The sequence below is a fragment of the Pseudomonas huaxiensis genome (assembly GCF_003231275.1).
GTDB lineage: Bacteria > Pseudomonadota > Gammaproteobacteria > Pseudomonadales > Pseudomonadaceae > Aquipseudomonas > Aquipseudomonas huaxiensis.
Genome location: NZ_QKVL01000021.1, coordinates 57,672 through 106,865 on the forward strand (window position 1 = coordinate 57,672; position 49,194 = coordinate 106,865).

General features: G+C 62.0%; 47 protein-coding genes and 1 pseudogene (1 of these 48 cut by a window edge). 23 read left to right on the forward strand and 25 right to left on the reverse strand.

Annotated features, from left to right (window positions below; all coding sequences use genetic code 11):
- Positions 1-128: the 5' portion of a DNA primase gene (gene dnaG, locus DM374_RS20420; RefSeq protein ID WP_110971528.1), read on the reverse strand. It extends 1,849 nt beyond the left edge of the window; 128 of the gene's 1,977 nt are visible here — the first part of the coding sequence; it begins with the start codon at positions 126-128; the stop codon falls past the left edge of the window.
- Between the two features lie 324 nt (positions 129-452).
- Positions 453-668, reverse strand: coding sequence for a 30S ribosomal protein S21 (rpsU, locus tag DM374_RS20425; protein WP_002551877.1), 216 nt, complete (start codon positions 666-668; stop codon positions 453-455).
- Positions 669-869: 201 nt separating this feature from the next.
- Between rpsU and tsaD the strand changes: the two genes are divergently transcribed.
- Positions 870-1,895 carry a tRNA (adenosine(37)-N6)-threonylcarbamoyltransferase complex transferase subunit TsaD gene (gene tsaD / locus DM374_RS20430; protein ID WP_095156166.1) on the forward strand — a complete coding sequence of 342 codons (1,026 nt, stop codon included), beginning with the start codon at positions 870-872 and terminating at the stop codon, positions 1,893-1,895.
- 26 nt (positions 1,896-1,921) lie between these two features.
- Here tsaD and plsY read toward each other — a convergent pair whose 3' ends face one another.
- Complete coding sequence (gene plsY, locus DM374_RS20435; RefSeq protein ID WP_110971529.1) at positions 1,922-2,491, reverse strand: glycerol-3-phosphate 1-O-acyltransferase PlsY; 570 nt, start codon at positions 2,489-2,491, stop codon at positions 1,922-1,924.
- A gap of 74 nt (positions 2,492-2,565) precedes the next feature.
- Here plsY and folB point away from each other — a divergent pair, with 74 nt between their 5' ends.
- Both folB and folK read left to right on the forward strand, forming a co-directional pair.
- Positions 2,566-2,919, forward strand: coding sequence for a dihydroneopterin aldolase (folB, locus tag DM374_RS20440; protein WP_095156164.1), 354 nt, complete (start codon positions 2,566-2,568; stop codon positions 2,917-2,919).
- Complete coding sequence (folK, locus tag DM374_RS20445; protein WP_110971530.1) at positions 2,910-3,425, forward strand: 2-amino-4-hydroxy-6-hydroxymethyldihydropteridine diphosphokinase; 516 nt, start codon at positions 2,910-2,912, stop codon at positions 3,423-3,425. Before folB ends, folK begins: the two co-directional genes overlap by 10 nt.
- Before the next feature lie 15 nt (positions 3,426-3,440).
- Here folK and DM374_RS20450 read toward each other — a convergent pair whose 3' ends face one another.
- From DM374_RS20450 to DM374_RS20500, 11 genes are all read right to left on the reverse strand, one after another.
- Positions 3,441-4,670 carry a multifunctional CCA addition/repair protein gene (locus DM374_RS20450; protein ID WP_110971531.1) on the reverse strand — a complete coding sequence of 410 codons (1,230 nt, stop codon included), beginning with the start codon at positions 4,668-4,670 and terminating at the stop codon, positions 3,441-3,443.
- A 60-nt stretch (positions 4,671-4,730) separates the two neighbouring features.
- Entirely contained in the window at positions 4,731-6,293 is a 1,563-nt protein-coding gene (locus DM374_RS20455; protein WP_110971532.1) for a SpoVR family protein, read from the reverse strand.
- Entirely contained in the window at positions 6,290-7,561 is a 1,272-nt protein-coding gene (locus DM374_RS20460; RefSeq protein WP_095156160.1) for a YeaH/YhbH family protein, read from the reverse strand. Before DM374_RS20460 ends, DM374_RS20455 begins: the two co-directional genes overlap by 4 nt.
- 136 nt (positions 7,562-7,697) lie before the next feature.
- Positions 7,698-9,620, reverse strand: coding sequence for a PrkA family serine protein kinase (locus tag DM374_RS20465; protein WP_095156159.1), 1,923 nt, complete (start codon positions 9,618-9,620; stop codon positions 7,698-7,700).
- Between the two features lie 281 nt (positions 9,621-9,901).
- Positions 9,902-10,231 carry a thiosulfate sulfurtransferase GlpE gene (glpE, locus tag DM374_RS20470; RefSeq protein WP_110971533.1) on the reverse strand — a complete coding sequence of 110 codons (330 nt, stop codon included), beginning with the start codon at positions 10,229-10,231 and terminating at the stop codon, positions 9,902-9,904.
- A 32-nt stretch (positions 10,232-10,263) separates the two neighbouring features.
- Positions 10,264-11,121, reverse strand: coding sequence for a symmetrical bis(5'-nucleosyl)-tetraphosphatase (locus DM374_RS20475; protein ID WP_110971534.1), 858 nt, complete (start codon positions 11,119-11,121; stop codon positions 10,264-10,266).
- Complete coding sequence (apaG, locus tag DM374_RS20480) at positions 11,121-11,501, reverse strand: Co2+/Mg2+ efflux protein ApaG (RefSeq protein WP_110971535.1); 381 nt, start codon at positions 11,499-11,501, stop codon at positions 11,121-11,123. Before apaG ends, DM374_RS20475 begins: the two co-directional genes overlap by 1 nt.
- 99 nt (positions 11,502-11,600) lie before the next feature.
- Entirely contained in the window at positions 11,601-12,407 is an 807-nt protein-coding gene (rsmA, locus tag DM374_RS20485) for a 16S rRNA (adenine(1518)-N(6)/adenine(1519)-N(6))-dimethyltransferase RsmA (protein WP_110971536.1), read from the reverse strand.
- On the reverse strand, positions 12,404-13,393 hold the full coding sequence (gene pdxA / locus DM374_RS20490; protein WP_110971537.1) for a 4-hydroxythreonine-4-phosphate dehydrogenase PdxA: 990 nt from the start codon (positions 13,391-13,393) through the stop codon (positions 12,404-12,406). The genes rsmA and pdxA overlap by 4 nt, the downstream gene beginning before the upstream one ends.
- Positions 13,390-14,706 carry a peptidylprolyl isomerase SurA gene (gene surA, locus DM374_RS20495; protein ID WP_110971538.1) on the reverse strand — a complete coding sequence of 439 codons (1,317 nt, stop codon included), beginning with the start codon at positions 14,704-14,706 and terminating at the stop codon, positions 13,390-13,392. The genes pdxA and surA overlap by 4 nt, the downstream gene beginning before the upstream one ends.
- Positions 14,687-17,458, reverse strand: coding sequence for an LPS-assembly protein LptD (locus tag DM374_RS20500; protein ID WP_110971539.1), 2,772 nt, complete (start codon positions 17,456-17,458; stop codon positions 14,687-14,689). Before DM374_RS20500 ends, surA begins: the two co-directional genes overlap by 20 nt.
- Before the next feature lie 285 nt (positions 17,459-17,743).
- On the opposite strand from DM374_RS20500, the gene DM374_RS20505 reads away from it, so the two are divergent.
- The 3 genes from DM374_RS20505 to DM374_RS20515 are packed head-to-tail and all read left to right on the forward strand — an operon-like array spanning position 17,744 to position 20,200.
- The gene (locus DM374_RS20505; protein ID WP_110971540.1) at positions 17,744-18,769 is read left to right on the forward strand and encodes an aminoglycoside phosphotransferase family protein; all 1,026 of its coding nucleotides are present in this window, start codon (positions 17,744-17,746) and stop codon (positions 18,767-18,769) included.
- Positions 18,766-19,437, forward strand: a complete 672-nt coding sequence (gene murU, locus DM374_RS20510) for an N-acetylmuramate alpha-1-phosphate uridylyltransferase MurU (RefSeq protein WP_110971541.1) — start codon at positions 18,766-18,768, stop codon at positions 19,435-19,437. Before DM374_RS20505 ends, murU begins: the two co-directional genes overlap by 4 nt.
- A gap of 1 nt (position 19,438) precedes the next feature.
- Complete coding sequence (locus DM374_RS20515; RefSeq protein WP_110971542.1) at positions 19,439-20,200, forward strand: DnaJ domain-containing protein; 762 nt, start codon at positions 19,439-19,441, stop codon at positions 20,198-20,200.
- On the opposite strand, the gene DM374_RS20520 is transcribed toward DM374_RS20515, so the two are convergent.
- Positions 20,197-21,195: an alpha/beta hydrolase family protein gene (locus DM374_RS20520; RefSeq protein ID WP_110971543.1), complete on the reverse strand. Its 999-nt coding sequence runs from the start codon at positions 21,193-21,195 to the stop codon at positions 20,197-20,199. The genes DM374_RS20515 and DM374_RS20520 overlap by 4 nt on opposite strands.
- Positions 21,196-21,289: 94 nt before the next feature.
- Between DM374_RS20520 and DM374_RS20525 the strand changes: the two genes are divergently transcribed.
- From DM374_RS20525 to trpE, 9 genes and pseudogenes are all read left to right on the forward strand, one after another.
- Positions 21,290-23,674, forward strand: a complete 2,385-nt coding sequence (locus DM374_RS20525) for a PAS domain-containing sensor histidine kinase (RefSeq protein ID WP_110971544.1) — start codon at positions 21,290-21,292, stop codon at positions 23,672-23,674.
- Positions 23,675-23,689: 15 nt separating this feature from the next.
- On the forward strand, positions 23,690-24,319 hold the full coding sequence (locus DM374_RS20530; protein ID WP_110971545.1) for a response regulator: 630 nt from the start codon (positions 23,690-23,692) through the stop codon (positions 24,317-24,319).
- A gap of 267 nt (positions 24,320-24,586) precedes the next feature.
- Positions 24,587-25,711: an ABC transporter ATP-binding protein gene (locus DM374_RS20535; RefSeq protein ID WP_110971546.1), complete on the forward strand. Its 1,125-nt coding sequence runs from the start codon at positions 24,587-24,589 to the stop codon at positions 25,709-25,711.
- Positions 25,712-25,751: 40 nt separating this feature from the next.
- Positions 25,752-26,786, forward strand: a complete 1,035-nt coding sequence (locus tag DM374_RS20540) for an ABC transporter substrate-binding protein (RefSeq protein WP_095156143.1) — start codon at positions 25,752-25,754, stop codon at positions 26,784-26,786.
- 67 nt (positions 26,787-26,853) lie between these two features.
- Positions 26,854-28,101, forward strand: a complete 1,248-nt coding sequence (locus tag DM374_RS20545; RefSeq protein WP_095156142.1) for an ABC transporter permease — start codon at positions 26,854-26,856, stop codon at positions 28,099-28,101.
- A gap of 11 nt (positions 28,102-28,112) precedes the next feature.
- Positions 28,113-28,940, forward strand: coding sequence for an ABC transporter permease (locus DM374_RS20550; protein WP_095156141.1), 828 nt, complete (start codon positions 28,113-28,115; stop codon positions 28,938-28,940).
- Between the two features lie 155 nt (positions 28,941-29,095).
- Complete coding sequence (rpe, locus tag DM374_RS20555) at positions 29,096-29,770, forward strand: ribulose-phosphate 3-epimerase (protein WP_095156140.1); 675 nt, start codon at positions 29,096-29,098, stop codon at positions 29,768-29,770.
- A pseudogene (locus tag DM374_RS20560) lies at positions 29,767-30,584 on the forward strand (phosphoglycolate phosphatase). Before rpe ends, DM374_RS20560 begins: the two are co-directional and overlap by 4 nt.
- A gap of 72 nt (positions 30,585-30,656) precedes the next feature.
- On the forward strand, positions 30,657-32,138 hold the full coding sequence (gene trpE, locus DM374_RS20565; protein ID WP_110971547.1) for an anthranilate synthase component I: 1,482 nt from the start codon (positions 30,657-30,659) through the stop codon (positions 32,136-32,138).
- Positions 32,139-32,219: 81 nt separating this feature from the next.
- Here trpE and estP read toward each other — a convergent pair whose 3' ends face one another.
- Complete coding sequence (gene estP / locus DM374_RS20570; protein WP_110971548.1) at positions 32,220-34,127, reverse strand: esterase EstP; 1,908 nt, start codon at positions 34,125-34,127, stop codon at positions 32,220-32,222.
- Positions 34,128-34,487: 360 nt separating this feature from the next.
- On the opposite strand from estP, the gene DM374_RS20575 reads away from it, so the two are divergent.
- The 4 genes from DM374_RS20575 to DM374_RS20590 are packed head-to-tail and all read left to right on the forward strand — an operon-like array spanning position 34,488 to position 37,728.
- Positions 34,488-35,081, forward strand: a complete 594-nt coding sequence (locus DM374_RS20575; RefSeq protein WP_110971549.1) for an aminodeoxychorismate/anthranilate synthase component II — start codon at positions 34,488-34,490, stop codon at positions 35,079-35,081.
- A gap of 9 nt (positions 35,082-35,090) precedes the next feature.
- Positions 35,091-36,140 carry an anthranilate phosphoribosyltransferase gene (gene trpD / locus DM374_RS20580; protein WP_095156136.1) on the forward strand — a complete coding sequence of 350 codons (1,050 nt, stop codon included), beginning with the start codon at positions 35,091-35,093 and terminating at the stop codon, positions 36,138-36,140.
- Positions 36,137-36,970 carry an indole-3-glycerol phosphate synthase TrpC gene (gene trpC, locus DM374_RS20585; RefSeq protein ID WP_095156135.1) on the forward strand — a complete coding sequence of 278 codons (834 nt, stop codon included), beginning with the start codon at positions 36,137-36,139 and terminating at the stop codon, positions 36,968-36,970. Before trpD ends, trpC begins: the two co-directional genes overlap by 4 nt.
- 53 nt (positions 36,971-37,023) lie before the next feature.
- Positions 37,024-37,728, forward strand: coding sequence for a lipoate--protein ligase family protein (locus tag DM374_RS20590; RefSeq protein ID WP_110971550.1), 705 nt, complete (start codon positions 37,024-37,026; stop codon positions 37,726-37,728).
- An 8-nt stretch (positions 37,729-37,736) separates the two neighbouring features.
- Here DM374_RS20590 and crp read toward each other — a convergent pair whose 3' ends face one another.
- On the reverse strand, positions 37,737-38,381 hold the full coding sequence (gene crp, locus DM374_RS20595) for a cAMP-activated global transcriptional regulator CRP (RefSeq protein ID WP_110971551.1): 645 nt from the start codon (positions 38,379-38,381) through the stop codon (positions 37,737-37,739).
- 192 nt (positions 38,382-38,573) lie between these two features.
- Here crp and DM374_RS20600 point away from each other — a divergent pair, with 192 nt between their 5' ends.
- Positions 38,574-38,996 carry an OsmC family protein gene (locus DM374_RS20600; protein WP_110971552.1) on the forward strand — a complete coding sequence of 141 codons (423 nt, stop codon included), beginning with the start codon at positions 38,574-38,576 and terminating at the stop codon, positions 38,994-38,996.
- A 43-nt stretch (positions 38,997-39,039) separates the two neighbouring features.
- On the opposite strand, the gene DM374_RS20605 is transcribed toward DM374_RS20600, so the two are convergent.
- The 6 genes from DM374_RS20605 to hemJ form a co-directional block, all read right to left on the reverse strand.
- Positions 39,040-40,080: a DUF2157 domain-containing protein gene (locus DM374_RS20605; protein ID WP_110971553.1), complete on the reverse strand. Its 1,041-nt coding sequence runs from the start codon at positions 40,078-40,080 to the stop codon at positions 39,040-39,042.
- 6 nt (positions 40,081-40,086) lie between these two features.
- Positions 40,087-40,734, reverse strand: a complete 648-nt coding sequence (gene coq7 / locus DM374_RS20610) for a 2-polyprenyl-3-methyl-6-methoxy-1,4-benzoquinone monooxygenase (protein WP_110971554.1) — start codon at positions 40,732-40,734, stop codon at positions 40,087-40,089.
- A gap of 65 nt (positions 40,735-40,799) precedes the next feature.
- Positions 40,800-41,138: a histidine triad nucleotide-binding protein gene (locus tag DM374_RS20615; RefSeq protein WP_110971555.1), complete on the reverse strand. Its 339-nt coding sequence runs from the start codon at positions 41,136-41,138 to the stop codon at positions 40,800-40,802.
- Between the two features lie 73 nt (positions 41,139-41,211).
- Positions 41,212-41,985, reverse strand: a complete 774-nt coding sequence (locus DM374_RS20620) for an SDR family NAD(P)-dependent oxidoreductase (protein ID WP_110971556.1) — start codon at positions 41,983-41,985, stop codon at positions 41,212-41,214.
- Between the two features lie 60 nt (positions 41,986-42,045).
- A complete protein-coding gene (locus DM374_RS20625) occupies positions 42,046-43,002 on the reverse strand; it encodes an NAD(P)H-dependent flavin oxidoreductase (protein ID WP_110971557.1) in 957 nt (318 codons plus the stop codon).
- Between the two features lie 30 nt (positions 43,003-43,032).
- The gene (hemJ, locus tag DM374_RS20630; RefSeq protein ID WP_110971558.1) at positions 43,033-43,458 is read right to left on the reverse strand and encodes a protoporphyrinogen oxidase HemJ; all 426 of its coding nucleotides are present in this window, start codon (positions 43,456-43,458) and stop codon (positions 43,033-43,035) included.
- A 140-nt stretch (positions 43,459-43,598) separates the two neighbouring features.
- On the opposite strand from hemJ, the gene argC reads away from it, so the two are divergent.
- Both argC and erpA read left to right on the forward strand, forming a co-directional pair.
- A complete protein-coding gene (gene argC, locus DM374_RS20635; protein WP_110971559.1) occupies positions 43,599-44,633 on the forward strand; it encodes an N-acetyl-gamma-glutamyl-phosphate reductase in 1,035 nt (344 codons plus the stop codon).
- A gap of 144 nt (positions 44,634-44,777) precedes the next feature.
- The gene (erpA, locus tag DM374_RS20640) at positions 44,778-45,128 is read left to right on the forward strand and encodes an iron-sulfur cluster insertion protein ErpA (protein ID WP_110971560.1); all 351 of its coding nucleotides are present in this window, start codon (positions 44,778-44,780) and stop codon (positions 45,126-45,128) included.
- 56 nt (positions 45,129-45,184) lie between these two features.
- Here erpA and DM374_RS20645 read toward each other — a convergent pair whose 3' ends face one another.
- Both DM374_RS20645 and DM374_RS20650 read right to left on the reverse strand, forming a co-directional pair.
- On the reverse strand, positions 45,185-46,276 hold the full coding sequence (locus DM374_RS20645) for an anhydro-N-acetylmuramic acid kinase (RefSeq protein ID WP_110971561.1): 1,092 nt from the start codon (positions 46,274-46,276) through the stop codon (positions 45,185-45,187).
- A 3-nt stretch (positions 46,277-46,279) separates the two neighbouring features.
- A complete protein-coding gene (locus DM374_RS20650) occupies positions 46,280-47,707 on the reverse strand; it encodes a peptidoglycan DD-metalloendopeptidase family protein (RefSeq protein ID WP_110971562.1) in 1,428 nt (475 codons plus the stop codon).
- A 210-nt stretch (positions 47,708-47,917) separates the two neighbouring features.
- On the opposite strand from DM374_RS20650, the gene tyrS reads away from it, so the two are divergent.
- Positions 47,918-49,117, forward strand: a complete 1,200-nt coding sequence (gene tyrS, locus DM374_RS20660) for a tyrosine--tRNA ligase (RefSeq protein WP_095156122.1) — start codon at positions 47,918-47,920, stop codon at positions 49,115-49,117.
- The last annotated feature ends 77 nt before the right edge of the window (positions 49,118-49,194 follow it).

The following is a 49,194-nucleotide window of genomic DNA, read 5'->3' on the forward strand; positions in this document are numbered from 1 at the left end:
TGGAACGGGCAGCAGGCGGTGAGGTTCTTGCCGGCTTTTTTTAGCTGGACGCGAGAACTCACCACATCGACGATGTCGGTGCGGTTCAGAAGGTCGTCAATGAAGCTTTGGGGAATCAACCCGGCCATGGCTCTCTCGTCGTCAGGCGATAACAAAGTCTATCGCTAATGCAGCGGGAACGACGGTGCATTCGAAGCAGGTGTCGAATGGCATGACGCAAAAACGGAAAGAAGGGTGTGCTCGTCTGCAGCCCGTGAGGGCTCGTCAGTGGTGACGTGCACGGCTGGCGTTGAGGCCAGTTCTGACGATTTACGCAGGCTTGCCCGCGCTGGTACACAGCTTGGGCGTCTCTGGCATCACGACCTGAGTCGCTGCCGGAGGAAACAGCAGAACATCTGCCGGCAGCCCGGCTGTAGGCCGGGCAAGGCAGAAGCTTGCGACGAACGTCTGTATTAGTACAGACGAACGGCGCGGCGCTGTTCGCGCTGAACTTTCTTGGCGTGACGCTTAACAGCGGCTGCTGCTTTGCGCTTACGCTCAGAAGTTGGCTTCTCGTAAAATTCGCGGCTACGAACTTCAGCCAGTACACCGGCTTTTTCGCAGGAGCGCTTGAAACGACGCAGAGCTACGTCGAAGGGTTCATTCTCTTTAACTTTGACGGCTGGCATCCAGAGCTACCTTCATTCATTACCGGGGTCAACGAACTCGTGGCAGAAATGTGCACTGGAGTAACGTCGGTTTTAAGGGTTGCGGATGGTAACTCTTAGCTGGGCGGAATGCAAAGCCTCTGATCGAAAACCGCTGGTCGGCACCGGGAGCGGGGACTATCATGCGCGCCTTCGAATTCAGCCTCGACAAGGCAAACACCCATGCTAGTACTGGGATTGGAAACATCCTGCGATGAAACCGGCGTCGCGCTCTACGACAGCGAGCGAGGCCTGCTGGCCGACGCGTTATTCAGCCAGATCGACCTGCACCGCGTCTATGGCGGTGTGGTGCCGGAGCTCGCTTCGCGTGATCACGTCAAGCGCATGCTGCCGCTGATCCGCCAGGTTCTGGCCGAAGCCGATTGCGCGCCTACCGAGATCGATGCGATCGCCTACACAGCCGGCCCTGGCCTGGTTGGTGCGCTGCTGGTGGGCGCATCTTGCGCCCAGGCCCTGGCGTTTGCCTGGGATATCCCGGCGTTGGGCGTCCACCATATGGAAGGCCACCTGCTGGCGCCGATGCTGGAAGAGCACCCTCCGGAATTCCCGTTCGTCGCCTTGCTGGTATCTGGCGGCCATACGCAACTGGTGCGGGTCGACGGCATTGGCCGTTACGAACTGCTCGGCGAGTCGCTGGACGACGCCGCAGGCGAGGCCTTCGACAAGACTGCCAAGCTGATCGGCCTGAATTATCCCGGCGGTCCTGAAATTGCGCGCCTGGCAACCCAGGGCGTGCCCGGCCGCTTCGTATTCCCGCGGCCGATGACCGATCGGCCGGGCCTGGATTTCAGCTTCAGTGGCCTGAAAACCTTCGCCCTCAATACCTGGCAGCAATGCAAGAGCGCTGGGGACGACGGCGAGCAAACCCGTTGCGACATCTCCCTGGCCTTCGAGAAGGCGGTGGTGGAGACTCTGACCATCAAGTGCCGCCGCGCATTGCAACAGACCGGCCTGAAGCGCCTGGTGATCGCTGGCGGTGTAAGCGCCAACAAGGCCTTGCGCGCATCCCTCGAGGATATGACGGCGGGACTCAAGGGCAATGTGTATTACGCCCGGCCGCAGTTCTGCACCGATAACGGCGCGATGATTGCCTATGCGGGATGCCAGCGTCTGGCGGCCGGCCAGAAGGAAAGCCTGGCGATCAGCGTGCAGGCACGCTGGCCGATGGAGCAGTTGCAAGCGATCTGAAGGTGAATCCTGCTCATTCGGCGCGTTCAGAAATGCCGTTCGCGTCCGGCGAACAGGTCGCGTAGATTGCCGCGATGACGCCAGACGATGAGCAAGGTCAACAGGCTCATTGGCAACAACGCTTCAGGTTCGCGCCAGGCCAGCAGTGGCAGGGTCAGAGGCGTTGCGATCAGGGCGGCCAGCGAGCTGGTGCGGGTCAGGTAGAAGGTCAGCAGCCAACTGCTGATGGCCAGCAGGGCGGCCGGCGGGTAGAGGCCGAGCAGCATGCCGGCGGCGGTGGCGACACCCTTGCCGCCGCGGAAACGGAAATACACCGGAAACAGGTGGCCGATGACCGCGCTGACGCCGATCCAGGCCTGTTCTTGTTGGTCCAGGCCAGCCGAATGGGCGAGCAGTACTGGCAGCAACCCCTTGCACAGGTCGCCAAGCAGGGTCAGGATCGCCAGCTTCCGCCCCGCCAGACGCAACATATTGGTGGCGCCGGCATTGCCTGAACCGCTCATGCGCGGGTCCGGGCTGCCGCTCAGGCGGCTGAGGACGATGGCGAAGGACAGAGAGCCGAGCAGGTAGGCGAATAACGCCAGTAACCAAAACATGCTAACTATTCCGGGCGAGGACGCCCTGATTCTAACGGCGCAAGGCGCCCTTGTCGTGCTGTGGAGAGAAGTGCTTGGACAGAGTGTTCATCGAGGGGCTGGAAGTCGACACTGTGATCGGTGCCTACGACTGGGAACGCGGCATTCGCCAGTGCCTGCGGCTGGATCTGCGGTTCGCCTGGGATAATCGCCCGGCGGCCGCGGGAGACGACCTTACCCTCGCCCTGGACTATGCCAGCGTCTCGGCGCGGATCCAGGCATTCGCCGAGCAGACGCAGTTCCAGTTGGTGGAAACCTTCGCCGAGCGTCTGGCCCAGGTGCTGATGGCCGAATTCAATATTCCATGGCTGCACTTGAAGCTGACCAAGCCCGGCGCGGTGCCTGCGGCTTCAGGAGTTGGCGTGGAGATCGAGCGCGGATGCCTCTGATACGGGTCTACCTGGGCCTCGGCAGTAATGTCGAGCGCGAACGGCACCTCACTGCCGGCCTCGACGCACTGGCCGGTTTTCTCCAGCAGATGGAGTGCTCCGCCGTCTTCGAAAGTCAGGCGGTGGGCATCAAGAGCGGGCCGTTTTTCAATCTGGTGGTGACCGGCCTGACCGATCTGCCGCTGATCGAACTGGATCGCCGGCTCAAGTTCATCGAGGCCGACAACGGCCGCTATGCGCCGGAGCGCAAAGGGCTGCCGCTGGACATCGATGTGCTGATGTACGGCGACCTTCACGGCAACTTCGACGGCCTGATCCTGCCCCGTGCCGAAATTCTGAAAAACGCTTTCGTTCTGTGGCCGCTATCGCTGATAGCGCCGACGCTGCTGCATCCGGGCGCCGGCAAGACCATGGCGCAGCTATGGAGCGAGGCGCAGATCGACCAGGTCCTCGCCCCCGTGCCGTTCCTCTGGAGCGAGCGGCAGTTGACCCCGCAAGGGCTCTGATCGAGCGCCGCGAACTCAGTTCGCGGCGTTTTCCTTGTAGGCTTTCAGCGCATTCAGGCGGGCTTTCTTCAGTGCTTCTCCCAGTGCCTGTCCGGTGTAGCCCTGCTGCACCAGCGGCTGCACAGCCACTTCTCTAGCCGCCGCTGCCGCGCCGCGCAGATATTCCGCCTGGGGATAAGCGCGATCCTCCAGCCCCAGCCGACCCCGCGCATCCATTTCGCAAGCGGCAATAAACTCTTCGAACCGCTGTGGGCGCCGATACACGTCGAAACGTTGCAGCAGCTCCAGCAAGGTCGAGGGCTTCAGTTCCAGTGCGCGGTGGCCGTGGGTGTGGAACTCGCCTACCAGCAGCGCCAGTTCCTGGCAGTCACGCGGTGCCTTGAAGCGCTGGTTGACCGCTTCAATCAATTTCAGGCCGCGATGTTCATGGGCGATATGCCGGGGCCATTCGGCTTCCGGTGTGGTGCCCTTGCCCAGGTCATGGAGCAGGCAGGCCCAGCGTACGGTCAGTGGATGCTCATGCCGCGCGGCTTGCTCCAGCACTGCAAGTGTATGGGCTCCGGTATCGATTTCCGGGTGATGGGCGGCGGGCTGGGGCACGCCGAACAGGGCGTCCAACTCGGGTATCAGTTGCTTGAGTGCGCCGCAGTCGCGCAGGACCTGAATGAATACCTGGGGGGCGTCTTCCATCATCGCGCGGGAAATTTCTTTCCAGCTGCGCTCTGCGGTGAGGGCCTGCAATTCACCTGATTCGCTCAACTGGCGCATCAGTTCCAGGGTTTCGGGGGCCACGCTAAAACCGAGTCCGGCGAAGCGCGCAGCGAAGCGGGCAACGCGCAGGACCCGCAGAGGATCTTCGGCGAACGCGGGTGAAACATGACGGAGAATGCGGTCTTCGAGGTCTTTCTTGCCGTTGTAGGGATCGGTCAGATTACCGTCGCCGTCTTCGGCCATGGCGTTGATGGTGAGGTCGCGGCGGATCAGGTCCTGCTCAAGGGTGACCTCCGGGCTGGCATGGAACGTAAAGCCGCCGTAGCCAACGCCACTCTTGCGCTCGGTGCGGGCGAGAGCATATTCCTCGCCGCTCTTGGGGTGTAGGAACACCGGGAAATCACTGCCCACCGGGCGAAAGCCCTGGGCCTGCATCTGTTCGACCGTGGCGCCAACCACGACCCAGTCGTTGTCGGTGACCGGCCTGCCGAGCAGGCGGTCGCGCACGGCGCCGCCGACTTTGTAAATCTGCATGAAAAACCTCCGTAGATGCCCCACAGGATAACCTGTGTGACATCACGGAGGCTGCCTGGGTTACAGGTGGACGACGGCGAGGTCGAGGCGACCGTGGTCACCCTCGGAGTGCTCCCCCCGTGGCGGAACATGATGGGTTTTCATGATCTGCTCGCCCTGCAGGGTTTCGAGGTGAATATCGAAGCCCCAGAGACGGTGCAGGTGCTTGAGGACTTCCTCGGTTGAGTCGCCCAGTGGTTTGCGGTCGTGTTGTTGGTGGCGCAGGGTGAGTGAGCGATCGCCGCGGCGGTCGATGCTCCAGATCTGCACGTTGGGTTCGCGATTGCCGAGGTTGTACTGGGCCGCCAGGGTTTCGCGAATGACGCGGTAACCGCTCTCGTCATGGATTGCCGGGACCAGCAGATCGTCGCGCTGATCGTCATCCATGATGCTGAACAGTTTCAGATCACGAATGACCTTGGGCGAGAGGTACTGCAGGATGAAGCTCTCGTCCTTGAAGCTGCTCATGGCGAACTTGATGGCGGACAGCCAGTCGCTGCCGGCGATGTCGGGGAACCAGTGGCGGTCCTCTTCGGTAGGGTGCTCGCAAATGCGGCGAATGTCGGTGTACATGGCGAACCCCAGCGCATAGGGGTTGATGCCGCTGTAGTAGGGGCTGTCGAAGCCGGGCTGGAACACCACGCTGGTGTGGGACTGGAGGAATTCCATCATGAAGCCGTCAGTGACCAGGCCTTCGTCGTACAGGTCGTTCATCAGCGTGTAGTGCCAGAAGGTTGCCCAGCCTTCGTTCATTACCTGGGTCTGGCGCTGTGGATAGAAATACTGGGCGATCTTGCGCACGATGCGCACGATCTCACGCTGCCAGGGCTCCAGCAGCGGCGCATGTTTCTCGATGAAGTAGAGGATGTTTTCCTGAGGCTCGGCGGGGAAGCGCCCGGCGTCCTTGTCGCTGGACTTGTCGGCCCCTTTCGGAATGGTGCGCCACAGGTCGTTGATCTGCTTCTGCAGGTGCTCTTCGCGGTCTTTCTGTCGACGTCGCTCTTCTTCGGCGGAAATCGGGTAAGGCCGTTTGTAGCGGTCGACGCCGTAGTTCATCAGGGCGTGGCAGGAGTCCAGCAGGTCTTCCACGGCATCGATACCGTGGCGCTCCTCGCACTGGGTGATGTACTGCTTGGCGAACACCAGGTAATCGATGATCGAACTGGCGTCGGTCCAGGTGCGGAACAGGTAGTTGCCCTTGAAGAAACTGTTGTGCCCATAGCAGGCGTGAGCCACCACCAGGGCCTGCATGCAGATGGTGTTTTCCTCCATCAGGTAAGCGATGCAGGGGTCGGAGTTGATCACGATCTCGTAGGCCAGGCCCATCTGACCGCGGCTATAGGATTTTTCCGTGCTCAGGAAGTGCTTGCCGTAGGACCAGTGGTGATAGCCCAGCGGCATGCCCACCGAGGCGTAGGCGTCCATCATCTGCTCGGCGGTGATCACTTCGATCTGGTTGGGGTAAGTGTCCAGGGCGTAACGCTCTGCCAGGCGGCTGATCTCGCGGTCATAAGCCTGGATGAGCTCGAACGTCCACTCGGACCCGGTGGAAATGGGATGGCGTTTCTGCTCTCTGGCGGTCATGTCACTAACCTGCGCTGGAAGAGTTCACGGAAGACCGGATAGATATCGCCGGCCGACACCAACTGTTGCTGGGCGAACGTGTCAGCAAAGGCTTCGCCGATACGTTCGTATTCGTACCAGAGGGCCTGATGTTCGCGGGGCGTGATTTCGACGTAAGTGTAGTACTGCACGAACGGCATGATCTGCTTGCTGAGGATCTCCCGGCAGATGGGCGAATCGTCGTTCCAGTTGTCACCGTCCGAGGCCTGGGCGGCGTAGATGTTCCACTCGCTGGCCGAATAGCGTTCGGCCATGATTTCCTGCATCAATTTCAGCGCGCTGGAGACAATGGTGCCGCCGGTTTCGCGTGAATAGAAAAACTCTTCTTCATCCACTTCGCGGGCGCTGGTGTGATGGCGGATGAACACCACTTCGATGCGGTCGTAATTTCGCTTCAGGAACAGGTACAGCAGGATGAAGAAGCGCTTGGCGATGTCCTTGGTGGCCTGGGTCATGGAGCCGGAAACGTCCATGAGGCAGAACATCACTGCCTTGGAACTCGGGTTCGGGTGTTTGACCAGCAGGTTGTACTTGAGGTCGAACGTGTCGAGGAAGGGGATGCGGTGGATGCGGGCGCTCAGGCGCTCGATTTCCGCTTCGATTTCCTGAATGTCGCCGAAATTGTCGGGTTCCTCGCGTTTCAGCCGCTCCAGTTCTTCCCGTACCTCACGCAGCCGCGCGCGGCTGCTGCCGGACAAGGCGATGCGCCGGGCATGGGCTGAACGCAAGGTGCGGATGATATTGATGCGCGACGGGTTGCCTTCGTTGCTGATCCCGGCACGTACGGTCTTGAAGGTGTCGGTGCCGGTCAGGTGGCGTTTGACCAGATTGGGCAGTTCCAGGTCTTCGAACATGAATTCGAGGAACTCTTCCTGGGTGATCTGGAAGACGAACTCATCCATGCCTTCGCCGGAGTTGCCCGCCTTGCCGCGACCGCCACCCCCGCCGCCGCCTTGTGGGCGCGGAATGTGCTCGCCGGCGGTGAATTCCTTGTTGCCAGGGTGAACCACGGTTTGTTTGCCACCACGTCCGTGGTGAAGAACGGGTTCGTCGATATCGCGTCCGGGAATGCTGATCTGCTCACCGTGCTCCATATCGGTAATGGAGCGGCGGCTTACGGCTTCCTCGACGGCTTTCTTGATGTGGTCACGGTAACGCCGCAGAAAGCGCTGGCGGTTGACCGTGCTCTTGTTCTTGCCGTTCAGGCGTCGGTCGATTACATAGCTCATGGGCCCCTCCGGTAATGCAGCCGCAAGCGTCAAGCTACGCGCTGCAAGTAAAAGCCTTCGCCTCGGCCATGAGCTGTGCGGTGTGCCTGGGCACCCCGCGAACAGCTCGTGGCTTGTGGCTTACAGCTGACAGCTTTTACTGGGATTTTCTGACCCGCAGGTACCATTCCGAGAGCAGGCGAACCTGTTTGTCCGTGTAGCCGCGCTCCACCATCCGCGTAACGAAGTCGTTGTGTTTCTGTTGATCCTCTTTGCTGGCCTTGGCGTTGAAGCTGATGACGGGCAGGAGATCCTCGGTGTTGGAGAACATTTTCTTCTCGATGACCACCCGCAGTTTTTCGTAGCTGAGCCAGGTCGGGTTCTTGCCGTTGTTGTTGGCCCGGGCGCGCAGTACGAAGTTGACGATCTCGTTGCGGAAATCCTTCGGATTGCTGATGCCGGCCGGCTTCTCGATTTTCTCCAGTTCTTCGTTGAGGGCGATGCGGTTGAGGATCTCGCCGGTTTCCGGATCGCGGTATTCCTGATCCTGAATCCAGAAGTCCGCGTACAGCACATAGCGGTCGAAGATGTTCTGGCCGTACTCGCTGTAGGACTCCAGGTAAGCGGTCTGGATTTCCTTGCCGATGAACTCGATGTAGCGCGGCGCCAGGTATTCCTTCAGGAAGCGCAGGTAGCGTTCGCGCACTTCGGCCGGGAATTGCTCCTGCTCGATCTGCTGTTCCAGCACGTACAGCAGGTGAACCGGGTTGGCCGCCACTTCATGAGGGTCGAAGTTGAACACCTTCGACAGGATCTTGAAGGCGAAGCGGGTCGACAGGCCGTTCATGCCTTCGTCTACGCCAGCGCTGTCGCGGTACTCCTGGATCGACTTGGCTTTTGGATCGGTGTCCTTGAGGTTTTCACCGTCATAGACGCGCATTTTCGAGTAGATGTTCGAGTTTTCCGGCTCTTTGAGGCGCGAGAGCACGGTGAACTGAGCGAGCATCTTCAGGGTGTCAGGCGCGCAATGAGCCTTGGCCAGGGAGCTGTTGAACAGGAGCTTGTCGTAGATCTTGATTTCGTCACTGACGCGCAGGCAATACGGCACCTTGACGATGTAGATCCGGTCGATGAACGCCTCGTTGTTCTTGTTGTTGCGGAAGCTGTGCCATTCCGATTCGTTGGAGTGGGCCAGCAGGATCCCGGAGTAAGGGATCGCGCCCAGGCCTTCGGTACTGTTGTAGTTGCCTTCCTGGGTCGCGGTCAGCAGCGGGTGCAGGACCTTGATCGGCGCCTTGAACATCTCGACGAATTCCATCAGGCCCTGGTTGGCCCGGCACAGTGCGCCCGAGTAGCTGTAGGCATCGGCGTCGTTCTGCGGGAATTCCTCGAGCTTGCGAATATCCACCTTGCCCACGAGGGCCGAGATGTCCTGGTTGTTCTCGTCGCCCGGCTCGGTCTTGGCCACGGCGATCTGGTTGAGGATCGAAGGGTAGAGCTTGACCACCTTGAACTGGCTGATGTCGCCGCCGAATTCGGCCAGGCGCTTGGTCGCCCAAGGAGACATGATGGTGCTCAGGTAGCGACGCGGGATGCCGAAATCTTCTTCCAGAATCGCGCCATCCTCGGTGGCATTGAACAGCCCCAGTGGTGACTCGAAAACCGGCGAGCCCTTGATGGCGTAGAAGGGCACCTTCTCGATCAGTTGCTTGAGTTTTTCCGCCAGGGACGATTTACCGCCACCTACCGGGCCGAGCAGATAAAGGATCTGTTTCTTCTCTTCCAGGCCCTGCGCAGCATGGCGGAAGTAGGAAACGATCTGATCGATGCATTCCTCCATGCCATGGAAATCTTCGAAGGCCGGATAACGCCGGATGACCTTGTTGGAGAAAATTCGCGACAACCTGGAGTTGTTCGAGGTGTCGACCAGTTCCGGCTCCCCGATGGCCATGAGCAGACGCTCAGCCGCTGAGGCGTATGCGCTGCGGTCGTTCTTGCAGAGCTCTAGATACTCCTGCAGCGAGAGCTCTTCCTGACGGGTGGACTCGAAGCGTTGTTGGAAGTGGCTAAAAATACTCATGACGTCACCTCGCTCGATACGTGGAGCCGACGCCGGATCAGTCAGCTGATGCTGGCATGCAATCGGGATGGACGATTGCTGTATACCCCCCAGAACACCTTGAAATCGCTACCGATGACCCGCACGCCGGTGTACCGGCTCTCCCCTTTTTGGATGGCCTGGGCTTAAGGATAGTTCGTAATCCGGGAGGTCAAGGACGGAAGGGCGATAAGTTCGCCATGACCGTTCGTCTGGTCAGGCGCGAGCCCGCACGGGACGCGGGCTGCGGGGAATTTAAAAAATTATTCGGGCGTCCCTTGGCTGGTTTCCGCCGGGTAGGTGCCGCGCCACAACTCGAAACCACCGTCGAGGCTGTAGACCTCCGAGAAGCCCTGGCCAGCCAGGTACGCCGCTGCGTTCTGGCTCGAGTTGCCGTGGTAGCAGACCACCACGGTGGGCGCATCCAGGTCGGCGTTGCGGATGAAGTCGGCAACCGAGTGGTTGTCCAGGTGATGGGAGCCTGCGATGTGGCCAGTGGCGTAGCTTTGGGGGTCGCGAATATCGACCACGACCGCACCTTGTTCACGCAGCGCCTGGGCCTGCTCGGGAGGGATGCGTTTGAATTCGCTCATGGGGCGGTTTCCTTCAACAGTGAAGGGCCATTCTAGCCGTTTGTGTGGGGCGTGGCAGGTGGGGTCGGGGTGCCTTTCGGCTTGCAGTCGCAGCGCTGGAATTCGCCACTGTCGACATTCATCAGGGTCATGGCGCCGCCCCACACGCAGCCGGTGTCCAGGGCAAAGACCCCGGGCGCATTGCAGCGGCCTTCGAGGGCCGCCCAGTGGCCGAAGATGATCTTCACGTGCCGCGAGCGGCGGTCCTTGTGGGCGAACCAGGGCTTGTAGCCGGGCAGGGCGGTGTCGGCGCCTTCCTTGCCCTTGAGGTCGAGCTTGCCGTCTGCGGTGCAGAAGCGCATGCGGGTGAAGTAGTTGGTGATGACGCGCAGGCGGCTGACGCCGGTCAGGTCCTTGTTCCACTTGGCGGGCTCGTTACCGTACATACCGTCCAGGTAAGGTTTGAGGCGATTGTCGTCACGCAATACCTCTTCGACCTCGGCGGCCAGGGCCAGAGCCTTGGCCAGGGTCCATTGCGGAGGAATGCCGGCGTGAACCATCACGGTGCCGCGGGCCTCGTCGAAATGCAGCAGCTTCTGCCGGCGAAGCCAGTCCATCAGTTCCGGGGCGTCCGGTGCATCAAGCACTTCGCGCAGGGTATCGCTCTTTTTCAGTCGCTCGATGTTGTGCCAGGCCGCCAGCAGGTGCAGGTCGTGATTACCCAGTACGCAGACCAGCGAGTCGCGCATGCCATAGAGGAAGCGCAAGGTTTCCAGGGACTGCGGGCCACGATTGACCAAATCGCCCACCAGCCACAGACGATCGACGGCGGGGTTGAAGTTGACTCGTTCGAGCAGGCACTTTAGCGGCTCCAGGCAGCCCTGCAGATCGCCGACGGCATACGTCGCCATCAGTGCAGGGCCCCGGGAACGGCAAGGCGGAACGGCGCGATCACCGCTTCGAAGCGCACGCCGTCTTCGGCGAACATCTGGTAGCTGCCTTGCATGGTGCCGACCTTGGCGGACAGCACCGCACCGCTGCTGTAGGTGTGGCTCTGGCCCGGTGCGATCAGTGGCTGCTGCCCCACCACGCCGTCTCCGCGAATCTCTTCCACCTTGCCGCTGCCATGGGTGATGACCCAGTGACGGGAGATCAGCTTGGCCGCCACGGCGCCGTTGTTGCTCACCGTGATGGTATAGGCGAACGCAAACTGCTCGTTCTCGAGGTTGGACTGTTCCGGGAGGAAGCGGGTGACGACGCTGACGTCGACCTGATAGCGCGGTTCGGACATGCGAAGGGCCTTCAATACAAGCGGATGTTGCGAAGAAGTCAGTCTAGGCCATTGGCCGGTGCGCCGGCCAGCCTCCGAAGGAAGCTGGCCGGGCTTGTGTTACTTGGCAGGCGCTTGTTCGGCCAGCTTGTCCGCCAGACGGACAAAAGCGGCCAGATCGAGTTGCTCGGGACGCAGGCTGCCGTCGACACCGGCGGCTTCGATCGCATCGCTGCTGAGCAGAGCCTTCAAGGTGTTGCGCAAGGTCTTGCGGCGCTGGTTGAAGGCTTCGCGAACGACGCGTTCCAGCAGTCGGTGGTCCTTGGCCGGGTGAGGCAGGGTTTCGTGAGGCACCAGGCGTACGATCGCGGAGTCCACTTTCGGTGGTGGATTGAATGCGCCCGGGCCGACATTGAACAGGTGCTCGACCCGGCAGTGGTACTGGACCATGATCGACAGACGTCCCCAGTCGCCGCCGCCAGGGCCTGCGGCCAGGCGCTCGACCACTTCTTTCTGCAGCATGAAGTGCATGTCGCGGATCAGGCCGGCGTTGTTCAGCAGGTGGAAGATCAGCGGGGTGGAGATGTTGTACGGCAGGTTACCGACCACTCGCAGGGCGCGTGGTGCGGCGCCGAGGGTGGTGAAGTCGAACTTCAGCGCGTCGCCCTGGTGCAGGCGGAAGTTGCCGCGGTCGGCGAATTGCTGGTTGAGGATTGGCACCAGGTCCTTGTCCAGCTCCACCACGTCCAGTTGCGCGCCGCTGCTCAGCACGCCTTCGGTCAGGGCGCCCTGGCCGGGGCCAATCTCCAGGATGTGCTCGCCGGCCTTGGCATTGATGGCGCGCAGAATGCGATCGATCACGCCAGCGTCGTGCAGGAAGTTCTGACCGAAGCGCTTGCGCGCCCGGTGTTGGTATTGCTCAGTCATAGTCGGGTCTCGGCCATCTGGTAGGCGGTTTCCAGTGCGACCTGCAGGCTGCCTGTGTCGATCTTGCCAGTGCCGGCAAGGTCCAGAGCGGTACCGTGATCCACCGAAGTACGGATGATCGGCAGGCCGAGGGTGACATTCAGTGCTGCGCCAAAGCCCTTGAACTTGAGCACGGGCAGGCCTTGGTCGTGGTACATCGCCAGCACTGCATCGCAGTGCTCCAGATATTTGGGGGTAAACAGTGTGTCGGCGGGCAACGGACCACGCAGGTCCATGCCTTCGCCACGCAGGCGTTCCAGCGTGGGCTCGATGATGTCGATTTCCTCGCGACCCAGATGGCCACCTTCGCCGGCATGCGGGTTGAGTCCGCAGACCAGGATGCGCGGAGCGGCGATACCGAATTTCTGTTGCAGGTCGGCATGCAGGATCCGCGTGACCCGCTCGAGGCGTTCGACAGTGATGGCGTCGGCCACGTCGCGCAGGGGCAGATGGGTTGTCACCAGGGCGACGCGCAGGCCGCGGGTGGCGAGCATCATGACGACCTGGGCGGTATTGGTCAGTTCGGCGAGGAATTCGGTGTGTCCGGAGAAAGCGATGCCGCTCTCGTTGATCACGCCCTTGTGTACCGGGGCGGTGATCATGCCGGCGAAGTGCCCGTCCAGGCAGCCCTGTCCGGCGCGGGTCAGGGTTTCCAGGACGAAGGCGGCGTTGGCCTTGTCCAGCGTGCCCGCGACCGCCTTGTTTGCCAGTGGCGTGTCCCAAACGTACAGGCTGCCGGCTTTGGCGGGCTGGTCGGGGAAGGCGGCGGGGCTGACGGGCAGCAGTTCGACAGCCACACCCAGTTGCGTGGCCCGCTCGGCGAGCAGGTCACGACTGGTGATGGTAATCAGGGGATAAGGCTGGGCTTGCGAGGCGAGCAGCAGGCAAAGGTCAGGACCTATGCCGGCCGGCTCGCCGGGTGTGATGGCGAAGCGCTGAGGTTTCACTGGGCTGCCTGTTCGGCGCCAGGAAGCTTGATCTCGACGTAGGCTTCGTCGCGGATCTGACGCAGCCAGCTTTGCAGCTCTTCGTCGTACTTGCGGTTGCGCAGTACGGTCATGGCCTGTTGCTCGCGGGCCTGGGCAGTGCTGTCAGTGGCGCGACGACCAAGGACTTCAAGTACGTGCCAGCCATATTGAGTCTGGAACGGCTTGGACACTACGCCTTGCTGGGCATGGGCCATGACTTCGCGGAACTCGGGTACCAGGGCGTTCGGGTCGATCCAGTTGAGGTCGCCGCCGTTGAGCGCCGAGCCCGGGTCTTCCGAGAAGCTCTTCGCCAGTTCGGCAAAGTCTTCACCCGCCTGGATGCGATCGTACAGACGCTGGGCCAGGACCTTGGTCTCGGCTTCGCTGCGGATTTCGCTTGGCTTGATCAGGATGTGGCGTACATGGACTTCATCACGCAGTTGGGTTTGGCCGCCGCGCTTTTCCTGCAGTTTGAGGATGATGAAGCCGCCTGGAGTGCGGACTGGCTCGGTGACGTCGCCAACTGCCATGGACCCGAGCATCTGGTCGAATGGAGGTGGCAACTGGGCCGCTTTGCGCCAGCCCATCTCGCCGCCTTCCAGCGCGGTTTCGCTGGCCGAACGGGCGATTGCCAACTGGGCGAAGTCGGCGCCTTGCTTGAGCTGCTGATAGATCTCGCCAGCCTGACGGGCAGCGGCCTGGATCGCGTTGGAATTGGCGCTTTCCGGGGTCGGGATCAGGATGTTGGCCAGACGGTATTCTTCCGACAGCTGCACCTTGCCCAGATCCGATGCGAGGAAGTTCTTCACTTCCTGCTCGGACACCTGGATGCGCTCGGCAACCCGGCGCTGGCGTACGCGGCTGATGATCATCTCGCGACGGACCTGCTCGCGGGCGTCATCAAAGGACAGGCCGTCATGGGCCAGGGCAGCGCGGAACTGCTCCAGGCTCATGTTGTTGCGCTGGGCGATGGTGCCGATGGCCTGGTTGAGTTCTTCATCGGTGATGCGGATACCGGAGCGTTCGCCGATCTGCAGTTGCAGGTTTTCGACGATCAGACGTTCCAGTACCTGCTGGTCGAGCACGCTGGTAGGCGGCACCGCGCCGCCCCGCTTGGCGATGGTCTGCTGGACTTCGTGGACACGCTGGTCCAGTTGGCTCTGCATGACCACGTCGTTGTCGACGATGGCGACGATCTTGTCCAGGGTCTGCACCGCGGCGTGCGCGGTGCTGCTCAACATCACGGCGCCCAGCACTAGCGGGCGCAGACAATCAATAAGCTTGGTCTTCACGTGTACGGTAACCTTGAATGCCTTGATCGAGGAACGACTCAACCTTGTTGCCCACTACACCACCGAGGCCTTTCAGCACGATCTGCAGGAAGACGCCGTGGTCGCCTTTTTCGTTTTGCGGTGCGTCCTGGCTGAATTCGTCGTAATCGACCCAGTAGCGGTTGATCAGACGCAGTTTCCAGCAGCAGTTGTCGTATTCGAAACCACCCATGGCTTCCAGTGTGCGGTTCCGGTTGTAGTCGTGCTGCCAGCGGGCGATTGCGGTCCACTGCGGAACGATTGGCCACATGACGGAGAAGTCATGTTGCTGGATCTTGTAGTAGTCCTTTACATAACCCGGTTGGCCTGGGGTCCCATAATCTCCGCCTCCCACTGACCATGTGCCGGTGGTCTGGTCGTAACGGACCAGGTCATTGCGGTAGCGGTAGCCGAAGTTGACGATCTTGTTGACGTTATCTTCAGGCTGGTAGTGGAACATGGCGCTTCCCGAACGTGTACTGCGAGTGTCCGGATCCCAGTTGAAGTCGGAAGCGACACGCCAGTCACGATTGAAGCGGAACTCGTACTCCAAGGCATAAGGAGAGACATCAGAGGTCGAGTCCTGGCGGATTCTTCCGTCAATGCCAGGCAATTGAACCTTGCGATCCTTGAAGTACAGTGCCTGGCCAATGCTGAAGCGCTGGCGTTCGAAGCCGTTATCTTCGATCCAGCGGTTGGTGAGGCCCAGTGAGAGCTTGTTCTCGTCACCGATACGGTCATTGCCGCTGAAGCGGTTGTCGCGGAACAGAGAGGAATAGTTGAAGGTCGACTCGCTGGTGTCGAAGATCGGGATATCGCTCTGATCTTTGTATGGCACGTAGAGGTAGTACAGGCGTGGCTCAAGGGTCTGACGGTAGTTTGTGCCGAACCACTGCGTGTTGCGATCGAAGTACAGGCCGCTGTCCAGGCTAGCGATCGGGACACTCCGGCTAGGGCTTTGGTCGAAGCTGGTAACCTGATTTCTGCCTCTCGAATCCAGGTCCAGGTCGTACTGGGTATAGACATACTTCAGTGTCGGCCTGAGGAAACCGTAGGTCCAGTCCATCGGCAAGCTGACTTCCGGTGCCAGGTTGACCCTGTTGCCGTTGGCCCGGGCCAAGCCTGATACGTTGTTGTCATACCAAGAGGACAGTTCGCCCTTTTCGTTACTGAAGTTGCCGGTACGCAGGCTGCGCTCAAAACGCACGAACTCGGTGTTGTACGCGAAATTCAGACCCGCCGGTTTGTAAGGCAGCGCGCCGTAAGCGAACACGTGTGGAAGGCGGTCATAGGGTGTAATCGTCGAGATATTCGCCATCTCATAGGCATTGACGCTCAAACCAGCTGTGAAGCTATCACCGCGCCAGCTCAGGCCAGCGCGCTGATTGACGTACTCGGTGCTTTCCACGCCGATCTGGTCCGACTCCAGATCCTGGAAGTAGTAAGGATCGCTGATGTCGGTGTAGTCGACTTCAGTCAGCAGGCGCGAATCCAGGCCACCTTTGTGTTGCCAGTTGACCATCCAGCGCTGGTCCTTGTAATCGGACATCTTGTTGCGCTCATCATCCTTGTCATTCAACCACGCCCCACCAAACTGGCCTTCGCTGGACTTGGTCAGGTAGCGAAACTCGCCTTCCATCAGCAAGCCGCGTTTGGCCATGTAGCGTGGGTACAGGGTGGCGTCGTAGTTAGGCGCCAGGTTGAAGTAGTACGGCGTGACCAGCATGAAGCCGGTGTCGCTGCTGGTGCTGAAGGACGGTGGCAGGAAGCCGGACTGGCGACGATCGTCGATCGGGAAGTAGATATACGGGGTGTAGAACACCGGAACATCTTTGACCCGCAGGGTGACGTTGGTCGCGGTACCGAAACCGGTAGCCGGGTTCAAGGTGATGTTGTTGCCCTTGAGCTGCCAGGCGTTGCTGTTCGGCTCACAGGTGGTATAGGTACCGTCCTTGAGGCGAATGATGGCGTTCTCGGCACGCTTGGCGTACAGCGCGTTACCGCGGATGCGCGATTTGTGCATCACGTATTCGGCGTTGTCGACCTTGGCTTCACCGGTGTCGAGCTGGATGTCGGCGTGGTCGCCCACTACCAGCGAACCGTTGTCGCGAATCTTCACGTTGCCGCTCAGCTCGCCGCGATTCTCGGCCTGATACAGGTTGGCCTCGTCGGCCTCGACCTGCATGCTGCCCTGGCGCATGACCACATCACCCGCGAGGGTGGCGATCTGCTGTTCCTGCTGGTAGCGGGAAACCTTGGCGCCGATGAAGGTTGGCGACTCGTCTTTAGGCGTGCTGTCGTCCATGCCCGGGCGGGTGGGTTCGATATAGGCACCGGAGCAATACGGACCGGCCTCGGCGAGTTGCGCCGCGGTCAGCTTGTCGCGCGGAACCCAGTCCAGATGGCTGTAGTCGGCGCTGCGGGACTTCAGTCCACGACCTTTGCTCTCGGTCACCAGCGCGGTGCTGGTGCCTTTCGCTTCGGCAGTGCCTGCGGCGACCTGCTCTGGCGTGGCATTGGCCGAACTGACGGCCGCACCGTCGTGCACCGGGCGCGGCGGAAGGGCGTTCACGCTGGTCTTGGGCTTGCAGTCCCAGCTACCGGAAGCGGAAACTTGGCAGTCGAACTGCTCGGCGGCCACCACGTACGACGTGGCCAGGGGTTGCAGTGCCAGCAAACCGCCGGTGACCAGCAACGGGAATTTTCTACGAAACGCGGGGGATTTCAATGCCATCTTATTAGTCCGGGCTTCCTGCGTGCCATCTGCCCGCGTGTGGGGCCGCACGCCTCTCGATGGTCTGAAAAAGATGCTGGATAATAAAGCATGACCCGCTTGGCGGCTAGGCTCTCTACGAAATGCGTCCCGGCTCGCTTGCGTTGCGTTGTAAATGCGCTCGGAATGCCCATCTACAACCGGTAAAGTCGGGCGCGCCCGCGGCCTTCGTTGCCTGTTTTGGCCTTGTCTGGCCTTCGTTCGAATACATTTTTCCAGAGCCCTGGGCCGTTGGAGACCCTTGTAATGCCCGATCACGATGTACGTCTGCAGCACCTCAACGTCTGGCTCGATGAGCAACTTGCACGTCTTTTCCAACAGCAGGGCTGGGGTCCGGTCCCCGCAGGTAGCCTGACGGCCGCCAGCAGCGATGCGAGTTTCCGCCGCTACTTCCGCTGGCAGGCCGATGGCCGCAGCTTCATCGTGATGGATGCACCGCCGCCCCAGGAGAACTGCCGGCCTTTCGTCGAAATCGCCCGCCTGCTGGCCAGTGCCAATGTCAATGTGCCGGTTATTCATGGTGAAGACCTGGAGCGCGGCTTCCTTTTGCTGAGCGACCTGGGCAACCAGACCTACCTTGATGTGATCGACAGCAGCAATGCCGACGCCTTGTTCCACGACGCGATCGACGCACTGCTCGCCTTCCAGCACCTGCCCATGGACGCTCCGCTGCCGAGCTACGACGTGGCGCTGCTGCGCCGCGAGCTTGAGTTGTTCCCCGAGTGGTATGTCGGCCGCGAGCTCAACGTGACCCTTGATGAGCAGCAGGCCGCAGCCTGGCAGCGCATCAGCAGCCTGCTGATCGACAGCGCCCTGGCCCAGCCGAAGGTCCTGGTGCATCGCGACTATATGCCGCGCAATCTGATGCGCAGCGTGCCGAACCCAGGCGTCTTGGACTTCCAGGACGCCGTCTACGGTCCGGTCACCTATGACATCACCTGCCTGTTCAAGGACGCCTTCCTCAGTTGGCCGCAGCCGCAGGTGCTCGGCTGGCTGCGCGACTACTGGCAACGTGCCCAGGCCGAGGGCATCCCGGTGCAGGCGGATTTCGAGGACTTCCATCGCGCCAGCGACCTGATGGGTGTGCAGCGCCATCTGAAAGTGATCGGGATCTTCGCCCGTATCTGTCACCGCGATGGCAAGCCGCGCTACCTCGCCGACGTGCCGCGTTTCTTTGCCTATATAGATGAAGTGATTTCCCGGCGGCCGGAGTTGGCCGAACTGGGCGAATTGATCACCCGTCTTCGTGCGACCGCGGAGGCGCGCCCATGAAGGCGATGATCCTCGCGGCCGGCAAGGGCGAACGTATGCGTCCGCTGACCCTGCACACACCAAAGCCGCTGGTGCCGGTGGCGGGTGTGCCGTTGATCGAATATCACCTGCGCGCGCTTGCGGCGGCAGGATTCACCGACGTCGTCATCAATCATGCCTGGCTCGGCCAGCAGATTGAGGACCACCTCGGCGATGGTTCGCGCTGGGGGCTGAGCATCCGCTTCTCCGCCGAGGGCGAGCCGCTGGAAACCGGTGGCGGGATCTTCAAGGCCTTGCCGCTGCTGGGTGATGAGCCGTTCGTGCTGGTCAACGGTGATATCTGGACCGACTACGACTTCACCCGCCTGCGCCAGCCGCTGCAAGGACAGGCGCATCTGGTGCTGGTGGACAATCCCGGGCATCACGGCGCCGGCGATTTCCGTCTGGCTGCCGGAGAGGTGCGCGATGGTGAGGGTGCCAGCGATACCCTGACCTACAGCGGTATCGCCGTGATCCATCCGGCGCTGTTCGCCGGTTGTCAGGCGGGTGCGTTCAAATTGGCTCCGCTGCTGCGTCACGCGATGGCTTGCGGTCAGGTCAGTGGTGAGCATTTTCGTGGGCACTGGGTGGATGTCGGGACGCTTGAGCGTCTTGCCGAAGTCGAGCACCTGCTCGCTGAGCAGCGCTGAGATGTTGTGGCCGAGCACAGTGATTGGTGCCGGAGCCGGCTTTGCCCTCGCCAGTATTCCTGGCGCGTTGTTGGGGGCGTTGCTCGGCCAGGCGATGGACCGCCGACTGCAATTGCACAGTTGGGCGCACCTGCGGGAAAAGCTGGGCGGGCGCCCGGTGCTGCGGGATGACGAAGTGCTGTTCGTGCTACTGGGGCGCCTTGCCAAAAGCGGCGGCCGGGTGCTCGAAGGGCATATTCAACAGGCGCGCCACGAAATGCAGCGGCTGGAGCTGGACACCGCCGGCCGCAAGAAGGCCATCGACGCGTTCAATCGCGGCAAGGCAGGGCGCGAAAAAGTGGACGGGCACCTGCGCCGCCTGAAGGAACAGCCGCATGCCGCCGAAGGCGTATTGCGTGCCTGTTGCCGCATGGCCTGGGCCGAAGGCCGTGCCGGGCGCGAACAGAAGGAACTGCTGGTGAGCTGGGGGCAGCAACTGGGCTGGTCGGCGGCCAAGGTGCAAGCCCTGGCGGGTGACTACGAGCCGCGCAAAGCCGCGCTTGAGGGCCCTGGCAGTTATCCCGAGGCGTTGCGCTTGCTCGGCGTGACAGCGGAGGCCGAGCCCGGCCAGATCAAGCAAGCCTACCGGCGCCTGCTGAGCCGCCATCACCCGGACAAGCTGCAAGGCAGCGGCGCCAGCCCGGCCCGGGTCCGCGAGGCGACCGAGCGCACGCGGGAACTGCATCAGGCTTACTCAATCATCCGCAAGCGCCACGGTTTTTAGTCCACCTGACTCGGGCTCAACCATCCGCGAATCCGCCTGAACAACTGCTCCTGCTCTGCAGTGCGGTTGCCGGGCATCGCGGTCAATGCCACTTGCCGGTAGTTGCTGTCCTTGAGCCGCTTGCTGGCCTGCAGGCGTTGTCTTGCTGCCTGGCGGGCCTGTTCCTGATCGCTGTAGTAGAAGTCGGCGGTCGGCACTTTCAGCGACGGGGTCAGGCTGTCCAGGCTGTGTTCGGCCTTCGACGGTGTTTGTGCGGCCACCAGCACCAGCTTCTGCACCTGGGCCGGCTGGCGTTCGCTCAGGTAACGGGTCGCCCAATAGGCGCCGCTGCCATTTCCGATCACGACAATACTGCGCGCGTTCTGCTGCTGGGCGTAGGCCACGGCGGCATCGAGGCGGGCGAAAATCCGTTCGGCGTCGGTGCTGTCACTGCTCGCACCACCGCCCGCGACACCCGGTGCGTCCGGAGTTTCCGCTTCCGGCGCAGTGGCCTGGGCGATGTTGGCGTTGGCGTCGGCGGGCGTGTCTTTCGCCGGTGCAGCTTTGCTGGTGTCAGCGGCTTCCGGTGCGGGTGCGGGACTTTCGCTACGGGCAACCGGGCTTTCGGTCAGCAGGTCGGGTAGTGACAGACTCAGGGTGCCCCACTCGGCATCGGGAAACTTGCGCCGCAGCGGGCCGACGGTCTTCGGCCAGTCGGCGGTTTCTCCAGCGCCGGCCAGAATTACCAGAACACCATGGGGAGAAGGGCTATTGGCCGGCTTCCACAAGGCCAGGAAGTTATCGCTGCCGGCTTGCAGGGTTTGCTGTTCTTCCTTGGGCACCTGGCGCTCCAGCGCCAGCGCGTCTTCCTGGCTCCGCTCGGCCAGCGGCTGACGTTGAACTGCGGCGGCGTCCTTCGTGGTTTCTGGCGTTTTGCCATCCTCGGCGAGCACGGTACACGGTAGTATCAAGGTCAGGCATAACGTAGGAAGCGTCGTGCGATAGAGTGAGAGCATTGATCGATCCAGGCCAGAATGATACCGGCAGCCTAATGGTATTTGTCCGGGACGGCCACGCCTCGCGACCGTCCTTCTATTGACGAGATTCAAGATGATTCGTTTGTGCCGTCTGTGGGTTATCGGCTGTTTTTGCTTGCCCTTGATCGTCTGGGCCGCGCCCGCGCCGACCTCGGTGCAGCTGGACTCGGCGCAACGGCAGTGGCTTGACCAGCACCGCAGCCTGCGGGTCGGCTTGGTGCTGCAAGCCCCTTTTGCCCAGTTCGATCGGCGTTTGCAGCAACTGTCCGGGGTCAACGTCGAGCTGATGAACATGCTCGCCCGCAGCCTTGGCCTGGACCTGACCTGGCGCAATTTCTCCGATCAGGCCGAACTCGAACGGGCACTGTCCGGCGGCGAGGTCGATCTGGCGCCGGGCCTGACCCAGACGCCCGCAGGCCTGCGCCTATGGTTGTTCAGCGATCCGTACATGCGCGTACCGCAGCTGATCGTCGGTCCGCGTAGCGGTGCGGTGGCGGTGGATCTGGAGAAGATCGGCGACGTCGAGCGGGTCGCCGTGCGCATGCCCAGCGCCGTGGCCGACTACCTGCGCGCCACCTATTCCAACCTCAACCTGCAAGGGGTGCCGGGTGAGCGGCAGGCCCTGCAACTGGTGGTCGGCGAGCAGGCGCGCTACGCGGTGGTGGACGAGGCGCAACTGAGCCGGCTGTCCCGCGAGAGCGAATTCAGCGAACTGGCGGTGGTCGGCGATATTGGTTTCCCGCAATTGCTCCGGGTCGCCTCGCGGCGTGACTGGCCGCTGCTCGCTGACATCCTCGAGCGTGGCCTGCAGGCGATTCCGGCCAAAGACCTGGAGCAACTTCACTCGCGCTGGTTGCAGCCAAAGTACCCGCGGCTGAGCGAGTCGCCGGGCTTCTGGCAGAACCTCGCGCTGTTATTCGCCGCGCTGTTTTTCAGCGGGGTGGCCATCATCATCTGGCAACGTCGCCAGCAGCATTTCCTCGAGCACAGCCTGCTGACCGCACGGGAAGACCTGGCTCAGCGGTTGTCCCGCGAGGAGGAACTGCGCCTCAGCCAGTTCTCCCTCGACCAAAGCACCGTGGGCATTCTCTGGGTGCACTGGGACAGCCATGTGCGCTATGCCAACCATGCGGTGGAAACGATGCTCGGCTATCAGCCGGGGGCGATGGTCGAGCGGCCGTTGATCGACTTCGATCCAGAACTGCATATGGATCGGTGGCTGGATTTATGGAAGCGCGCACGGGCCAGCGATGAATCCGCCCAGCGCTTCGAAACCCGCTGGCTGCGTGCCGATGGCAGTCTGCTGCCGGTGGACATGTCGCTGAGTTTCCTGCGCTTTCGCGATGCCGAGTACCTGGTGGTGTTCCTCACCGACGTGACCGAGCGCCGCCGTGCCGAAGCCGCCCAGCGTGAAAGCGAGGCACGGCTCAAGGGCATTGCCGCCAACGTGCCGGGGCTGGTGTTCCGCCTGGAGCGCGATCCCGGCATCGACGAATTGGAATTTCCCTACATCAGTGAAGGCAGCGAGGCGCTGGTCGGCTATGCGCCGGCAGAGATCCAGCACCCGGACATGGGCCTGCGCAGCCTGGTACACAGCGCCGACCGTGCCGACTATCACCGTGTCCAGGATCAGGCGCTGGCCAGCGACAGTGACTGGTCCTGGCAGGGGCGCATCCTCACCCGCCAGGGCGAACAGCGCTGGGCAGACATCAAAGCCAGTGCCCGCAAACTCAGCGGTGGCCGGGTGGTCTGGGACGGCATCGTCTGGGATATCACCCAGAGCAAGCAGGTCGAGCTGGAGCTGGCCCGCTCCCAGGAGCAACTGCGGGAACTGGCCGCGCACCTGGAGAGCGTGCGCGAGGAAGAAAAGGCGCGGATTGCCCGGGAAGTCCATGACGAGTTGGGGCAAATGCTCACCGTGCTGAAGCTCGAGACATCAATGTGCGAACTGGCTTACGCCGATCTCGACCCTGGCCTGACGGAGCGGTTGGGCAGCATGAAGCGTCTTATTGCCCAACTGTTCCAACTGGTCCGCGATGTGGCCACGGCCTTGCGGCCGCCGATTCTCGATGCGGGCATCGCTTCGGCGATCGAATGGCAGGCCCAGCGTTTCGAAGCGCGCACACAGATTCCGTGTCTGGTGCAGGTTCCGGAAAACCTGCCACCGCTCAGCGATGCCAAGGCCACCAGCCTGTTCCGCGTGTTGCAGGAGGCGCTGACCAATGTCATGCGCCATGCCCAGGCGCATACTGTCGAGATAACACTGCACCTCGACGGTCCCATGCTGTGTCTGATTATCAGCGACGATGGCCTGGGGTTCGTGCGGGACGACAGCCGTCCCACCTCCTTCGGGCTGGTGGGCATGCGCGAGCGGGTGTTGATGCTCGGTGGTGACATGCACCTTGAAAGTGAGCCGGGCGAGGGCACCAGCCTGCGCGTGCGCATACCTCTGGATTGAGACAGGAGCGAAAAAGTGATTCGAGTTCTGGTTGCCGAAGACCACACCATCGTGCGCGAGGGCATCAAGCAACTGATCGGCCTGGCCAAGGACATGCAGGTGGTGGGCGAGGCGGGCAACGGCGAGCAGTTGCTGGAGACGCTGCGGCACACCGCCTGCGAAGTGGTCTTGCTGGATATCTCCATGCCAGGGGTTAACGGCCTGGAGGCGATCCCGAGGATTCGCGCGTTGAGCTCGCCGCCGGCGATCCTGGTGCTGTCGATGCACGACGAAGCGCAGATGGCGGCGCGAGCACTGAAAGTCGGTGCTGCCGGCTATGCCACCAAGGACAGCGACCCGGCGCTGCTGCTCACTGCCATTCGCCGCGTGGCGGGCGGCGGGCGCTATATCGACCCGGACCTGGCCGACCGCATGGTCTTCGAAGTCGGCCTCACGGATGCCCGACCGCTGCATTCGCTGTTGTCGGAGCGCGAGTTCTCGGTGTTCGAGCGTTTGGCCCAGGGCGCCAACGTCAACGACATCGCCCAGCAACTGGCGCTGAGCAACAAGACCATCAGCACCCACAAGGCGCGGCTGATGCAGAAACTCAACGTGACGTCGCTCGCGGAATTGGTGAAGTACGCGATGGAACACAAGTTGCTCTGACTGTTCTGGAAACGACAGGGGGTGGGCAGTTTTTCGCGACGGTTCGGCGCTCCGACAAGCTCGCTCCTACAGTAGGAAGCTGCTCCCGATCCTGTAGGAGCGAGCTTGCTCGCGAAACCACGTACCTAAAACCGCCATCTTTGTAGGGCAATCCCTACAGCCACCTTTCCAACCGGCTGATATCAATCTCTCAGCCCCCCCGATTTGCGCAGCCCCGGCCCTTCTCTACGCTTGGATCACAGCAGTCATCCAATAAAAGGTGCGGGTATGAGTGAGGTCAATTCGAGCGCTGGAACCGGCGAAGTGCTGGTCAGCTTCCGTGGTGTGCAGAAGAGCTACGACGGCGAATCGCTGATCGTCAAAGACCTCAACCTGGACATTCGCAAGGGCGAGTTCCTGACCCTGCTCGGCCCGTCCGGTTCGGGCAAGACCACCAGCCTGATGATGCTGGCCGGTTTCGAGACACCGACCGCTGGCGAGATCCAGTTGGCCGGCCGTTCGATCAACAACGTGCCGCCGCATAAACGCGACATCGGCATGGTCTTCCAGAATTACGCGCTGTTCCCGCACATGACCGTGGCCGAGAACCTGGCGTTCCCGCTCAGCGTGCGCAACCTGAGCAAGACCGACGTCAGCGAGCGGGTCAAGCGCGTGCTGAACATGGTCCAGCTCGATGCTTTCGCCCAGCGCTATCCGGGCCAGCTTTCCGGTGGTCAGCAGCAGCGTGTGGCCCTGGCCCGGGCGCTGGTATTCGAGCCGCAACTGGTGCTGATGGACGAACCTCTCGGCGCGCTGGACAAGCAACTGCGTGAACACATGCAGATGGAAATCAAACACCTGCACCAACGCCTGGGCGTGACCGTGGTCTACGTGACCCACGACCAGGGCGAAGCGCTGACCATGTCCGACCGCGTGGCGGTATTCCACCAGGGCGAGATCCAGCAGATCGCCGATCCGCGCACCCTCTACGAAGAGCCGAAGAACACCTTCGTCGCCAACTTCATCGGCGAGAACAACCGCATCAACGGGCGCTTGCTCAGCCGCGACGGCGACCGCTGCCTGGTGTCCCTGGCCCGCGGCGAGAAGGTCGAGGCGCTGGCGGTCAACGTCGGTGAGCCGGGCGAGCCGGTGACCCTGTCGGTGCGTCCGGAGCGCGTGCGTCTGAACGGTCACAGCGAAAGCTGCGTCAACCGTTTCTCTGGTCGGGTGGCCGAATTCATCTACCTGGGCGACCACGTGCGGGTACGCCTGGAAGTTTGCGGCAAGGCCGATTTCTTCGTGAAGCAGCCTATCGCCGAACTCGACCCGGCCCTGGCCGTGGGCGACGTGGTACCACTGGGCTGGGCGGTTGAGCATGGACGTGCGCTCGATCCGCTCCTGGAAGCCCAATGAGGTTTGCGATACCAACCCCTGCAACGTGGAGAAAATAAGAATGCTCAAGCACTTGAAGTTGACCGCACTGACTCTGGGACTGTTCGCTGCGACCCAGGCGATGGCGGCAAGCGATCTGACCGTGATTTCCTTCGGTGGCGCCAACAAGGCAGCCCAGGTCAAGGCGTTCTACGAGCCGTGGGAAAAGGCGGGCAACGGCAAGATCGTCGCGGGTGAATACAACGGTGAGATGGCCAAGGTCAAAGCCATGGTCGACACCAAAAGCGTGTCCTGGAACCTGGTGGAAGTCGAGTCGCCGGAACTGGCTCGCGGCTGTGACGAAGGCATGTTCGAAGAGCTGGATCCTGCGCTGTTCGGCGATGAGTCCGACTACGTTCCCGGCGCTATCCAGCCGTGCGGCGTAGGTTTCTTCGTCTGGTCCACGGTCATGGCCTACAACGCCGACAAACTGAAGACCGCGCCAACCAGTTGGAAAGACTTCTGGGACACCAAGAACTTCCCGGGCAAGCGCGGCCTGCGCAAGGGCGCCAAGTACACCCTGGAATTCGCCCTGATGGCCGACGGCGTTGCGCCGAAGGACGTCTACAAGGTGCTCGGCACCAAGGAAGGCCAGGACCGCGCCTTCAAGAAACTCGACGAGCTGAAACCGAGCATCCAGTGGTGGGAAGCCGGCGCCCAGCCGCCGCAGTACCTGGCCTCGGGTGACGTGGTGATGAGCTCGGCCTACAACGGCCGGATCGCTGCAGTACAGAAAGAAAGCAACCTGAAAGTGGTGTGGAACGGCGGCATCTACGACTTCGACGCCTGGGCCATTCCGAAGGGCGCGAAAAACGCCGAAGAGGCGAAGAAGTTCATCGCCTACTCGGTCAAGCCTGAGCAGCAGAAGATCTACTCGGAAAACATCGCCTACGGTCCGGCCAACTCCAAGGCGGTCGCGCTGCTGTCCGACGAGATCAAGAAAGACATGCCGACCACCCCGGAAAACATCGCCAACCAGGTGCAGATCGACGTGGCGTTCTGGGCTGACAACAGCGAACAGTTGGAGCAACGCTTCAACGCCTGGGCGGCCAAGTAAGCCGTGCTGACAGGGCGCCGGTGCTGACACCGGCGCCCCCTGTTTCCAAGATTTTCCGGAGTTCGCTATGGCCATCGCAGTGCCCCTCAAAGAAGGCGCAGGTTCCAACCTCAAGCAGCGTCTGGCGCGTGCCGAGCGGGTCAACCGCTGGAAGGCGCAGGCGCTGATCGCGCCCCTGGCGCTGTTTCTGTTGCTGGTGTTTCTCGTGCCGATCGCCGCGCTGCTGTACAAGAGCGTCGGCAACCCCGAGGTCGTCAGTGGCCTGCCGCGCACCGTGGTCGCTGTGGCCGAGTGGGATGGCAAGAGCCTGCCGGGCGAGCCCGTGTACAAGGCGCTGAGCGAAGACCTCGCCGAATCGCGCAAGAACCAGACCCTGGGCGACCTGTCCAAGCGTCTGAACATGGAACTGGCCGGCTACCGCAGCCTCCTGGCGAAAACCGCCCGGGCCCTGCCATTCAAGACCGAACCGGCTTCCTATAAAGATGCCATGCAAGAGCTGGACGAGCGCTGGGGCGACCCCGCCTACTGGCAGGCTATCCGCCGCAACACCAGCAGCGTGACCCCGTTCTACCTGCTGGCGGCCGTCGACCATCGCATCGACGACCTGGGCGAACTGGCCCCGGCCACCCCGGACCAGGCCATTTACCTGGATATCTTCACCCGTACCCTGTGGATGGGCTTCGTCATCACCGCCATCTGCCTGGTGCTGGCTTACCCACTGGCGTACTTGCTGGCCAACCTGCCGACCCGGCAGAGCAACCTGCTGATGATTCTCGTGCTGTTGCCGTTCTGGACGTCGATTCTGGTGCGGGTTGCCGCGTGGATCGTGCTGCTGCAATCGGGCGGACTGATCAACAGCGCGTTGATGGCACTGGGGATCATCGACAAGCCGCTGGAACTGGTGTTCAACCGCACCGGCGTGTACATCTCGATGGTGCACATCCTGCTGCCGTTCATGATCCTGCCGATCTACAGCGTGATGAAAGGCATCTCGCCGACCTACATGCGGGCCGCGATTTCGCTGGGTTGCCATCCGTTCACCAGCTTCTGGCGGGTGTACTTCCCGCAGACCTACGCCGGTGTCGGCGCCGGTTGCCTGCTGGTGTTCATCATGGCCATTGGTTACTACATCACCCCGGCATTGCTGGGCAGCCCGAACGACCAGATGGTCAGCTACTTCGTGGCGTTCTACACCAACACCAGCATCAACTGGGGCATGGCGACCGCGCTGGGCGGCCTGCTGTTGTTGGCCACTGTGCTGCTGTACCTGATCTATAGCTGGCTGGTCGGCTCCAGCCGCCTGCGTCTGAGCTGAGGAGCGAATTCATGCTGAGCCCCTACATGTCGCCCGTCGAGCGGGTCTGGTTCTACAGTTTGCGCATTCTCTGCGGCCTGATCCTGCTGTTCCTGGTGTTGCCGGTGCTGGTGATCATCCCGCTGTCGTTCAACTCCGGCAGCTTCCTGGTCTATCCGCTGCAAGGCTTCTCGCTGCAGTGGTACCACAACTTCTTCGCCTCGGATGAGTGGATGCGGGCGTTGACCAACAGCATCATCGTCGCCCCGGCGGCCACCGCCCTGGCGATGGTCTTCGGCACCCTGGCCTCGATCGGCCTGACCCGCGGGGACTTTCCCGGCAAGTCGCTGATCATGGCCCTGGTGATTTCGCCGATGGTGGTACCGGTGGTGATCATCGGTGTGGCCAGCTATCTGTTCTTCGCGCCGCTGGGGCTGGGCAACAGCTTCATTTCGCTGATTCTGGTGCACGCGGTGCTGGGTGTGCCGTTCGTCATCATCACCGTGTCGGCGACCCTGCAGGGCTTCAACCACAACCTAGTGCGGGCCGCGGCGAGCCTGGGCGCTTCGCCGGTGACCGCGTTCCGCCGGGTGACCCTGCCGCTGATCGCACCGGGGGTGATTTCGGGGGCCCTGTTCGCCTTCGCCACCTCGTTCGATGAAGTGGTGGTGACCCTGTTCCTCGCAGGTCCCGAGCAGGCCACCCTGCCACGGCAGATGTTCAGCGGTATCCGTGAGAACCTCAGCCCGACCATCGCCGCTGCAGCGACCCTGCTGATTGCTTTCTCGGTCGTTCTGCTGCTGACCCTGGAATGGCTCCGCGGTCGTAGTGAGAAAATGCGTACGCAACAACCGGAATGATCCTGACTGATTGACCCCCTGTGGGAGCTGGCTTGCCAGCGATGGCGTATTGAGCCGGCCTCATCGCCGGCAAGCCGGCTCCCACAGGGTCACGCCGCTTTTGACGATGCCTGATGTACAATGCGCGCCACCGTGAAATTGCCTACAGGTGCGCCATGCAGCCCTTCGCTATTGCCCCCTCGATTCTTTCCGCCGACTTCGCCCGCCTGGGCGAGGAAGTCGATAACGTGCTGGCCTCCGGCGCCGACATCGTTCACTTCGACGTCATGGACAACCACTACGTGCCCAACCTGACCATCGGCCCGATGGTCTGCTCAGCGCTGCGCAAGCACGGCGTGACCGCGCCGATCGACGTGCACCTGATGGTCAGCCCGGTCGACCGCATTATCGGCGACTTCATCGAGGCTGGCGCCACCTACATCACCTTCCATCCGGATGCCACCCTGCACGTCGATCGCTCGCTGCAACTGATCCGCGACGGCGGTTGCAAGGCCGGCCTGGTGTTCAACCCGGCTGCTGGTCTGGAAGCGCTGAAGTACGTGATGGACAAGGTCGACATGATCCTGCTGATGAGCGTCAACCCAGGCTTTGGCGGCCAGAAGTTCATCCCCGGCACCCTCGACAAGCTGCGTGAAGCCCGCGCGCTGATCGACGCCAGCGGTCGCGACATCCGTCTGGAGATCGACGGCGGCGTGAACGTCAACAACATCCGCGAAATCGCCGCCGCTGGCGCCGACACCTTCGTTGCGGGCTCGGCGATCTTCAACACGCCGAACTACAAGGAAGTCATCGACAAGATGCGCGCCGAACTGGCTCAGGCCCGCCCATGAGCGGTTTCGAGCAGCTGTTCCCCGGGAGTCTGCCCAGGCTGGTGATGTTCGATCTGGACGGCACCCTTATCGACTCCGTCCCGGACCTGGCGGTGGCGGTCGATCGCATGCTGCTCGAAATGAATCGCGCGCCGGCCGGCATCGACGCGGTGCGCGAGTGGGTTGGCAATGGTGCTCCGGTGCTGGTGCGCCGGGCGCTGGCCGGTGGCATCGACCATAGCGCGGTGAGTGACGACGAGGCTGAGCGCGGTCTGGAAATCTTCATGGAAGCCTATGCCGAGAGCCACGATCTGACGGTGACCTACCCCGGGGTGCACGACACCCTCAAGTGGCTGCACCAGCAGAAAGTGGAAATGGCGCTGATCACCAACAAGCCTGAACGCTTCGTCGGCCCGCTGCTGGACCAGATGCAGATCGGTCGCTATTTCCGCTGGATCATCGGCGGGGACACGCTGCCGCAGAAGAAGCCGGACCCGGCGGCCTTGCTGTTTGTCATGCAGATGGCTGGCGTGCAGGCGCACGACGCCCTGTTCGTCGGCGACTCGCGCAGTGACGTGCAGGCGGCGAAGGCCGCGGGTGTGCAGTGCGTCGGCCTGACCTACGGCTACAACCATGGCCGGCCGATCAGCGACGAATCGCCCGCCCTGGTGATCGACGATTTGCGCGCCTTGCTCCCGGTTGCTTCGGTGCAGCCACTGAGCTAACGTTGGCGGACCTCAATTCCCCCCTTGGTAGAGATTCCATCGTGGTAGCACCTGGCAAACTCTGGATGAAAGTCATCAAGGCCCTGGCCCGTTGGCGTTGGCGCGCCTGACTCCTCTCCGGCCGGCTCCGATCCGGCACGTTTGCCATTCGACTTTTCTTGCCCTACTGCCACGAGGCAATCATGATCCGCGAAGAATTCCTGCGCCTGGCCGCTGCCGGCTATAACCGCATTCCCCTGGCCTGCGAAACCCTGGCCGACTTCGACACACCGCTGTCGATCTACCTGAAGCTCGCTGACCAACCCAACTCCTACCTGCTCGAATCGGTGCAGGGCGGCGAGAAGTGGGGCCGTTACTCGATCATCGGTCTGCCGTGCCGCACCGTGTTGCGGGTGCATGACCATCAGGTCCGGATCACCCACGACGGCGTCGAAATCGAACGCCACGATGTGGAAGACCCGCTGGCCTTCGTCGAAGCCTTCAAAGAACGCTACAAGGTGCCGACCATTCCTGGCCTGCCGCGTTTCAACGGCGGCCTGGTCGGTTACTTCGGCTATGACTGCGTGCGGTATGTCGAGAAACGCCTGGGCAAGTGCCCGAACCCGGATCCGCTGGGCGTGCCGGACATCCTGCTGATGGTGTCCGACGCGGTGGTGGTCTTCGATAACCTCGCCGGCAAGATGCACGCCATCGTTCTCGCCGATCCGTCCCAGGACGATGCCTACGAGCAAGGTCAGGCGCGACTGCAGGATCTGCTCGAACAACTGCGGCAGCCGATCACCCCGCGCCGCGGCCTCGACTTCAGCGGTGCGCAGGCTGCCGAGCCTGAGTTCCGCTCCAGCTTCACTCAGGCTGACTACGAGCGCGCCGTCGATACCATCAAGGAGTACATCCTCGCTGGCGACTGCATGCAGGTCGTGCCGTCGCAACGGATGTCCATCGACTTCAAGGCCGCGCCGATCGACCTGTATCGAGCGCTGCGCTGCTTCAACCCGACCCCGTACATGTACTTCTTCAACTTTGGCGACTTCCACGTAGTCGGCAGCTCGCCGGAAGTGCTGGTGCGGGTCGAAGATAACCTGGTCACTGTGCGCCCGATCGCTGGCACCCGTCCACGTGGCGCCAACGAGGAAGCCGACCGGGCGCTGGAAGAAGACCTGCTGTCCGATGACAAGGAAATCGCCGAGCACCTGATGCTGATCGACCTGGGACGCAACGACGCGGGTCGTGTGTCGGAAACCGGTTCGGTCAAGGTCACCGAGAAGATGGTCATCGAGCGTTATTCCAACGTGATGCACATCGTTTCCAACGTCACCGGCCAACTGAAGAGCGGCCTGACGGCGATGGACGCACTGCGCGCCATCCTGCCAGCGGGCACCTTGTCCGGTGCGCCGAAGATTCGCGCGATGGAAATCATCGACGAGCTGGAGCCGGTCAAGCGTGGCGTCTACGGTGGTGCGGTGGGTTATTTCGCCTGGAACGGCAACATGGACACCGCGATTGCGATTCGTACCGCTGTGATCAAGGACGGCGAGCTGCATGTGCAGGCCGGTGGCGGCATCGTCGCCGACTCGGTGCCGGCGCTGGAATGGGAAGAAACCATCAACAAGCGTCGCGCGATGTTCCGCGCGGTGGCGCTGGCTGAGCAGACGCCGAAACAGTGATGCCTGATCGCGAGCAAGCTCGCTCCTACAGGGTTTGGTTCTCATTCCTGTAGGAGCGAGCTTGCTCGCGATAGGCCGCTGTCAGAACTCCAGGCTCAGCGCCAGATTGATCCCCTGCTGAGTCAGCTCATCACTCTTGCGCCAGTTATAGCTTCCAAGCAGCGCCAACCCCGGCGCCAGGCTCTGGCTCAAACCCACACTCACCCGGTTCAGATTGCTCTGCGGCGTATAGCCGGTCAGGGTGAAGTCATTGGCCGGCAGGCTGTTGAGGTGCAGGGTCAGGTCCTGACGGTCGTCCTCGAACTCATGCTCATGGGCCACTTCGCCAAACAGCAGCGTTGTCGGTGCTACCCGGTATTTGCCCTGCAAGCCCACACCCAACCGCCGTGAATCGCGTTTCTGATCGTCGAAGGTCAGTGCCGTGGAGCGTGCGCCTTTCTCGCTGTAACCATCCACTTCGACCCGGGCGTAATCCGCACTGACGAACGGCGAAAGCTGCCAGCCGCTGCCCGGCGCGGCCAGCTCGAAGCCGAGGCGGGCGGAAACGGCCAGCAAGTCGCCATCGGTGTCACCTTTCTCGCTGCGGTTGTTCGGGCCGAGGGCGAACGTGCGTTCGAGGTCGTCGTAGTCCAGGCGGCCGCCGGTCAGCGCCGCATCGGCCCACCAGCGGTCTTGATGGAACTGCACAAAGGCGGTGGCGAGGTAGCTGTCGAGACGGTAGTCGGAGTCCTGCGCGCCGGCTTCCAGTTTCTGCCGGTACACGCCGCCTGCGATGCCAGCACGCCAGGCTTCATCGAGGCGGTAGCTGCCACCGACGGTCAGGTTGTAGCCGCGACCGTCGGCGCTGGCGGAACTGCGCTGGCTGTCGAAATCGAGGTTTTGGCCACCCGCTGCGACGATCGCCTGCCATTGCCCGACCGGCTGCCAGTCGGCCTGCCACTGATTGCGCAGTTCGTCCTGATGGGCGCGCAATGTGCCGTGGGCCATTTCCGGTAGCAGCGTCAGTTCCCATGGCGCGGACAGGATCGAATAGCCGTAGTCGGCAATCATCCGTTGGCCGGCGATGGTCGGGTGCACCGAGTCGTTGAACAACAGCTTGGTCGGATCCGGGGTGGTGCCGTTGGCGCCATACACCGGATTCTGCACGCAGCCGTTGCCGCTGTAGCAGGTATTGATCAGGTTCTGATCGCTGGCCAGGCCGAACTGTGCCGGCGAGGTGAGGGCCTCCTGGAACAGCAACGGGATGTTCAGCGGGATGATCTCGGCATCGATCTGGGCGAGGCTGGCGACCAGCGTCTGGTTGAAGAAGGCGCTGAGCTGCGAACTCGGGCCTTGCAGCGGTGTTCCGTTGAGAGCAGGCGTCAGGCCGAGATCGGGCAGCAGCCAGACCATGATGTAACGTGCGCCCGCCTGTTGCAGGGCCTGGGCGCTGGCGGCCAGTTGGGTTGCCGACGTGGCGGCACCGAGAGGTGAGGTGATCAACCCCTGAAGGAAGTCGTTGCCGCCACCGGTCAGGTAATACAGGGCATTGGGATCGGCCAGTCGTCCGCCGGCAAGGTAGCCGGGCTTCTGCCGCAGTACCGTGCCGGCACCGGGGTTGCCGGGCGGGATCACCACCAGCGATTCACCGGTGATGGATTGGAAGATCTGGTCGGTGCGATAGCCTCCGGTTGCCCAGTTGTTGCCGTCGGGGATACCGAGGGCCGCATTCACGGGCGAAGTGGAGGCATTCAGGTCACCGGGTGCGATTCCGAGGTAGCCACCCAGGATCATCGGCGACACGGGCGCAAAGCTGCCGTCGGCATTGCGGTTGGTGTAGCGCTGGCTGGTGCCTGGCGCCCCGGCTGAGTCGGGAAACTGCCCGGCATCGGCGAGGCTGTCGCCGAAAACGATCAGGGTGGAGTAAGGCGAGGGGCCTGCAATAGCGGTGGAGCAGGCTGCGGCCAGCAGACATGCAGCGGATTGACGCAGATAACGGCACTTTCTCATCGCAAGAGTCCTTTTTTTGTCTTTGTTTTTGGTATTGCGTCCGAAGAAAGTAGCAAATACCCCGGATCCTGCCCTGTCGATATTGCACGCATTGTTTCCGTAAGCTACTGTGCCGAAACGTATGAACGAGACCTACCCCGTGTTGATCGTCAGCAAACTCTTGATGCGCGTTATCAAGGCCCACGCCCGTTGGCGTTGGCGCGCCTGACTTTATCTCCTGCCGGCCAGCGCCGGCCCGTTGGTTTTTGCCTTTCCGAAATCGCTTCACTCCCCGCAACAGCACACAAAAGCTGTGCGTCGGGTAGCCCTGTATCGCGAAAGGCGGTTATTCAAAGTCAGTATTCAAGAGGTTGAGCCCAGATGTTACTGATGATCGACAACTATGATTCCTTCACCTACAACGTCGTGCAGTACTTCGGCGAGCTGGGGGCGGAGGTCAAGGTCATTCGCAACGACGAACTGACCATCGCCCAGATCGAAGCCCTGCAACCCGAGCGCATTGTCGTCTCTCCCGGTCCGTGCACCCCGACCGAAGCGGGTGTTTCTCTCGAAGCCATCAAGCATTTCGCTGGCAAGCTGCCGATCCTTGGCGTGTGCCTGGGCCACCAGTCCATCGGCCAGGCTTTTGGCGGCGATGTGGTCCGTGCCCGTCAGGTCATGCATGGCAAGACCAGCCCGGTGGTGCACGAGAACACAGGCGTGTTCACCGGCCTGAACAATCCGCTGACCGTGACCCGCTACCACTCGCTGGTGGTCAAGCGCGAAACCTTGCCTGATTGCCTCGAACTGACCGCCTGGACCGCTCTGGAAGACGGTTCGATCGATGAAATCATGGGCCTGCGCCACAAGACCCTGAACGTCGAAGGCGTGCAGTTCCACCCCGAGTCGATCCTCACTGAGCAGGGCCACGCGCTGTTCGCCAATTTCCTCAAGCAGACCGGCGGCCACCGCTAAGGATTGAATATGGATATCAAGAATGCGTTGGGTCGGATCGTCGATCAGTTGGACCTGTCCACCGAGGAAATGCGCGGTGTGATGCGCCAGATCATGACCGGTCAGTGCACCGAGGCGCAGATCGGCGCCTTCATGATGGGCATGCGTATGAAAAGCGAAAGCATCGACGAGATCGTCGGTGCCGTTTCGGTCATGCGCGAGCTGGCTGACAAGGTCGAGCTCAACAGCCTCGACGGCGTGGTCGACGTGGTCGGCACCGGCGGCGATGGCGCGAACATCTTCAATGTGTCCACCGCGTCGGCCTTCGTCGTTGCCGCCGCCGGTTGCACCGTGGCCAAGCACGGCAACCGCGCCGTTTCGGGCAAGAGCGGTAGCGCCGACCTGCTGGAAGCAGCAGGTATCTATTTGAACCTGACACCGGTCCAGGTCGCTCGTTGCATCGACAGCGTGGGCATCGGCTTCATGTTCGCCCAGACTCACCACAGCGCCATGAAATATGCCGCCGGCCCGCGTCGCGACCTGGGTCTGCGCACCCTGTTCAACATGCTCGGCCCGCTTACGAATCCGGCCGGGGTCAAGCATCAGGTGGTCGGTGTGTTCACCCAGGCGCTGTGCCGTCCACTGGCCGAAGTGCTGCAGCGTCTCGGCAGCAAGCACGTGCTGGTGGTGCATTCCAAGGACGGGCTGGACGAGTTCAGTCTGGCCGCGCCGACCTTCGTTGCCGAACTGAAGAACGGCGAGATCAGCGAATACTGGGTCGAGCCCGAAGACTTGGGCATGAAAAGCCAGAGCTTGCACGGCTTGTCGGTGAGCGGTCCGGAAGAATCGCTGGCGCTGATTCGCGATGCCATTGGCCGGCGCAAGACCGAAAACGGGCAGAAAGCGGCGGAAATGATCGTGCTCAACGCCGGCGCCGCACTCTACGCCGCCGACCATGCGATGAGCCTCAAGCAGGGCGTCGAGCTTGCTCACGATGCGCTGCACACCGGCCTTGCCCGGGAAAAACTCGAAGAGCTGGGCGCCTTTACCGCGGTATTCAAGCAGGAGAACGAAGGATGAGTGTGCCGACGGTTCTGGAAAAGATCCTCGCCCGCAAGGTTGAGGAAGTCGCCGAGCGTAGCGCCCGGGTCAGCCTCGCCGAACTGGAGCGCCTGGCGGCTGCCGCCGACGCGCCGCGCGGATTCGCCAATGCCCTGATCGAACAGGCCAAGCGCAAGCAGCCAGCGGTGATCGCCGAAATCAAGAAGGCTTCGCCGAGCAAGGGTGTGATCCGCGAAGACTTCGTGCCCGCCGATATCGCCGTCAGCTACGAGAAGGGCGGGGCGACCTGCCTGTCGGTGCTGACCGACGTTGATTACTTCCAGGGGGCCGACGTTTACCTGCAGCAGGCCCGCGCGGCGGTGCAACTGCCGGTGATCCGCAAGGACTTCATGATCGATCCGTACCAGATCGTCGAAGCCCGCGCCCTGGGCGCTGACTGCGTGCTGCTGATCGTCTCCGCCCTGGATGACGTGAAGATGGCCGAACTGGCGGCCACCGCCAAGAGCGTCGGCCTCGACGTGCTGGTGGAAGTGCACGATGGCGACGAACTGGAGCGCGCGCTGAAGACCCTCGACACTCCGTTGGTCGGCGTCAACAACCGCAACCTGCACACCTTCGAAGTCAGCCTGGAAACCACCCTCGACCTGTTGCCGCGCATCCCTCGCGATCGCCTGGCCATCACCGAGAGCGGCATCCTCAATCGCGCCGATGTCGAGCTGATGGAAATCAACGAGGTCTATTCTTTCCTGGTGGGCGAAGCGTTCATGCGCGCTGAGCAACCGGGGCTGGAGTTGCAGCGCCTGTTCTTCCCGGGGCGCGTGGTGCAAGGCCTGAACGGGCTGGACTGATCCCTTCGAAAGCCGGCATTCATTGCCGGCTTTTTTCTTTCAGGATGATTGTCATGACTGAACAACCTGTTGCCGTCACCGTCGAGGCTGGGCTGCATGCCGAGCAGGATTTGCTGGCGGCCGTTTGCAAGGGCGAGCGTGATCACGGGGTCCTGTTCTGGCGCCCTACGGATCGGGCGTTGGTGATGCCACGGCGCATGAGCCGGCTGGAGGGCTTCGAGGCCGCTTGCGGCGAACTGGCGATTTCCGGCTGGCCGGTATTGTTGCGTGAGACGGGCGGCGAGCCGGTGCCGCAATCGCCAGCGGTGATCAACATCGCATTGGTGTATGTGGCGCCGCGTAGCGAAGGCGATAACGGACGCATCGAAAACGCTTACCTGCGCTTATGCGAACCGTTGTGCGAGGTGCTGCGGGAATGGGGTGGCGCGGCCTCGGTCGGCGAGATTGAAGGCGCGTTCTGCGACGGGCGCTACAACGTCAACCTCAATGGTCGCAAGTTGGTCGGCACAGCCCAGCGCTGGCGCCAGGGCCTGGGTGGCAAGCGGCCGGTGGTGCTGGTGCACGGTGCGCTGCTGCTGGATAACGAGCGCGAGTCGATGGTGGCGGCGGTCAACCGCTTCAATGAATGTTGCGAGCTGGAGCAGCGCTGTCTGGCCGACAGCCACATCGCCCTGCATGAAGTGGTACCCGAAGCGCCGCTGCTGGAGCGGCTGGCCCAGGCTTACGCCCGGACCATCGAGGCGATCCCCAAGGATTGACCCTGGGTTCAGCGCGTGCCGAAGACCACCATGGTCTTGCCCTTCACGTTGACCAGGTTGCGTTCTTCCAGATCCTTCAGAACGCGACCGACCATCTCCCGTGAGCAACCCACGATCCGACCGATTTCCTGGCGGGTGATCTTGATCTGCATGCCGTCCGGGTGAGTCATGGCGTCCGGCTGCTTGCACAGCTCCAGCAGGCAGCGAGCAACCCGGCCGGTGACGTCGAAGAAGGCGAGATCGCCGACCTTGCGGGTGGTGTTGCGCAGACGCTGGGCCATCTGGCTGCCCAGTGCATAGAGAATGTCCGGATCCTGGCGTGCCAGTTCGCGGAATTTCTCGTAGCTGATTTCCGCGACCTCGCACTCGGTCTTGGCCCGTACCCAGGCGCTGCGGTGTTGCTCCTTGCCCGCAGGCTCGAACAGGCCCAGCTCTCCGAAGAAATCACCGCTGTTGAGGTAGGCGATGATCATTTCCCTGCCTTCATCGTCCTCGATAAGGATCGTGACCGAGCCTTTGATGATGAACGACAGGGTATCGGCCGAGTCGCCAGCACTGAGGATGTTGGTTTTTGCTGAAAAACGACGACGCTGGCAATGAGCGAGCAGCTTGTCGACGTTTTTGATCTTGGCTGGAAGTGCTGCGGCAACCATGGTTAAGCCCCGAAATACGCGGTCCGTGAGTATTCTTTTAGGTGGGATGGGTGCAAAACGCCATCAATTTGGCGTCAGTTTATCAGACGCTCCCTCTGTGTCGGCAGATTTGATCGAACGCTTAAGTCTTTTCGCCTGTGCGCGTAGGGACTAAGCTGGCAGCCATTTTTTCAAGCAAGGGGAGACCGGTTAATGAAGGCGCGTATCCAGTGGGCCGGTGAGGCCATGTTCCTCGGTGAATCGGGTAGCGGCCACGTCGTGGTGATGGACGGTCCGCCCGATGCCGGTGGCCGCAATCTCGGTGTCCGTCCGATGGAAATGCTGCTGTTGGGCCTGGGCGGCTGCAGCAATTTCGATGTGGTCAGCATTCTGAAGAAATCCCGTCAGCCGGTGGAAAGCTGCGAAGCCTTCCTGGAAGCCGAGCGTGCGGATGAGGACCCGAAGGTCTTCACCAAGATTCATCTGCGCTTTGTGGTCAAGGGGCGTGGTTTGAAGGAGGCGCAGGTCAAGCGCGCGGTGGAGCTGTCTGCAGAGAAGTACTGCTCGGCCTCGATCATGCTGGGCCGCGCGGGTGTTGAAATCACCCACAGCTACGAGATCGTCGAACTCGGCTGAGCCGTGGCATCTTCCACGGAGCCCGACAGCTCCGTGGCAAGGTTCAGCGACGCAACCCCGGTAACAATGCCATCACCCCCGTCGGAATGGCCGCGCGCAATGTCGCGCTCAAGCGCTCGCGATGCTTTTGGTAAAGCAGCCCAAGGCCAATCACGCCCAGGCCGATCACGCTCAATACCAGCGGGAACAGCAGCGAGTCGGCGAACACTTCATACGACAGATAACCCAGGTACGCCGCTACGCCCAGCGCGCCGAAAACCATGAACATCGGCCTGCGCAGCAGCACGGCAATCAACATCAGGCCCAGGTTGATCAGGCAGTACAGGGCTTTGCCTGCTTCACTGTCGCTGTTCATCGACGTCAGCCCACCCCAGAACGCCAACAGCCCGGCCAGGTAGCCCCAGAAGGCGAAGTCCTGGCGGGTGCGGCCGTCAATCAGCAGGAACACCAGCAGCAACCCCAGCCCGAACCACAGTGACACTTGCTGGCGCTGCTCCCAGTCGAACGGTGAGCCATAAAACCATTCCGTCAGGTCCATGGACATGAACCACAGCGCCAGGGCGATTGGCATGACGATGAACGGGAAGGGGATCAACCGCAGCATCAGCAGGCCGGCGAACACGGTTGCCAGCTCCATCAGCAGCCAGCCGCCTTGCACGTAGGTGTAGTAGTGATGGTAGTTGGACTGGTTGTCGTCCAGCGGCCAGAAGCCGGCGAGGCGCTCGATGGCAAACACCGCCAGCGGCACGATGCTGACCGCCACAGCTGCGAGGACGCCGCCGGGAATGAGCTGGCCTCGGCGTTGCAACGCCAGGCCACCCAGGGTCAGGAGCAGAATGTAGGCCAGGGCAACCATTAGCAGCGCGCCGTCGCCGACACGCATCCAGGCTTCACTGAGCAGCCAGCCCATGGCGCCCATGATCAGCAGGGCGCCGAGGTAGAAGGCGACGTGGGCCAACTGGAAGCTGGCCTGTCGGGATGGCTGCTGTTCGAGAAAGCTCAGCAGCGCCTGTTTTTGCGCGGCGTCGAGGACGCCCGCGTCGACCGCGCGGGTCAGGTCACTGGCATCGAAGCGCCCGGTCATGGCAGGTCAGATGCGGTAGGTGCTTTTGGTCATGACCTTGGCCATCAGGCTCATGCCAAATTTGACCGGAGCCGGGAAGCGGAAGCCACCAGCGTTGAGTGCCGACTCGGCGTGGTGTTCCTCGTCGATACGCATCTGTTCAAGGATGGCGCGGGATTTCTCGTCTTCCGGCGGGATCTGCTCCAGGTGCTCGTCCAGATGCTTGCACACCTGATGCTCGGTGGCTGCGACGAAACCCAGGCTGACTTTGTCGCTGATCAGCCCGGCAAAGGCGCCGATACCGAAGGACAAACCGTAGAACAGCGGGTTGAGCACGCTCGGATGGCTGCCCAACTGACGGATGCGCTGTTCGCACCAGGCGAGGTGGTCGATTTCTTCATCGGCGGCTTGTTCCATCGCTTTGCGCACTTGCGGCAGCTTGGCGGTCAGGGCCTGACCCTGATACAGCGCCTGGGCGCAGACTTCGCCAGTGTGGTTGATGCGCATGAGGCCAGCGATATGGCGGGTCTGTTTATCGTCGAGTTCGGACTCGGGCTGGACGATCGCCGGGGACGGGCGGGTAGGTTGGCCGCTGAAGGGCAGCAAGGTGCGCATGGCGGTGTCGGCCTGCAGCAACAAGCGGTCAAGCGGGGAATATTGACGTTCGGTAGCCATCGGGCACCTCCGCAAGAATGTGCCCGACAGTTTAACCCAATCGATGTGACAGGGCTTGCGCTGGATCAGCCCGGTGGCCAGTGCAGTTGACGCTGGCCGAGCACGTGCATGTGGATGTGGTAGACCGTCTGTCCGCCCAGCTCGTTGCAGTTCATCACGACGCGGAAACCCTCTTCACAGCCCAGTTCCTTGGCCAGCCGCTGCGCGGTGAACAGGATGTGTCCGGCCAGGCCCTTGTCTTCCTCGGTAAGGTCGTTGAGGGTGCGGATCGGCTTTTTCGGGATTACCAGGAAATGTACCGGGGCCTGGGGGGCGATATCGTGGAACGCCAGGACCTGGTCGTCTTCGTAGATGATCTTGGCCGGGATCTCCCGGTTGATGATCTTGGTGAAAATAGTTTCCACAACGCTTGCTCCATGGTGGTGGTCGGGCCTGAGTGTACTCAGCCCGCGCGCCGCCGCCCAGTAGCGATTCGATTCAGCGCGGGCAGTAAGCGCGGTTGATGGCGCCGGCCAGTTTGCGGCTCATCCAGCGTGTCAGCAGACGCGGACTGAAGGCCAGCAAGCGGTTGCGCCGGCCGGGAATGATGATCGCCTTGTTGCGGTCCAGCGCGCGAACCGTGTAGAGCGCCACTTCTTCGGGGCTCAGGCAGCGTTTGCCGGACTCGAGGCGCGGGATGCGCCGGTTTGGCGAGCGGACCGGGCCGGGGCAGAGGACCGAGACCTTGATGCCGGTCTGTTTCAGTTCCTCGCGCAGCCCTTCGGAGAAATGCAGCACGTAGGCCTTGCTGGCGGCATAGCTGCTCATCCACGGTCCGGGCGCGAAGGCGGCCAGCGACGCGACATTGAGAATCTGCCCGCCGCCCTGCACGGCCATGGCATTACCCAAGGCATGGCACAGGCGGGTCAGGGCGATGATGTTCACTTCGATGAGGTCTTGCTCGTCGGCCCATTCCTGCGCGAGGAAATGACCGTAGGAGCGAATCCCGGCGCAATTGACCAACAGATCGATGTGCCGATCGCTTTCTTCGAGCTCCAGCAGGAAGCCCGACAAGCGCAGCGGCTCGCCGATATCGCAGGCACGGAACAATACTTCCACGCCGAAACGCTGGGTCAGTTCGATGGCGACGGGTTCCAGCAGGTCGCGCTGGCGTGCCACCAGGATCAGGTTGCGCCCCCGACGCGCCAATGCTTCGGCCAGTGCCAGGCCCAGACCGCTGGAGGCACCGGTGATCATGGCGTAACGGGTCATGCAGTTCTCCAATGGTGGGGCGTTCGAAAGGGCGGCCTAGTCTACACAAAGGCCGCTCGCTCAGCGCGGCCAGTGCGTGCCGAGGCGCTGGGCGCTGGCCAGGGCCTGGCGATATTCGGCGTCAAGGCGCTCGATCAGTGTCTGTGTCGGCAACTGCTCATCGATGCCGCCCACGCCTTGACCGGCGGACCAGACAGTCTTCCAGGCCTTGGCTTCGTCGTGAATAGGCTTGAGCTGGATATCGCCACCCTTGTTCAGGTTGGCCAGGTCGTAGCCGGCTTTCTCCAGGCTCTGGCGCATGAAGCTCGCGGGCACCCCGGACACCACTGGCGTATGAACGATATCGGCTGCCTTGGCCTGCAGCAGCATGTCCTTGTATTGCGCAGGCGCCTGGCTTTCCCGGCTGGCAATGAAGTGGGTGCCGAGATAGGCCAGGTCGGCACCCAGCAGTTGCGCGGCGAGAATTTCATGGCCTTTGTTCAGGCACCCGGCCAGCAGCAAGGTCTTGTCGAAGAACTGGCGAATCTCGCTGACCAGGGCGAACGGGCTCCAGGTCCCTGCATGCCCGCCCGCGCCGGCCGCGACCGCGATCAGCCCATCGACCCCGGCCTGCGCAGCTTTCTCGGCATGGCGGCGGGTGGTGACATCGTGGAACACCAGACCGCCGTAGCTGTGCACGGCATCCACGACTTCCTTGACCGCTCCGAGGCTGGTGATGACGATCGGCACCTTGTGCTCGATACACACCGCCAAATCCGCCTGCAGGCGCGGGTTGCTCTGATGGACGATCAGGTTCACCGCGTAGGGAGCGGCGCGCTCCAGCCCGTCCAGCCCCGCCTCGATTTCTTCCAGCCAGGCCTTGAAGCCAGCAGTTTCGCGCTGGTTCAGGGCCGGGAAGCTGCCCACCACGCCATTGCGACAACAGGCGAGCACCAGTTGCGGGTTCGATATCAGAAACATCGGCGCCGCCACCACAGGCAGGCGCAGGCGTTGTTCGAGCAGGGCAGGCAGTGACATGGCGGATTCTCGGGTCGGGGGTGGCTACTGTCAGAACGGTTTGACGACCACCAGAATTACAATGCCCAGCAGCATCAATACGGGCACTTCATTGAACCAGCGGAAGTAGGTGTGGCTGCGGGTGTTGTCGCCGCGGGCGAAGCGCTTCACGTTGGCGCCGCACATGTGATGGTAGCCGGTCAGCAGAATGACAAGGGTGAGCTTGGCGTGGAGCCAGCCCTGGCTGAGAAAGCCGGGGCTCAGGATCAGCATCCAGATTCCGAAGACGAAGGCGGCGATCATCGCCGGGCCCATGATGAAGCGATAGAGCTTGCGCTCCATGACCACGAAGCGGTCGCGGCTGATGCTGTCTTCGCTCTGGGCGTGGTAGACGAACAGGCGGGGCAGGTAGAAAAGTCCTGCAAACCAGCAGACGACGCTGACGATGTGCAGGGCTTTGATCCATAGGTACAGCATGTTTTTTATTCCTTTCAGGTTCACGGTCGTCAGATAGTAGTAGTTCGGTGCCGCGCCCGTCATCTCAACGGTTGTAGGCGTAGTCGCTGGCCCCTATCATCGTCGGCTTTCCAGTCGGTTCGTTGATAGGGGGCAGGTATATGGTCAAGGTCGGTATCGTCGGCGGCACGGGTTACACCGGTGTCGAATTGCTGCGTCTGCTGGCACAGCATCCTCAGGCTGAAGTTGCGGTCATCACTTCTCGCTCCGAGGCGGGCCTGCCCGTGGCCGACATGTACCCGAACCTGCGAGGCCATTACGACGGCCTGGCGTTCAGCGTCCCGGATACCAAGACCCTGGCCGCCTGTGACGTGGTGTTCTTCGCCACCCCGCACGGCGTTGCCCACGCTCTGGCCGGTGAGTTGCTGGCGGCGGGTACCAAGGTCATCGACCTGTCCGCCGACTTCCGCCTGCAGGACGCCGATGAATGGGCCAAATGGTACGGCCAGCCGCACGGTGCACCTAAGTTGCTCAAGGATGCGGTCTACGGCCTGCCGGAAGTGAATCGCGAGCAGATCCGCCAGGCGCGCCTGATCGCGGTGCCGGGTTGCTACCCCACTGCGACCCAGTTGGGCTTCCTGCCGTTGCTGGAAGCAGGCATCGCCGATACTTCGCGCTTGATCGCGGACTGCAAGTCGGGCGTGAGCGGTGCCGGCCGCGGTGCCAGCGTAGGTTCGCTGTTCTGCGAGGCGGGCGAAAGCATGAAGGCTTACGCGGTCAAAGGTCACCGTCACCTGCCTGAAATTCGTCAGGGCCTGCGCCGGGCAGCGGGTGGTGACGTTGGTCTGACCTTCGTTCCGCACCTGACGCCGATGATCCGCGGTATTCACTCGACGCTGTACGCGACGGTCGCCGATACCTCTGTGGACCTGCAGGCGCTGTTCGAGAAGCGCTATGCCGATGAGCCGTTCGTCGACGTGATGCCGGCCGGCAGCCATCCGGAAACTCGTAGCGTGCGTGGCGCCAACGTCTGCCGTATCGCCGTGCATCGTCCGCAAGGCGGCGATCTGGTTGTGGTGTTGTCGGTCATCGACAACCTGGTGAAAGGCGCTTCGGGCCAGGCGGTGCAGAACCTCAACATCCTCTTTGGCCTCGACGAGCGTCTGGGCCTGTCCCACGCCGGGCTGCTGCCTTAACGGCTAGCACATCGGGCTGTGGGCGGGACTTATACCTTCCGCTTGTAGCCTGATGCCGCTTCTATAGTTGACCAATTTTCTAGGGGAAGCGGATAATGCGCGCCATCACGCATTATGGCGGCATAGCGCCGGGAGATATTCAGCATGAGCGTCGAATCCTTCACCCCTTCGGCTTTGCAGTTCACGCACAACGCCGCGCACAAGGTGAAGACCCTGGTAGACGAAGAGGGCAATGATCGCCTGAAGTTGCGAGTATTCGTGACGGGTGGCGGTTGCTCCGGCTTCCAGTATGGCTTCACTTTCGATGAAGATGTCGCTGAAGACGACACTATTGTCGAGCGCGAGGGCGTTGCCCTGGTGGTCGACCCGATGAGCTTCCAGTATCTGGCAGGTGCCGAAGTGGACTACCAGGAAGGTCTGGAAGGTTCGCGCTTCATCATCAAGAACCCGAACGCCACGACCACTTGTGGTTGCGGTTCCTCGTTCTCGATCTGATTTGCCGGGATGTTGCTGAACGCCGCGCTGATGCGCGGCGTTTTGCTTTCTGCGGTCTATGCCGGGTAGATGGCGCCCAGTACCCGCAGGCCGCGGGCGCCGGTGACACTGGGGCGATTGCCGGCGATGCCTTCCAGGCAGCAATGGGCAAGCCAGGCGAAGGCCATGGCTTCGACCCAGTCCGGGTCGACACCGAAGTCTGCTGTACTGCTGACCCGGGCACCTGGCAGCAGGCTCGCCAGCCGAGCCATCAGCGCGTCGTTGCGCGCGCCGCCACCGCAGACCAGCACGGCCTGGGTGTCCTGTTGAGCCTTCTTCAGTGAGTCGATGATGCTCAGGGCGGTCAACTCCAGCAATGTCGCCTGGACGTCTTCATCTGCGCACGCTGGCTGTGTGCCGAGGTGGTGGTGCAGCCAGGGCAGATTGAACAGCTCCCGGCCGGTGCTCTTGGGGCCGGTGCCCGCAAAGAACGGGTCGCTGAGCAGGCTGCTGAGCAGGCCTGGTAGAACCTTGCCACTTGCAGCCCATGTGCCGCTGGCGTCGTAGGCATGGCCCTGCTTCTCGTTGATCCAGGCGTCGAGAAGCACGTTGCCCGGACCGCAATCGAAACCACTGACGGGCTTGTCCTGCTCGATCAGGCTCAGATTGCTGAAGCCGCCGACATTGAGAACCGCAATACGTTCTCCCGCATTGCTGAACAAGGCTTCATGGAATGCGGGAACCAGCGGTGCACCTTGGCCGCCGGCCGCGACGTCGCGGCGGCGGAAGTCGCCAACGACGGTGATGCCGGTCAGTTCGGTCAACAGCGCGGGATTGCCAATCTGAACCGTGAAGCCGCGGGCTGGTTCGTGACGGATAGTCTGGCCGTGGCTGCCGATCGCGCGAACGTCTTCGGCGCGCAGTTGGCGGCTATCGAGCAGATGCTTGATGCCTTGCGCCGCTAGTCGGACCCATTCCGCTTCCGCCAGGGCGGCGCGGGCGATCTCGTCCGGGCCGCTGGCGCAGAGGTCGAGCATGGCCAGGCGCAGCGACTCGGGCATGGGGATGTAATGGGTAGCGAGCAGCGAGGTCCGCTGCTCCTGTTCGATCAAGGCGATGTCCAGGCCGTCGAGGCTGGTACCGGACATCACTCCCAGATAGAGCGCCATGGCTTAGCGCTTGTTCAAGGCCAGCATGGTGGCCTTTTCCTGGTCCATGCGCGCGATAAGCGGCTGGCTCAACTGCATGAAGCGCTGGCGCTCGGCCTTGGCGATCGGGTCGGCCATGGGCAGCTTCTGGCCCAGCGGGTCGACGTGCACACCGTTGACCTGGAACTCGTAGTGCAGGTGCGGTCCAGTGGACAGGCCGGTGGTGCCGATGTAGCCGATGACCTGGCCCTGCTTGACGGTGCCGCCGGTCTTCACGCCTTTGGCGAAGCCTTGCATATGGCCGTACAGGGTCTGGTAGGTGTTGCCGTGCTGGATGATCACGGTATTGCCGTAACCGCCACGGCGCCCGGCCAGCAGGACCTTGCCGTCGCCGGCAGCCTTGATTGGCGTACCGCGAGGGGCGGCGTAGTCGACGCCTTTGTGAGCGCGGATCTTGTTCAGGATCGGATGCTTGCGGCCGGCAGAGAAGCGCGAGCTGATGCGGGCGAAGTCCACCGGAGTACGGATGAACGCCTTGCGCATACTGTTGCCGTCGGCGGTGTAGTAGCTGGTGGTGCCGAGCTTGTTGGTGTAGCGCACTGCGCTGTAGCTCTTGCCGCGGTTGGTAAAGCGCGCCGAGAGGATATTGCCGTTGCCGACGACTTTGCCGTCGATGACCTTCTGTTCATAGATCACATCAAATTCGTCGCCCTGGCGAATGTCCTGAGCGAAGTCGATGTCGTAGCCAAAGATGCTGGCCATGTCCATGGTCATGTTGTGAGACAGGCCGGCGCGCTGTGCGGAAGCGGAGAGCGAGCTCTTGATTACGCCGTGCACATAGGCGGAGCGGACCACGGGTTTGGTCACTTCGCGGTTGAAGACAAAACCGTTGGCGCTCTTGTTCAGGCGGATGGTTTCCAGGTCGCTGACCTTGCTGTGCAGGCTGGCCAGTTGACCGTCCTTGTCCAGTTCGATCTGCAGCACCTGGCCATGCTTGAGTTGGCTGAACTGCTTGGCCTGCTTGTTACTGGCCAGTACTTCATGCACGACATTGGCGGGGAGGCCGACTTTGGAGAACAGCGTCGACAGGGTATCGCCGCGGGCCACGGTGACTTCGCGGTGGTTGGGCTGATTGTTGGCGACTTCTTTTGCGGGTTCCGGCGCCGCAGTGGCGGGTTCGGTCTTGGCGGTTTCCTCGGTCGATTGCGCGGAGTTGTCGATCTGCGCGAAGGGCGAGGTGCTGGTTTCCTCTGCGGCGAGTGGCTGCTCTGGCTGGTCCTTGAGCTGCTCTGCGGGGCTTTCCAGTTCGAGATTCAGGGTGGTCCGTTTGGCTTCCACTTCGCTGGACGGGAATACCAGCAAAGCCAGGCTGAGCAAGGCGGCGATGCCGCTTGCGGCCAACAGGTGGCTCTTCGGATAAAGCGGGGGCGCTTTAGGCGGTTCTTTGGTCATGGATAAATAGACTTTGAAAAAGATGAAAAGGAAAAGATGAATGACATGATGAAGATGAAATAACTGTATAAAATATAACCAAATCCCCTTCAAAGCAAGCGTGCAGACGTCATCTACAGGGTGGCGGGTCACATCCGGCCCGGGAACTTGTATTTGGCGGTTGATCTTGTATGGTTGGGGCCCTTTGAATCTGAGCCTTGCGGGTCTGTTATGAAGTCGGTTGAAGAGCAGCTAGCGCTAATCAAGCGTGGTGCGGAAGAGGTATTGGTCGAGTCCGAACTGGTCGAGAAACTCAAGCGCGGTCAGCCGCTGCGTATCAAGGCGGGTTTCGATCCGACTGCGCCTGACCTGCACCTGGGGCACACGGTACTTATCAACAAGCTGCGCCAGTTCCAGGATCTGGGTCACCAGGTGATCTTCCTGATTGGTGACTTCACCGGGATGATCGGCGATCCGAGCGGCAAGAGTGCCACCCGTCCACCGCTGACCCGCGAGCAGGTGCTGGACAACGCCGAGACTTATAAACAGCAGGTCTTCAAGATTCTCGATCCGGCCAAGACCGAGGTGGCGTTCAACTCCACCTGGATGGACAAGCTGACGCCTGCCGATTTCATTCGCCTGGCTTCGCAGTACACCGTGGCCCGGATGCTTGAGCGCGACGATTTCGACAAGCGCTACACCACCAATCAGCCGATCGCCATCCACGAGTTCCTCTACCCGCTGGTGCAGGGTTATGACTCCGTGGCGCTGAAGGCAGATGTCGAGCTGGGCGGTACCGATCAGAAGTTCAACCTGCTGATGGGGCGTGAGCTGCAGCGCAGCTATGGTCAGGAAGCTCAAAACATCGTCACCATGCCGTTGCTGGAAGGGCTCGATGGCGTGAAGAAGATGTCGAAGTCGCTGGGCAACTACGTCGGCATCCAGGAGGCGCCGGGTGTGATGTACAGCAAGCTCGTGTCGATTCCGGACACCCTGATGTGGCGCTACTTCGAGCTGCTCAGCTTCCGCTCCATGGAAGAGATCGATGGTTTCCGTGCGGATGTGGCGGCAGGTGCCAACCCGCGCGACATCAAGATCAAGCTGGCTGAGGAGATCGTTGCTCGTTTCCACGGTGAAGAAGCGGCAGCCAATGCGCATCGCGCCGCTGGTAACCGGATGAAAGAGGGTGAGCTGCCTGAGGATTTGCCTGAGGTCGAGGTGTCGGCTGCTGAAGACATGCCGATCTCTGCGATCCTTAATAAGGCAGGTCTGGTGAAGAACTCTGCGGCTGCTCGTGATTTGCTGGCATCCGGTGGTGTGAAGGTCGATGGTGAAGTGGTCGATCGCGGTTTCGTATTTGCTCTGGGTGCGACGCATGTTTGCCAGGCAGGCAAGAAAGCGTTCGCTCGTATTACGCTGAAGGCTGAATAAAGGAAGTCGTCGTTCGTCCTCTTCTATATATAGAGATGTTCGAATCAGGGCTGTTTTGAGAAAGTTTCAAATTAGCC

Bases quoted from the DNA above. Each gene is read 5' to 3' on its own strand.
- rpsU (WP_002551877.1), bottom strand. From the start codon at position 668: ATGCCAGCCGTCAAAGTTAAAGAGAATGAACCCTTCGACGTAGCTCTG.
- tsaD (WP_095156166.1), top strand. From the start codon at position 870: ATGCTAGTACTGGGATTGGAAACATCCTGCGATGAAACCGGCGTCGCG.
- plsY (WP_110971529.1), bottom strand. From the start codon at position 2,491: ATGTTTTGGTTACTGGCGTTATTCGCCTACCTGCTCGGCTCTCTGTCC.
- folK (WP_110971530.1), top strand. From the start codon at position 2,910: ATGCCTCTGATACGGGTCTACCTGGGCCTCGGCAGTAATGTCGAGCGC.
- DM374_RS20450 (WP_110971531.1), bottom strand. From the start codon at position 4,670: ATGCAGATTTACAAAGTCGGCGGCGCCGTGCGCGACCGCCTGCTCGGC.
- DM374_RS20455 (WP_110971532.1), bottom strand. From the start codon at position 6,293: ATGACCGCCAGAGAGCAGAAACGCCATCCCATTTCCACCGGGTCCGAG.
- DM374_RS20460 (WP_095156160.1), bottom strand. From the start codon at position 7,561: ATGAGCTATGTAATCGACCGACGCCTGAACGGCAAGAACAAGAGCACG.
- DM374_RS20465 (WP_095156159.1), bottom strand. From the start codon at position 9,620: ATGAGTATTTTTAGCCACTTCCAACAACGCTTCGAGTCCACCCGTCAG.
- glpE (WP_110971533.1), bottom strand. From the start codon at position 10,231: ATGAGCGAATTCAAACGCATCCCTCCCGAGCAGGCCCAGGCGCTGCGT.
- DM374_RS20475 (WP_110971534.1), bottom strand. From the start codon at position 11,121: ATGGCGACGTATGCCGTCGGCGATCTGCAGGGCTGCCTGGAGCCGCTA.
- apaG (WP_110971535.1), bottom strand. From the start codon at position 11,501: ATGTCCGAACCGCGCTATCAGGTCGACGTCAGCGTCGTCACCCGCTTC.
- rsmA (WP_110971536.1), bottom strand. From the start codon at position 12,407: ATGACTGAGCAATACCAACACCGGGCGCGCAAGCGCTTCGGTCAGAAC.
- DM374_RS20500 (WP_110971539.1), bottom strand. From the start codon at position 17,458: ATGGCATTGAAATCCCCCGCGTTTCGTAGAAAATTCCCGTTGCTGGTC.
- DM374_RS20505 (WP_110971540.1), top strand. From the start codon at position 17,744: ATGCCCGATCACGATGTACGTCTGCAGCACCTCAACGTCTGGCTCGAT.
- murU (WP_110971541.1), top strand. From the start codon at position 18,766: ATGAAGGCGATGATCCTCGCGGCCGGCAAGGGCGAACGTATGCGTCCG.
- DM374_RS20515 (WP_110971542.1), top strand. From the start codon at position 19,439: ATGTTGTGGCCGAGCACAGTGATTGGTGCCGGAGCCGGCTTTGCCCTC.
- DM374_RS20520 (WP_110971543.1), bottom strand. From the start codon at position 21,195: ATGCTCTCACTCTATCGCACGACGCTTCCTACGTTATGCCTGACCTTG.
- DM374_RS20525 (WP_110971544.1), top strand. From the start codon at position 21,290: ATGATTCGTTTGTGCCGTCTGTGGGTTATCGGCTGTTTTTGCTTGCCC.
- DM374_RS20535 (WP_110971546.1), top strand. From the start codon at position 24,587: ATGAGTGAGGTCAATTCGAGCGCTGGAACCGGCGAAGTGCTGGTCAGC.
- DM374_RS20540 (WP_095156143.1), top strand. From the start codon at position 25,752: ATGCTCAAGCACTTGAAGTTGACCGCACTGACTCTGGGACTGTTCGCT.
- DM374_RS20545 (WP_095156142.1), top strand. From the start codon at position 26,854: ATGGCCATCGCAGTGCCCCTCAAAGAAGGCGCAGGTTCCAACCTCAAG.
- DM374_RS20550 (WP_095156141.1), top strand. From the start codon at position 28,113: ATGCTGAGCCCCTACATGTCGCCCGTCGAGCGGGTCTGGTTCTACAGT.
- rpe (WP_095156140.1), top strand. From the start codon at position 29,096: ATGCAGCCCTTCGCTATTGCCCCCTCGATTCTTTCCGCCGACTTCGCC.
- trpE (WP_110971547.1), top strand. From the start codon at position 30,657: ATGATCCGCGAAGAATTCCTGCGCCTGGCCGCTGCCGGCTATAACCGC.
- estP (WP_110971548.1), bottom strand. From the start codon at position 34,127: ATGAGAAAGTGCCGTTATCTGCGTCAATCCGCTGCATGTCTGCTGGCC.
- DM374_RS20575 (WP_110971549.1), top strand. From the start codon at position 34,488: ATGTTACTGATGATCGACAACTATGATTCCTTCACCTACAACGTCGTG.
- trpD (WP_095156136.1), top strand. From the start codon at position 35,091: ATGGATATCAAGAATGCGTTGGGTCGGATCGTCGATCAGTTGGACCTG.
- trpC (WP_095156135.1), top strand. From the start codon at position 36,137: ATGAGTGTGCCGACGGTTCTGGAAAAGATCCTCGCCCGCAAGGTTGAG.
- DM374_RS20590 (WP_110971550.1), top strand. From the start codon at position 37,024: ATGACTGAACAACCTGTTGCCGTCACCGTCGAGGCTGGGCTGCATGCC.
- crp (WP_110971551.1), bottom strand. From the start codon at position 38,381: ATGGTTGCCGCAGCACTTCCAGCCAAGATCAAAAACGTCGACAAGCTG.
- DM374_RS20600 (WP_110971552.1), top strand. From the start codon at position 38,574: ATGAAGGCGCGTATCCAGTGGGCCGGTGAGGCCATGTTCCTCGGTGAA.
- DM374_RS20605 (WP_110971553.1), bottom strand. From the start codon at position 40,080: ATGACCGGGCGCTTCGATGCCAGTGACCTGACCCGCGCGGTCGACGCG.
- coq7 (WP_110971554.1), bottom strand. From the start codon at position 40,734: ATGGCTACCGAACGTCAATATTCCCCGCTTGACCGCTTGTTGCTGCAG.
- DM374_RS20620 (WP_110971556.1), bottom strand. From the start codon at position 41,985: ATGACCCGTTACGCCATGATCACCGGTGCCTCCAGCGGTCTGGGCCTG.
- DM374_RS20625 (WP_110971557.1), bottom strand. From the start codon at position 43,002: ATGTCACTGCCTGCCCTGCTCGAACAACGCCTGCGCCTGCCTGTGGTG.
- hemJ (WP_110971558.1), bottom strand. From the start codon at position 43,458: ATGCTGTACCTATGGATCAAAGCCCTGCACATCGTCAGCGTCGTCTGC.
- argC (WP_110971559.1), top strand. From the start codon at position 43,599: ATGGTCAAGGTCGGTATCGTCGGCGGCACGGGTTACACCGGTGTCGAA.
- erpA (WP_110971560.1), top strand. From the start codon at position 44,778: ATGAGCGTCGAATCCTTCACCCCTTCGGCTTTGCAGTTCACGCACAAC.
- DM374_RS20645 (WP_110971561.1), bottom strand. From the start codon at position 46,276: ATGGCGCTCTATCTGGGAGTGATGTCCGGTACCAGCCTCGACGGCCTG.
- DM374_RS20650 (WP_110971562.1), bottom strand. From the start codon at position 47,707: ATGACCAAAGAACCGCCTAAAGCGCCCCCGCTTTATCCGAAGAGCCAC.
- tyrS (WP_095156122.1), top strand. From the start codon at position 47,918: ATGAAGTCGGTTGAAGAGCAGCTAGCGCTAATCAAGCGTGGTGCGGAA.